This window comes from uncultured Ruegeria sp., assembly GCF_947500045.1.
Classification (GTDB): domain Bacteria; phylum Pseudomonadota; class Alphaproteobacteria; order Rhodobacterales; family Rhodobacteraceae; genus Ruegeria.
In genome coordinates this window covers 1-55,612 of the sequence record NZ_CANMQQ010000019.1, presented here as the reverse complement: position 1 = coordinate 55,612, position 55,612 = coordinate 1, and the positions used below count along the sequence as shown (strand labels likewise).

Annotated in this window: 57 protein-coding genes (1 of these 57 cut by a window edge); 24 read left to right on the top strand and 33 right to left on the bottom strand. The window is 57.7% G+C overall.

Annotated elements, in window-relative coordinates; all coding sequences use genetic code 11:
* Window positions 1–117, bottom strand: the 5' portion of a protein-coding gene (locus Q1B46_RS21430) for an adenosine kinase (RefSeq protein WP_299951825.1). 873 nt of this gene lie to the left of the window's left edge; only the first 117 of its 990 coding nucleotides appear in the window; its start codon is at window positions 115–117; the stop codon falls past the left edge of the window.
* Window positions 114–758 carry an endonuclease III gene (nth, locus tag Q1B46_RS21425; protein ID WP_299662065.1) on the bottom strand — a complete coding sequence of 215 codons (645 nt, stop codon included), beginning with the start codon at window positions 756–758 and terminating at the stop codon, window positions 114–116. Before nth ends, Q1B46_RS21430 begins: the two co-directional genes overlap by 4 nt.
* A 118-nt stretch (window positions 759–876) precedes the next feature.
* Here nth and Q1B46_RS21420 point away from each other — a divergent pair, with 118 nt between their 5' ends.
* Window positions 877–1,728, top strand: a complete 852-nt coding sequence (locus Q1B46_RS21420; protein WP_299951823.1) for a bifunctional helix-turn-helix domain-containing protein/methylated-DNA--[protein]-cysteine S-methyltransferase — start codon at window positions 877–879, stop codon at window positions 1,726–1,728.
* Window positions 1,729–1,907: 179 nt separating this feature from the next.
* The gene (locus tag Q1B46_RS21415) at window positions 1,908–2,342 is read left to right on the top strand and encodes a glyoxalase superfamily protein (protein WP_299951821.1); all 435 of its coding nucleotides are present in this window, start codon (window positions 1,908–1,910) and stop codon (window positions 2,340–2,342) included.
* 55 nt (window positions 2,343–2,397) lie between these two features.
* Here the strand turns inward: Q1B46_RS21415 and Q1B46_RS21410 are convergent, their stop codons facing one another.
* Window positions 2,398–3,837 carry an aldehyde dehydrogenase family protein gene (locus tag Q1B46_RS21410; RefSeq protein ID WP_299951819.1) on the bottom strand — a complete coding sequence of 480 codons (1,440 nt, stop codon included), beginning with the start codon at window positions 3,835–3,837 and terminating at the stop codon, window positions 2,398–2,400.
* Window positions 3,838–4,054: 217 nt separating this feature from the next.
* On the opposite strand from Q1B46_RS21410, the gene Q1B46_RS21405 reads away from it, so the two are divergent.
* A complete protein-coding gene (locus Q1B46_RS21405) occupies window positions 4,055–4,705 on the top strand; it encodes a peroxiredoxin (protein ID WP_299662077.1) in 651 nt (216 codons plus the stop codon).
* A 38-nt stretch (window positions 4,706–4,743) separates the two neighbouring features.
* Here Q1B46_RS21405 and Q1B46_RS21400 read toward each other — a convergent pair whose 3' ends face one another.
* Window positions 4,744–5,739 carry a Hint domain-containing protein gene (locus Q1B46_RS21400; protein ID WP_299951816.1) on the bottom strand — a complete coding sequence of 332 codons (996 nt, stop codon included), beginning with the start codon at window positions 5,737–5,739 and terminating at the stop codon, window positions 4,744–4,746.
* Between the two features lie 164 nt (window positions 5,740–5,903).
* On the opposite strand from Q1B46_RS21400, the gene Q1B46_RS21395 reads away from it, so the two are divergent.
* Window positions 5,904–7,370 carry a pyridoxal-dependent decarboxylase gene (locus Q1B46_RS21395; protein ID WP_299951814.1) on the top strand — a complete coding sequence of 489 codons (1,467 nt, stop codon included), beginning with the start codon at window positions 5,904–5,906 and terminating at the stop codon, window positions 7,368–7,370.
* Window positions 7,371–7,484: 114 nt separating this feature from the next.
* Here Q1B46_RS21395 and pnp read toward each other — a convergent pair whose 3' ends face one another.
* The 5 genes from pnp to Q1B46_RS21370 form a co-directional block, all read right to left on the bottom strand.
* On the bottom strand, window positions 7,485–9,635 hold the full coding sequence (gene pnp / locus Q1B46_RS21390; RefSeq protein ID WP_299951812.1) for a polyribonucleotide nucleotidyltransferase: 2,151 nt from the start codon (window positions 9,633–9,635) through the stop codon (window positions 7,485–7,487).
* 225 nt (window positions 9,636–9,860) lie between these two features.
* Window positions 9,861–10,229: a DUF1761 family protein gene (locus Q1B46_RS21385; protein WP_299951810.1), complete on the bottom strand. Its 369-nt coding sequence runs from the start codon at window positions 10,227–10,229 to the stop codon at window positions 9,861–9,863.
* The gene (locus tag Q1B46_RS21380) at window positions 10,226–10,648 is read right to left on the bottom strand and encodes an SRPBCC domain-containing protein (RefSeq protein ID WP_299951808.1); all 423 of its coding nucleotides are present in this window, start codon (window positions 10,646–10,648) and stop codon (window positions 10,226–10,228) included. Before Q1B46_RS21380 ends, Q1B46_RS21385 begins: the two co-directional genes overlap by 4 nt.
* The gene (locus Q1B46_RS21375) at window positions 10,641–10,982 is read right to left on the bottom strand and encodes a metalloregulator ArsR/SmtB family transcription factor (protein ID WP_299662094.1); all 342 of its coding nucleotides are present in this window, start codon (window positions 10,980–10,982) and stop codon (window positions 10,641–10,643) included. Before Q1B46_RS21375 ends, Q1B46_RS21380 begins: the two co-directional genes overlap by 8 nt.
* A gap of 55 nt (window positions 10,983–11,037) precedes the next feature.
* Entirely contained in the window at window positions 11,038–11,952 is a 915-nt protein-coding gene (locus Q1B46_RS21370; RefSeq protein WP_299951806.1) for a LysR family transcriptional regulator, read from the bottom strand.
* A gap of 146 nt (window positions 11,953–12,098) precedes the next feature.
* Between Q1B46_RS21370 and Q1B46_RS21365 the strand changes: the two genes are divergently transcribed.
* On the top strand, window positions 12,099–13,667 hold the full coding sequence (locus tag Q1B46_RS21365; RefSeq protein WP_299951804.1) for an arylsulfatase: 1,569 nt from the start codon (window positions 12,099–12,101) through the stop codon (window positions 13,665–13,667).
* Between the two features lie 233 nt (window positions 13,668–13,900).
* Window positions 13,901–15,502: a BCCT family transporter gene (locus Q1B46_RS21360; protein WP_299951802.1), complete on the top strand. Its 1,602-nt coding sequence runs from the start codon at window positions 13,901–13,903 to the stop codon at window positions 15,500–15,502.
* Between the two features lie 138 nt (window positions 15,503–15,640).
* On the opposite strand, the gene Q1B46_RS21355 is transcribed toward Q1B46_RS21360, so the two are convergent.
* The 7 genes from Q1B46_RS21355 to rbfA all read right to left on the bottom strand — a co-directional run bounded on the left by Q1B46_RS21355 (window position 15,641) and on the right by rbfA (window position 20,679).
* Window positions 15,641–15,850 carry a hypothetical protein gene (locus tag Q1B46_RS21355; protein ID WP_299951800.1) on the bottom strand — a complete coding sequence of 70 codons (210 nt, stop codon included), beginning with the start codon at window positions 15,848–15,850 and terminating at the stop codon, window positions 15,641–15,643.
* A 670-nt stretch (window positions 15,851–16,520) separates the two neighbouring features.
* A complete protein-coding gene (gene rpsO / locus Q1B46_RS21350) occupies window positions 16,521–16,790 on the bottom strand; it encodes a 30S ribosomal protein S15 (protein ID WP_074737344.1) in 270 nt (89 codons plus the stop codon).
* Window positions 16,791–16,933: 143 nt separating this feature from the next.
* The gene (locus Q1B46_RS21345) at window positions 16,934–17,962 is read right to left on the bottom strand and encodes a calcium-binding protein (RefSeq protein ID WP_299951796.1); all 1,029 of its coding nucleotides are present in this window, start codon (window positions 17,960–17,962) and stop codon (window positions 16,934–16,936) included.
* A gap of 96 nt (window positions 17,963–18,058) precedes the next feature.
* Entirely contained in the window at window positions 18,059–18,562 is a 504-nt protein-coding gene (locus Q1B46_RS21340; RefSeq protein ID WP_299951794.1) for a DUF1643 domain-containing protein, read from the bottom strand.
* Between the two features lie 21 nt (window positions 18,563–18,583).
* Window positions 18,584–19,489, bottom strand: coding sequence for a tRNA pseudouridine(55) synthase TruB (gene truB, locus Q1B46_RS21335; RefSeq protein WP_299951792.1), 906 nt, complete (start codon window positions 19,487–19,489; stop codon window positions 18,584–18,586).
* 60 nt (window positions 19,490–19,549) lie between these two features.
* Window positions 19,550–20,287: a phosphodiester glycosidase family protein gene (locus Q1B46_RS21330; RefSeq protein ID WP_299951790.1), complete on the bottom strand. Its 738-nt coding sequence runs from the start codon at window positions 20,285–20,287 to the stop codon at window positions 19,550–19,552.
* On the bottom strand, window positions 20,284–20,679 hold the full coding sequence (rbfA, locus tag Q1B46_RS21325) for a 30S ribosome-binding factor RbfA (RefSeq protein ID WP_299662114.1): 396 nt from the start codon (window positions 20,677–20,679) through the stop codon (window positions 20,284–20,286). The genes Q1B46_RS21330 and rbfA overlap by 4 nt, the downstream gene beginning before the upstream one ends.
* Before the next feature lie 92 nt (window positions 20,680–20,771).
* On the opposite strand from rbfA, the gene dapB reads away from it, so the two are divergent.
* Window positions 20,772–21,581 carry a 4-hydroxy-tetrahydrodipicolinate reductase gene (dapB, locus tag Q1B46_RS21320; protein WP_299951788.1) on the top strand — a complete coding sequence of 270 codons (810 nt, stop codon included), beginning with the start codon at window positions 20,772–20,774 and terminating at the stop codon, window positions 21,579–21,581.
* A gap of 6 nt (window positions 21,582–21,587) precedes the next feature.
* On the opposite strand, the gene Q1B46_RS21315 is transcribed toward dapB, so the two are convergent.
* From Q1B46_RS21315 to Q1B46_RS21300, 4 genes are all read right to left on the bottom strand, one after another.
* Window positions 21,588–22,448: a hypothetical protein gene (locus tag Q1B46_RS21315; RefSeq protein WP_299951786.1), complete on the bottom strand. Its 861-nt coding sequence runs from the start codon at window positions 22,446–22,448 to the stop codon at window positions 21,588–21,590.
* Window positions 22,449–22,540: 92 nt separating this feature from the next.
* The gene (locus Q1B46_RS21310) at window positions 22,541–23,209 is read right to left on the bottom strand and encodes an ureidoglycolate lyase (protein ID WP_299951784.1); all 669 of its coding nucleotides are present in this window, start codon (window positions 23,207–23,209) and stop codon (window positions 22,541–22,543) included.
* Window positions 23,206–23,796, bottom strand: coding sequence for an HD domain-containing protein (locus Q1B46_RS21305; RefSeq protein ID WP_299951782.1), 591 nt, complete (start codon window positions 23,794–23,796; stop codon window positions 23,206–23,208). Before Q1B46_RS21305 ends, Q1B46_RS21310 begins: the two co-directional genes overlap by 4 nt.
* Window positions 23,793–24,929, bottom strand: a complete 1,137-nt coding sequence (locus Q1B46_RS21300) for a TauD/TfdA family dioxygenase (protein ID WP_299951780.1) — start codon at window positions 24,927–24,929, stop codon at window positions 23,793–23,795. Before Q1B46_RS21300 ends, Q1B46_RS21305 begins: the two co-directional genes overlap by 4 nt.
* A 98-nt stretch (window positions 24,930–25,027) precedes the next feature.
* Between Q1B46_RS21300 and Q1B46_RS21295 the strand changes: the two genes are divergently transcribed.
* Window positions 25,028–25,885, top strand: coding sequence for a LysR family transcriptional regulator (locus tag Q1B46_RS21295; RefSeq protein WP_299951778.1), 858 nt, complete (start codon window positions 25,028–25,030; stop codon window positions 25,883–25,885).
* On the opposite strand, the gene Q1B46_RS21290 is transcribed toward Q1B46_RS21295, so the two are convergent.
* The gene (locus Q1B46_RS21290) at window positions 25,886–26,068 is read right to left on the bottom strand and encodes a DUF1674 domain-containing protein (RefSeq protein WP_299951776.1); all 183 of its coding nucleotides are present in this window, start codon (window positions 26,066–26,068) and stop codon (window positions 25,886–25,888) included. It abuts the gene before it with no gap.
* A 91-nt stretch (window positions 26,069–26,159) separates the two neighbouring features.
* On the opposite strand from Q1B46_RS21290, the gene Q1B46_RS21285 reads away from it, so the two are divergent.
* From Q1B46_RS21285 to Q1B46_RS21255, 7 genes are all read left to right on the top strand, one after another.
* On the top strand, window positions 26,160–27,419 hold the full coding sequence (locus Q1B46_RS21285; protein ID WP_299951774.1) for an RsmB/NOP family class I SAM-dependent RNA methyltransferase: 1,260 nt from the start codon (window positions 26,160–26,162) through the stop codon (window positions 27,417–27,419).
* A gap of 88 nt (window positions 27,420–27,507) precedes the next feature.
* Complete coding sequence (locus Q1B46_RS21280) at window positions 27,508–29,247, top strand: heparinase II/III family protein (protein ID WP_299951772.1); 1,740 nt, start codon at window positions 27,508–27,510, stop codon at window positions 29,245–29,247.
* A 22-nt stretch (window positions 29,248–29,269) separates the two neighbouring features.
* Window positions 29,270–30,859: a bifunctional phosphoribosylaminoimidazolecarboxamide formyltransferase/IMP cyclohydrolase gene (purH, locus tag Q1B46_RS21275; RefSeq protein WP_299951770.1), complete on the top strand. Its 1,590-nt coding sequence runs from the start codon at window positions 29,270–29,272 to the stop codon at window positions 30,857–30,859.
* A complete protein-coding gene (gene lspA / locus Q1B46_RS21270) occupies window positions 30,859–31,329 on the top strand; it encodes a signal peptidase II (RefSeq protein WP_299951768.1) in 471 nt (156 codons plus the stop codon). The genes purH and lspA overlap by 1 nt, the downstream gene beginning before the upstream one ends.
* Before the next feature lie 50 nt (window positions 31,330–31,379).
* Window positions 31,380–31,895, top strand: coding sequence for a DUF3035 domain-containing protein (locus tag Q1B46_RS21265; RefSeq protein WP_299951766.1), 516 nt, complete (start codon window positions 31,380–31,382; stop codon window positions 31,893–31,895).
* 85 nt (window positions 31,896–31,980) lie between these two features.
* Complete coding sequence (locus tag Q1B46_RS21260) at window positions 31,981–33,321, top strand: pitrilysin family protein (RefSeq protein WP_299951764.1); 1,341 nt, start codon at window positions 31,981–31,983, stop codon at window positions 33,319–33,321.
* Window positions 33,318–34,622, top strand: a complete 1,305-nt coding sequence (locus Q1B46_RS21255) for a pitrilysin family protein (protein ID WP_299951762.1) — start codon at window positions 33,318–33,320, stop codon at window positions 34,620–34,622. Before Q1B46_RS21260 ends, Q1B46_RS21255 begins: the two co-directional genes overlap by 4 nt.
* 3 nt (window positions 34,623–34,625) lie before the next feature.
* Here the strand turns inward: Q1B46_RS21255 and Q1B46_RS21250 are convergent, their stop codons facing one another.
* The 4 genes from Q1B46_RS21250 to deoC form a co-directional block, all read right to left on the bottom strand.
* Window positions 34,626–35,357 carry a cyclic nucleotide-binding domain-containing protein gene (locus Q1B46_RS21250; RefSeq protein WP_299951760.1) on the bottom strand — a complete coding sequence of 244 codons (732 nt, stop codon included), beginning with the start codon at window positions 35,355–35,357 and terminating at the stop codon, window positions 34,626–34,628.
* 88 nt (window positions 35,358–35,445) lie between these two features.
* Complete coding sequence (locus Q1B46_RS21245) at window positions 35,446–36,261, bottom strand: SDR family oxidoreductase (RefSeq protein ID WP_299951758.1); 816 nt, start codon at window positions 36,259–36,261, stop codon at window positions 35,446–35,448.
* Window positions 36,262–36,284: 23 nt separating this feature from the next.
* Window positions 36,285–38,618, bottom strand: coding sequence for an aldehyde dehydrogenase family protein (locus tag Q1B46_RS21240; RefSeq protein WP_299951756.1), 2,334 nt, complete (start codon window positions 38,616–38,618; stop codon window positions 36,285–36,287).
* 11 nt (window positions 38,619–38,629) lie between these two features.
* The gene (gene deoC, locus Q1B46_RS21235) at window positions 38,630–39,628 is read right to left on the bottom strand and encodes a deoxyribose-phosphate aldolase (RefSeq protein WP_299951754.1); all 999 of its coding nucleotides are present in this window, start codon (window positions 39,626–39,628) and stop codon (window positions 38,630–38,632) included.
* 198 nt (window positions 39,629–39,826) lie between these two features.
* Between deoC and Q1B46_RS21230 the strand changes: the two genes are divergently transcribed.
* The 6 genes from Q1B46_RS21230 to rmuC all read left to right on the top strand — a co-directional run bounded on the left by Q1B46_RS21230 (window position 39,827) and on the right by rmuC (window position 47,141).
* Window positions 39,827–40,780, top strand: coding sequence for a zinc ABC transporter substrate-binding protein (locus Q1B46_RS21230; RefSeq protein ID WP_299951752.1), 954 nt, complete (start codon window positions 39,827–39,829; stop codon window positions 40,778–40,780).
* A 3-nt stretch (window positions 40,781–40,783) separates the two neighbouring features.
* The gene (locus Q1B46_RS21225; protein WP_299951750.1) at window positions 40,784–41,587 is read left to right on the top strand and encodes a metal ABC transporter ATP-binding protein; all 804 of its coding nucleotides are present in this window, start codon (window positions 40,784–40,786) and stop codon (window positions 41,585–41,587) included.
* Between the two features lie 3 nt (window positions 41,588–41,590).
* Window positions 41,591–42,796, top strand: coding sequence for a metal ABC transporter permease (locus Q1B46_RS21220; RefSeq protein ID WP_299951747.1), 1,206 nt, complete (start codon window positions 41,591–41,593; stop codon window positions 42,794–42,796).
* A complete protein-coding gene (locus tag Q1B46_RS21215) occupies window positions 42,793–43,722 on the top strand; it encodes a metal ABC transporter permease (protein WP_299951745.1) in 930 nt (309 codons plus the stop codon). Before Q1B46_RS21220 ends, Q1B46_RS21215 begins: the two co-directional genes overlap by 4 nt.
* 286 nt (window positions 43,723–44,008) lie before the next feature.
* Window positions 44,009–45,859 (top strand): DNA mismatch repair endonuclease MutL, encoded by a 1,851-nt coding sequence (mutL, locus tag Q1B46_RS21210; protein ID WP_299951744.1) that lies wholly within the window; start codon window positions 44,009–44,011, stop codon window positions 45,857–45,859.
* A gap of 52 nt (window positions 45,860–45,911) precedes the next feature.
* On the top strand, window positions 45,912–47,141 hold the full coding sequence (gene rmuC / locus Q1B46_RS21205; RefSeq protein WP_299951742.1) for a DNA recombination protein RmuC: 1,230 nt from the start codon (window positions 45,912–45,914) through the stop codon (window positions 47,139–47,141).
* Between the two features lie 3 nt (window positions 47,142–47,144).
* Here the strand turns inward: rmuC and Q1B46_RS21200 are convergent, their stop codons facing one another.
* The 3 genes from Q1B46_RS21200 to Q1B46_RS21190 are packed head-to-tail and all read right to left on the bottom strand — an operon-like array spanning window position 47,145 to window position 48,915.
* Window positions 47,145–47,549 (bottom strand): hypothetical protein, encoded by a 405-nt coding sequence (locus Q1B46_RS21200; protein ID WP_299951740.1) that lies wholly within the window; start codon window positions 47,547–47,549, stop codon window positions 47,145–47,147.
* Between the two features lie 48 nt (window positions 47,550–47,597).
* The gene (locus tag Q1B46_RS21195; protein ID WP_299951738.1) at window positions 47,598–48,248 is read right to left on the bottom strand and encodes a ChrR family anti-sigma-E factor; all 651 of its coding nucleotides are present in this window, start codon (window positions 48,246–48,248) and stop codon (window positions 47,598–47,600) included.
* Between the two features lie 10 nt (window positions 48,249–48,258).
* Entirely contained in the window at window positions 48,259–48,915 is a 657-nt protein-coding gene (locus Q1B46_RS21190; RefSeq protein ID WP_299951847.1) for a sigma-70 family RNA polymerase sigma factor, read from the bottom strand.
* Window positions 48,916–49,063: 148 nt separating this feature from the next.
* Between Q1B46_RS21190 and Q1B46_RS21185 the strand changes: the two genes are divergently transcribed.
* Window positions 49,064–49,834: a DUF1365 domain-containing protein gene (locus Q1B46_RS21185; RefSeq protein ID WP_299951736.1), complete on the top strand. Its 771-nt coding sequence runs from the start codon at window positions 49,064–49,066 to the stop codon at window positions 49,832–49,834.
* Window positions 49,835–49,919: 85 nt separating this feature from the next.
* Window positions 49,920–50,237: a DUF3775 domain-containing protein gene (locus tag Q1B46_RS21180; protein ID WP_299951734.1), complete on the top strand. Its 318-nt coding sequence runs from the start codon at window positions 49,920–49,922 to the stop codon at window positions 50,235–50,237.
* 200 nt (window positions 50,238–50,437) lie between these two features.
* Here Q1B46_RS21180 and Q1B46_RS21175 read toward each other — a convergent pair whose 3' ends face one another.
* From Q1B46_RS21175 to Q1B46_RS21160, 4 genes are read right to left on the bottom strand one after another with little or no spacing between them, the layout of a single operon-like run.
* A complete protein-coding gene (locus tag Q1B46_RS21175) occupies window positions 50,438–51,580 on the bottom strand; it encodes a saccharopine dehydrogenase family protein (protein ID WP_299951732.1) in 1,143 nt (380 codons plus the stop codon).
* 3 nt (window positions 51,581–51,583) lie between these two features.
* The gene (locus Q1B46_RS21170; protein ID WP_299951730.1) at window positions 51,584–52,639 is read right to left on the bottom strand and encodes a saccharopine dehydrogenase; all 1,056 of its coding nucleotides are present in this window, start codon (window positions 52,637–52,639) and stop codon (window positions 51,584–51,586) included.
* A 14-nt stretch (window positions 52,640–52,653) separates the two neighbouring features.
* The gene (locus tag Q1B46_RS21165; RefSeq protein WP_299951728.1) at window positions 52,654–53,268 is read right to left on the bottom strand and encodes a glutathione S-transferase family protein; all 615 of its coding nucleotides are present in this window, start codon (window positions 53,266–53,268) and stop codon (window positions 52,654–52,656) included.
* 15 nt (window positions 53,269–53,283) lie between these two features.
* A complete protein-coding gene (locus Q1B46_RS21160) occupies window positions 53,284–53,934 on the bottom strand; it encodes a histidine phosphatase family protein (RefSeq protein WP_299951726.1) in 651 nt (216 codons plus the stop codon).
* 144 nt (window positions 53,935–54,078) lie between these two features.
* On the opposite strand from Q1B46_RS21160, the gene Q1B46_RS21155 reads away from it, so the two are divergent.
* Window positions 54,079–55,272, top strand: coding sequence for a Zn-dependent hydrolase (locus Q1B46_RS21155; RefSeq protein WP_299951724.1), 1,194 nt, complete (start codon window positions 54,079–54,081; stop codon window positions 55,270–55,272).
* A 121-nt stretch (window positions 55,273–55,393) separates the two neighbouring features.
* Here Q1B46_RS21155 and Q1B46_RS21150 read toward each other — a convergent pair.
* Window positions 55,394–55,612, bottom strand: a 219-nt coding sequence (locus Q1B46_RS21150; protein ID WP_299951722.1) for a hypothetical protein, incomplete at its 5' end; no start/stop codon positions are given.

The following is a 55,612-nucleotide window of genomic DNA, read 5'->3' as shown; positions in this document are numbered from 1 at the left end:
TTCGATCAGTTGCATGATGCCTTTCTCGATGCCCATCAGCTCAAGGAAACTGTCATCGGCCTGGGAAATCACGTCCACTACGGCGTTACCGATGCCGGTCAGTTGGTAGGTCTTCATAGGGTCTTGTCCTCAAATTCGCAGAGATCGCGGATGATACAGGTCGGGCATTGCGGTTTGCGTGCCTTGCAGTGATAGCGGCCATGCAGGATCAGCCAGTGATGCGCATGTTGCTGGAAATCGGTTGGGATGTTGTCCTCGATGGCGCGTTCTACAGCGTCCACATGCTTGCCAGGGCAGATACCGGTACGGTTACCGACGCGAAAGATATGGGTGTCCACCGCCTGAGCCGGGTAATGCCACCACATGTTCAATACAACATTGGCCGTCTTGCGCCCCACACCGGGCAGCGATTGCAATGCCGCGCGGGAATTGGGGACCTCGCCGCCATAGTCATCAACAAGAATACGGCTCAGTTTGATGACATTCTTGGCCTTTTGGCGAAATAGGCCGATTGTTTTGATATGCTCGATCAAGCCCTCTTCGCCCAGATCCAGCATCTTTTGCGGGGTGTCGACGATCTTGAACAGCTCTTTCGTTGCCTTATTGACCCCGGCATCGGTCGCCTGCGCTGAAAGCGCCACGGCGACAACCAGAGTATAGACATTCACGTGATCCAACTCGCCCTTGGGCTCGGGATCGGCCTCGTGAAACCGCGTAAAGATCTCGCGGATCGTGTGATATCCAAGTTGTTTTGCCATCCGGGCCTTATTGCCGCCCAAGGGGTCGTGACGCAAGCCCAAAGCCAATGCGCATGTTCCGGGTCGATTGGGCGTGACCTGCGCGCTATGGTCTATCCAAGCGAATGAGGTGAGACCCATGAACATTCAGAACGCGGAAGGCGGATATCACTACAACGTCATGCGGCGCGCGATCGAGCTGATAGATCAGGGCGGTGAAACCCTTGGACTCGAAGACCTCGCCCGTCAGATGGACATGAGCACGGCCCATTTCCAGCGTTTGTTCTCGCGTTGGACCGGAGTTTCGCCAAAACGGTACCAGCAATATTTGACGCTGGGCCACGCCAAAGCGCTATTGCGAGAGCGTTTCACCACATTGGAGACCGCGCATAACGTAGGCTTGTCCGGCAGCGGACGGCTGCACGACCTGTTCCTGAAATGGGAATCCATGAGCCCCGGTGAATATGCCCGCAAAGGCGCAGGTCTGACGATCTATTGGGGCTGGTTTGAAAGCCCCTTTGGCCCAGCTCTGATCATGGGTACCAACAAAGGTATCTGTGGCATCGCTTTTGGAGCTGAAACAGGTGAAGAAGAGGCGATGGAGGACATGCTGTCCCGTTGGCCGCAAGCGGGGTTCGTCGAAGACCCGATGCGCTTGCGCCCATGGGTTCTCAGTGCCTTTGGCGCGGCAAGTGACCGCTTGCAACCGACTCCGTTATACCTGATCGGTTCACCGCTGCAGATTAAAGTTTGGGAGGCGTTGATGCATATCCCATCCGGTCAGGTTACCACATATTCCGAGATCGCGGAGCGCGTTGGCTCTCCGCAGGCGGTGCGGGCCGTGGGTACGGCAGTGGGCCGGAACCCGGTCAGTTGGCTGATCCCCTGTCACCGCGCCCTGCGCAAATCCGGAGGTCTGGGCGGATACCACTGGGGCCTTCCGGTCAAACGCGCCATGTTGGCGTTTGAGGCCGCGCAAGCCGACGCCTGATTGACAGATCGGCCTGTCGGTGCCAAAAGGCGCCGCAGGTTCGGGTCTCCTGCCGTTCGCGGCCCTAAGGCTTTGGTGAAACCCGATAGATCAGAACATCTGTTGCCTTTTCCCGGCGCGCGGATGGTAATGCGAGCCCCGTCCAGATTTCGCGCCCGTTAAAGGAAACGAGGCAAATCATGACACGAGTTCAAAACATCGCTCCGATTGCGGAGTTGAAAGAGCAGGCAAAACGCCTTCGAAAACGCTTGCGTGACACTGATGTTCACCTGTCGCATGGCGAAGCACTGGAACTGCTGGCCCATCAACATGGCGTGCGGGATTGGAACACGTTGCACGCGATGTCTGGCAATCGAATGCAGCTACGCGTAGGCGACCGGGTTGAGGGTCGGTATCTGGGTCAGCCTTTCACGGCAGAAATTCGCGGCCTGACAATGATGGGTGATGGATCGCATCGACGGGTAACCTTGCAGTTTGATAAGGCGGTGGATGTGGTGCGGTTCAACAGCTTTTCTGCATTTCGCCAGCGTGTCACTGGTGAGATTGGCTGGGATGGCCGGTCCGCCCGCCAGACCTCGGACGGAGAACCACAGCTTGTCGTCCGACCTGTCTGAATATTAGAGCGAGGCACCCTTGGGTGCCTCACAATTTGATAGTATCAAATGGGGGTTACTCGGCTGCCCAGCCGCCTACGGCCTTCACGTCCAGAAAGTCTTCCAGACCCCAAACCCCGCCTTCACGGCCATTGCCTGACTGCTTCATCCCTCCAAAGGGTGATCCAGCACTTCGCGATTGGCCGTTCATTTCGACCATGCCCGAGCGCAATGCGCGGGCCATCCGATTGGCACGATCGCCATCCTGTGTCTGGACATAGTTGGTCAGACCATAAGGCGTGTCATTGGCGATCTCGATGGCTTCTTCCTCGGTGTCGAACGGGATCATGGTCAGAACCGGGCCAAAGATTTCCTCGCGCGCGACGGTCATCTGGTTGTTGGCGTCGGCAAAAACTGTGGGGCGGACATAGTAGCCTTTGTTCAGACTTTCGGGCCGCCCGGTGCCGCCTGCGACCAGACGCGCACCCTCGTCGATGCCCTTCTGGATCAGGTCCTGAATTTTGCTCCACTGAAGCTCATTTACAACCGGGCCGATATGGCGGCCTTCTTCCGACGCGGGGCCGACTGAAACCTTGTTGGCCACCTCGGCGGCAGTCTCGACCGCCTGATCGTAGATTGGGCGCTGTACCAGCATCCGGCTGGGGGCGTTGCAGCTTTGGCCGGTGTTGTTCATCATGTGCAGCACGCCGCGTTTGACAGCCTTTTCGTCCGCATCGGCAAAGACCACATTGGCGCCTTTCCCACCCAGTTCCAGATGCACTTTCTTCAACGTATCTGCGGCGTTTTTGGAAATCGCCGTTCCGGCCCGGGTCGAGCCGGTAAAGCTGACCATATCCACATCCGGATGCGCCGAAAGCTGCGAGCCAACGCCAACACCATCGCCGTTCACTAGATTGAAGACCCCAGCCGGGAAACCGGCCTCATCCATCATCTCGGCAAAAACCATCGCGTTCAGCGGGCTTTGCTCTGACGGTTTCAGCACCATGGTGCAGCCCGCGATGGCTGCGGCACCAACCTTGAGCGTGACCTGATTCATCGGCCAGTTCCACGGCGTGATCAGGGCCGCCACACCGACGGCTTCGTAGATGATCCGATCATTTGGTGCATGATCGCCAAGCGGACGTTCGAACTGAAACGCTTTGGCGGCGCGGATAAAGTTTTTCAGGTGATAGATACCCGCACCGGATTGCTGGGTACGCGCCATGTCAATTGGCGCACCCATTTCCATGGACATCGCCTGCGCCAGATCCTCCGAACGCGTAGCATAGATGTCGACCAGCTTTTCCACCAAGCCGATACGCTCTTCGACTGGAGTGGCCATCCAGCCGGGCAGGGCGGATTTGGCCGCAGCGACCGCCGCATTCGTGTCGGCCTCTGATCCCAAAGAGATCACCGCGCAGGGCTCTTCGGTCGAGGGGTCGATCACTTCGAAATCATTCGTCGCTGACGGGGCGACCCATTTGCCGTTGATATAGAAATCGCTTTTTTCGATCATGGTTCATCCTCCGGAGCGGAATCAATCGACCGGTCGGTCGGTTTTCATGTTCACTCTGTCACCCGACCCAGTGTAGGGCAAGGGACAAATCATAATTTGATCAAATTATGTATCTACTGAATCTTCTGACAGGGCAACATGAATGGTTTAACCTCTGCGCAAAGTGATTAGGTTGGCATCAACCGACTCAGGTTTTTCGCAGGAAAGGAGCTTCCCTATGGGTTTGCGTATCAACGACACAGTCCCGAATTTCACAGCAGAAACAGATCAGGGCACTGTCCAGTTTCATGACTGGATTGGCGATAGCTGGGCCATTCTGTTCTCGCACCCCAAGGATTTCACCCCTGTCTGCACGACCGAGTTTTCGGCCGTTGCACAGCTGAACGACGAATGGGCCGCGCGGAACACCAAAGTGATGGGTGTATCGGTCGATGGTGTCGAAGACCACAAGAAATGGAAGAAAGACATCGAAGCCTATGGCAATGCTAATCCAGGCTTCCCGATCATCGCCGATGACGGTCTGGCCGTGTCCAAAGCCTTTGACATGCTGCCAGCTGAGGCCTACCTGCCCGATGGTCGCACCCCAGCAGACAGCGCCACCGTGCGTTCGGTTTTCATCATCGGCCCGGATAAGCAGCTGAAGCTGTCGATGACCTACCCGATGACAGTGGGCCGGAACTTTGCTGAAATCCTACGCGCGCTGGATGGCCTGCAGATGAGCGCCAAAGGCGTGGCGACCCCTGCAAACTGGGTTCCGGGTGAAGATGTGATCATCCCACCTGCGGTATCCAATGAAGATGCCAAGGCCAAATTTGGTGAGTTCGAAACGATCTTCCCCTATCTGCGCAAAACCAAAGCGCCCTCGTGATCGGATATTAGGCAGGGGGCGAAAGCCCCCACCTTCGTCTAGTGTGCAAACGCCGAATTTGAGCCTGCGGGCGCAGACAGTTGACCCCGCAACATCTGCACTTCGAACGGTTTCAGAACCGGCAGCACGGTGTCGCCGTAGCCGCTTGCGCCGGAATTAAGCTCGGGGAACAATTCGAATAGTTCCGCTTTGGCGGCAACACTCATCGCATTGAGTGTGCAGTCGCCAGGAAAAAACGACTCGGACCACAGACCATCGACATTCACCAGCTCATGCTGATCGAACAAGATATGGATATACTCGACACCCCGATCCGGAGGAGCCTGAGTTATGGTCTTGCCGTTGATTAGTGACTTAGCCGAAGCCAGCATCATCGGATGACAATGATGCAGCTCCATCGCAGGTGAAGAAACTACGACGCGATGCTGAGGTGAAAGCAAAAGATCCCGCGCCGGTGTATCTGGCCCAAGGCTGCCCGCGCTGATCCGGATCGGGCAGTGTTTCGGTGTCTGCTTCAGGTCCGCTTTGCTTAGGCGCCTTCGGCCTACCCATCGTACTGTCCGGCCCGAGCCATCGGTGACGACTACCTGATCCCCAGCCTTGATCTCGTCGATCAGGTGCCGCCCGGTCGGTGTCAGGATATAGGACCCAGATGTAAAGCAGACAAAGCTGGGAATGCTGTCATAGGCCACGGGCGGCGCGGTACCTTGCGCCAATGAATTGCCGATCAAAACATCGCCAACACCAACATTTCCCGAGGTTACAACGATGTACTGCGTGCCTGAAAAATGGATAAGCGTGTAGGCAACCGGAAGCCCGCCGACAGTGGCCGTGTAACCTTCGAAAATCTGGAAATTATCTGAGTTGGTCAGATTTGAAAGCGAGCTGGTGTCAAACTGCTGTTCGCCACCGCTATCGCCGTCTTCCAGAAAACCGTCGTCATCGGTGATTTCGACCTGATGCCCCTGGACGACTGTCACGCTTGGATTGCCGAACGGATCCCCGTTGATTTCATAGATAGTAATAGAGGCCAAAGCGAAACGGTTTCCCAGACAATTAAGGGTTTTCTTAAGTTTTCACTAAATCAACTTATAAGTGTTAAGAATTGGTTTACTGAATAACAGCGCGCAACAGCCGATTGACTCAACATCAAGCGCACTCCAAACTCTCAGTTTTTGAACTCTTGGGGGCATTTGGCATGAGCAATTTTGAAGAATCTCTGGATCCCGAAGATTGGTCCCTGTCGCGCAAGCTTGCGCATCAAATGGTCGATGATGCCGTCTCACACCTGTCCGATGTGCGTGAACGGCATGTCTGGCAGGAGATGCCAGATGCGGTGCGGGATTTCTTCAAATCTCCAGCGCCGATGGCACCACAACCCCTTGATCGTGTCTATGATGACTTGCGCGAGAACCTGTTTCCCTACTCTATGGGCAACATCCATCCTCGATTTTGGGGGTGGTACATGGGGTCATCCAACTTCACCGGTGCGCTTGGCGATTTTATTGCTGCGGTCGATGGTTCGAACCTGGGTGGCGGCAATACTGCAGCGGCCATGATCGACATACAGGTGGTCGATTGGTTCAAAGAATTGATGGGATTTCCCAAGGATGCCAGCGGGACTCTGACCAGCGGGGGCTCAATGGCCAACATGGTGGCGCTGAATGTCGCGCGAAACGCTCTTGCCGGGGTCGACGTTCGGGCCGAGGGGATTTTGGGGATGCCGCAACCGCTTAGGTTCTACGCGTCAGATCAGGTGCACAGCTGCCATCAGAAAGCACTTGAGGCGATGGGTCATGGTGCAAAGTCGCTGACCGAAGTCGAAAGCGATGATCGCTTGCGCATGAGTATCCCCGCGTTGGAGAAAGCTATTGCCGAAGACAGGGCCAAAGGTATTAAGCCAGCCTGCGTCATCGGAACGGCAGGTACGACGAACACGGGTGCCTTGGACGATCTTACCGCGATTGCAGAAATCTGTCGCCGCGAGGGGATGTGGTTCCATGTGGATGGCTGTATCGGAGCCTTCTTGCGTCTAGCCCCCGGCAACAAACATTTGGTGGACGGCATAGAACTGGCCGATTCCATTGCGTTGGACCCGCATAAATGGCTGCATACTCCGTTCGAAGCAGGTTGTGTTCTGGTCCGCGACGCACAGCGTCATTTCGATACATTCGAGATGCATGGCGACTATCTGCAAATGCAGGAACGTGGGCTGATCGCGGGCAAGTTTCTGGCCGATTATGGTTTTGAGCTCAGTCGAGGCTTCAAGGCGCTCAAAATCTGGATGTCCCTGAAAGAGAACGGTGTCGAAAAATTTGGCCGCCTGATCGATCAGAACATCGGGCAGGCGCGATATTTACAGCAATTGGTCAGTGCCGACCCGCGCCTTGAACTAATCGCGCCAGTGGATCTGAACATCGTGTGCTTCCGCTATGCCAACGGGATCACTGACGAAGATCGGTTAAGGCAAATGAACACAGAAATCATGCTGCGGGTTCAGGAATCCGGAATCGCCGCCCCGTCTGATACGACGTTGGGCGGGAAGCATTGCCTGCGCGTCGCGATCAACAATCACCGCACCAAACGGAAGGATCTTGAGCTCTTCCTTGATGCGGTTCTGCAAACCGGGGCCGAGCTGGAAGAAGAGGCCCGCGCCAATGCATAGGTCTGATTGGCCGGGCGGATAAATCCCATCGCTGTCTGTCCTAAGCAGACGACTGAAACAAAAAAGACCCCGGCCGAAACCGGGGTCTTTCTTATTCAGATAGGGAAAGGCAGATTACTCGGCGCTTTCCTCTTTCTTTTCTTTCTTCTCAGGCGCGATCTCTTCACCGGTTTCCTGATCGACGATCTTCATCGACAGGCGGACCTTGCCGCGGTCGTCAAAGCCCAGCAGCTTGACCTTTACTTCCTGACCTTCCTTCAGCACATCCGACGGATGGTTCAGGCGGCGGTTTTCGATCTGAGACACGTGGACCAGACCGTCGCGCTTGCCAAAGAAGTTCACGAAGGCGCCGAAGTCGACGATCTTGACCACTTTACCGGTGTAGATCTGACCTTCTTCCGGCTCGGCGACGATCGAGTGGATCATCTCATAGGCCTTCTTGATCGATTCACCATCGGGCGAGGCGATCTTGATGACGCCGTCGTCGTTGATGTCGACCTTGGCACCCGAAACCTCAACGATCTCGCGGATAACCTTACCGCCCGAGCCGATCACTTCACGGATCTTGTCGGTCGGGATGTTCATGGTCTCGATGCGCGGCGCATGGATCGAGAAATCGTTGGTCTCGGACAGGGCTTTGCTCATCTCACCCAAGATGTACATCCGGCCGTCTTTGGCTTGTGACAGGGCTTTTTCCATGATCTCAGGCGTGATGCCCGCAACCTTAATATCCATCTGCAGCGAGGTGATGCCGTTTTCGGTACCTGCAACTTTGAAATCCATGTCGCCCAGGTGGTCTTCGTCACCCAGAATGTCCGACAGGATGGCATATTTGCCGTCATCTTCCAGGATCAGGCCCATGGCCACACCGGCAACGGCTGATTTCAGCGGAACACCCGCATCCATCATCGACAGCGAACCGCCGCAGACAGACGCCATCGAGCTGGAGCCGTTGGATTCAGTGATCTCCGACACGATACGGATCGTGTAGGGGAAGTCGGTCGCCGCAGGCAGAACCGCCTGCAAGGCGCGCCATGCCAGCTTGCCGTGGCCGATCTCGCGACGGCCAGGGCCCATGACCCGGCCAACTTCACCAACCGAATACGGAGGGAAGTTGTAATGCAGCAGGAAGTTCGATTTGAAGTTGCCATGCAGCGCGTCGATGAACTGTTCATCGTCACCGGTGCCCAGCGTGGTCACGGCCAGCGCCTGCGTTTCACCGCGGGTGAACAGGGCAGATCCATGGGTCCGTGGCAGCATTCCGGTTTCCGAAACGATACTGCGGATCTCGTCGGTCGCACGACCGTCGATCCGCTTGCCGGTTTTGACAACGTCACCACGCAGAATGCCAGCTTCAAGCTTTTTGAGGGCTGAACCAAGGTTGCTGTCTTCCAGTTGCTCTTCGCTCAGCGATTCTTTGATCGCGGCACGCGCTTCGGCAACAGCGGCAGTGCGCTCTTGCTTGTCGGTGATTGCGAAGGCGGCGCGCATCTGCTCTTCACCGGCTGCTTTGACAGCGGCGGACAGCTCCGAATAGTCAGGCGCTTGGAAGTCAAACGGCTCTTTCGCGGCGTCTTCGGCCAGAGCGATGATCAGGTCGATCACTGGCTGAAGCTGCTCGTGCGCGAATTTGACGGCACCCAGCATTTCGGCCTCAGAGAGCTCGTAGGCTTCCGATTCAACCATCATCACGGCGTCTTTGGTGCCGGCAACAACCAGATCCAGACGCTGTTCGGGGTTCAGGCGCAGGTCCTGCATGTCATCAACGGTCGGGTTCAGGACGTAATCGCCATCCTCAAAACCAACACGGCAACCAGCGATTGGGCCCATGAACGGTGCGCCAGACAAGGTCAGCGCGGCCGAAGCGGCGATCATCGCAACCATGTCGGGGTCATTTACCAAATCGTGGGACAGCACGGTGCACATCACCAGAACTTCGTTTTTGAAGCCATCAACGAACAGCGGGCGGATCGGACGGTCGATCAGACGCGCAGTCAGCGTCTCTTTCTCGGTCGGGCGCGCCTCGCGCTTGAAGAAGCCACCCGGAACTTTACCGGCGGCATAGTATTTCTCTTGGTAGTGTACGGTCAGCGGGAAAAAATCCTGACCGGGTTTTTGGGCACGGGCAAAGGTCACGTTTGCCATGACGCTGGTTTCACCCAGCGTGGCGATCACGCTGCCGTCGGCCTGACGGGCAACCTTGCCGGTTTCCAGTGTCAGCGTCTCTTCGCCCCACTGGATTGATTTCTTTGTTACATCAAACATTTGCGTATCCTAGATGGGAGCACTCCCGCCCCTGCGGGTCTCCCGTTTTGCATGGCGGCCCCATTGCCGCCGACCCCATTTTAGCTTTCGTCTGAGTGCCAGGGTCAGGGCACAACGTCTCAGATGGTTGGGCCATACATGAGTTTGCGAGCTTTGGAAAGTCGGGAGTTTTTTGGGGGCAGAGGACCGCCCAGCCCCCGCCCTAATCGGGCAAGGGCTGATATTTCACAGGATCGCGTGTGCCAGGATCATCACCACGCCGCATCCAAGTGCATAGCCGGTGTCGACGGCGATGGCGAAGCCGTTTTTCTGCGCCCATGCCCCGACCGAGGCCGCCTGCGCAGCCACGGCGAGGATCGCCAGCACAGCAGCGCCCAGATTGTTGGTGGTCTCGGTCACCGCGATCACGGCGGCCAGCAGGATCAGGAATACGATCTGCGTGATCATTTGCAGCAGCGGCGGAGAGGCGGGCGGAGCGGGATCAATCCGTGTGCCTTCGGCCCAGCGTTTCTGGAACCCGACGGGTCCATAAACCAACCAGCCCAGCAAAAAGGCGGCGATCACCCCCGCGCCAAGGGCGAGCCAATTGATCACAATGCTTCCTCCAGTGCGGCAAGAATTGAGGTCCAGCCACCTTCGTGGTTGTCGCGGCTTTCCTGTGACGGAAAGCGGATGTGATGCAGTCGCAATTCCGTACCTTTATCGGTGGGCATGAAATCCAGCGTCACGGTGGAATCGTCCTGACTGTAGGGTGAGTTCCAGGTGAATTGCAGCCGATTGGGCCGATCGATCACCTTGTATTCGCCCTCATGCGGCAAATCGCCAGCCTCGGGTGCACGCATGATGATCTTGAAGCGTCCGCCGACCTTCGCGTCGGATCGTGCCTCGGGCACCGACATGTTAGGGCCTGGTAGCATGAATTTGGCCAGCATTGCCGGGTCTAACCAGGCATCAAACACCTTTTCAGGCGGGTGCGGAATGGCACGTGTGATTTCAAGAGACAGATCAGTCATCTTCTGGGTCCTCCAAAGCAGTTTCCAAGGCGTCCAGCCGAAGCGTCCAGATTGAACGCAGCCCGGCGAACCATTCATCCACGGCTGACAAGGGGGCCATCTGCACCTCGATCAGATGCTCGCGCCATTCCGTCCGGCGATGCACCAAACCGGCATTTTCCAGCACCTTGATGTGCTTGGATACCGAATTGAGGCTCATCTCGAACTGCCGCGCGATATCCGTCACCCGCAAGGGACCCTGCTGCGCAAGCATTGTCAGGATCGCACGGCGGGTTGGATCGGACGCGGCCTTCAATATTGCGCCTAAGTCATAGCGACTCTCTCGTTCAACCATTTGGATGAATTACACCTCTTTCTTGCTTCAGTCAACCATTTGGGTGAATAATACATCACCTGAGCTTTTGGCCAGCCAGTACTTCAAGCTGTTTCCACAGGGTTTCGGTGGCGGGCTGTCCCGGTCCTGCCTTTCGTGCAGCGCATATATTCCAGCTAATTGATGGCGTAGTTTCTATCAGCCCGACCGACCCGTCAGCGATCCGCTCGGCAAAGGTTTCGGGCATACCGCCTACAACGAACTCGGGCCCCGTCAGCAGGGATGTCAGAAAGGCATAATCATCGCTTTCCACCTGCGGCAAGGCTCTAACCTTTTCGGCTGCATCATCTGTGCCGCCCAAAGCCCGCGTGATCGCCGCACGCCAATGTTTGTGTAAATGCGGCGAGGCGAAAGGGTACGAGAATAGTTCGTTCAAAGTTACTGGGGACTTGCCATGCAACGGATGCGAGACATGGGCGGCAAACACCACTGCGCGTTTTTCGAACATCATCAACTCGATATTCTCGGTCTCGGGCGTATGGGTCAGATCGCCCAGGTAGATGTCGATTTCGCCACTCTCAAGCATCTCGATTGGTGCCTGTCGCGCGCTGACATCCACCCTGAAACGTAAGGTCTGCGATTGCTGCAACGCCGCCTGAATCGCGGGCCTGACCAACGTACGCGGTGTTAGTGGGCCGCAACCGATCCGCACGGTCTGGCTGGTATCCAGTCGGATACGCTCGATCTGATCGGCACAACGCTTCAGATCCGCCTGCAGATTCTTTGCCACGGGTAGAAACTTCTGCCCCTCACGCGTCAGCCCGCTGTTACCGCGTTTGCGATGAAACAACGGGAAGCCGACTTGTTCCTCGGCCATCGAAACATAACGCGACAGCGACGCGTTCGAGACACCCAATCGTTTGGCTGCCTCCTGAAAATTGCCCGTCTCAGCAAGGTACAGAACGGCGGAAAGAGTCTTTTCGGTTAACACGGCAGTCCTCAGGTTTCAGATCCTGATCACTAAGTTTCAGAATCTGCAAGAATGTAAACCCGCGTTGTGATGAGACCGACCCACCCGCTAGGACAGACTGTATTACCGTCAATATGCCACTTGGTTGCATGCAGGAGTCGAATGCGATGTTTCAAATAAAATCAATGACAACCAGCCTTGCGGTGGGTTTGTGGGCAGTTGCCACGGCGGCCGTCGCACAGGCTGAAAAACCCAATATTCTGGTGATTATGGCGGACGACGTCGGCTGGGCCAGTCTTGGCAGCTATCATCAGGGCGTCAAAAGCATCCAAACCCCGAATCTGGATCAGCTCGCAGCCGAGGGTGCGCGTCTGACGGACTACTATGCCCAACCCAGCTGTACCGCAGGGCGTTCCGCTTTCATCACTGGTCAGTTTCCGGTTCGGACAGGGATGCACACCGTGGGCCTTCCGGGTGATCCGGTCGGGCTGAGCGAGGAAGACCCGACGCTGGCAAACATCCTCAAATCCATGGGCTATACCACCGGGCAGTTCGGCAAGAACCATCTGGGTGATCTGAACAAATTTTTACCCACGGCCAAGGGCTTTGATGAATACTGGGGTTGGCTCTACCATCTCAACGCGATGGAATACACGACCGACCCGGACTGGCCGGATGATCCGGAATTTGCAGCCCAGTTCGGACCACGTAACATTATCCATTCCTTCGCTACTGACACGGTTGATGAAACCGTCGATCCGCGTTGGGGACCAGTGGGCAAACAGCGCATCGTTGATGACGGTCCTGCCCCACCTGAACGTCAGAAAACACTGGATGATGAGGTAACGGCCCACACCATCGATTTCATCAACCGTGCCGTCGAAGGCGACACACCATTCTTCGTCTGGATGGCCCCCGCCCGAGCGCATGTTTGGACCCATCTGAGCCCGGAATACGAGGCGATGCTGGGCGACGGGCGCGGACTGCAGGATGTGGTCATGAAAGAACTCGACAATAATGTCGGCAAGGTGACCGCGCATCTTGAGGAACTCGGCATTGCCGACAACACGATTGTCATCTTCACTTCGGACAATGGCCCGGAAACCATGACATGGCCCGATGGCGGCACCACTCCATTCCATGGTGAGAAAGGCACCACCTGGGAAGGCGGTTTCCGCGTTCCAGCCATCATCCGCTGGCCCGGCAACATCGCCGAAGGTCAGGTGCTGAATGGCATCTTTGACGGTATGGACTGGATGCCCACTCTGGTCGCGGCAGCCGGGGGATCTCAGGATTTGCCTGCCGATCTGCTTGAAGGATATGAAGGCTACCAGGTGCATCTGGATGGGTACAATCAGCTCTCATATCTGACTGGCGAAACGCCCAGCAACAGAAAGGAAATCGTCTATTACGAAGGTACCGACCTGCAGGCGATCCGCTATAATGACTGGAAAGCCCATTTTACCATTCAGGAAAAAGGCTGGGCCGGCCCCAAAGAGGAACTGAATGCGCCCTTGCTGTTCAACCTTCGCCGCGACCCCTACGAGAAAGCGGCCGAGGAATCCGGAATGTACACGCGCTGGATGGGCAACAAGATGTGGGCCTTTGGTCCGGCAGCCCGATTGGTACGGGCGCATCTCGAAACCTTTGTTTCGTTCCCACCGCGCGGTGCGACCGTAGGCAATGAGACCCACGTTCAGGAACAGGTCAGCGGCGAAGGTGGCATGTCGCAATAGCGTCCGGACAGGTAATCTAATCGCCCCAAAAGACGCCCGCTAAAACGCGGGCGTCTTTCATGCTTACATTTTGATAATCGAATACATTTGGAGAAAATTTAGTATCCGTATAGGCTGAGAACACCATACCTGCGGTCGAAACGACGGAAACGCGCCAAGGGAATACGAAACTCACCTCCGTCCGCCGGTCGAATACCTTGGCGTTTGCACGTTGCGAACAGAAGGGCAGACGCATGGCACAAACCAAGAAAATGTTGGATCCGGACCCTCGGATTTATGACTTCGAGACCGAGTATGAACTTGGACAGGACAATGTCCGGCCCTTCGGTCTGGACATCCATAACCCGGTCTTTTTGATCTCAAGCATCCTGATCTTTGCGTTCGTCCTGATCGCATTGGCCAATCAGGAGGCCGCAGCAACGTTCTTTGGCTGGCTCCGACCTTGGTTAACCAGCACGTTTGACTGGTTCCTCGTGCTGTCAGTTGACGCAATCACCCTGTTTGTTCTGGTACTGGTCATCCTGCCGGTGGGCAAAGTGAGGATCGGCGGCAAAGACGCCAAGCCCGACTATTCCTACGCCGGATGGATCGCAATGATGTTTGCGGCAGGTATCGGCATCGGGCTTTTATTCTTCGGTGTGATGGAACCGGTCTATTACAACTTTGCCGAAGGTGGAAACGCGGTGCCCTTGGGTATCGATATCGCTGTTCCGGGAAATGAATATGCCGGTATCGTTGGTACGATCCACCATTGGGGCCTTGAAGGCTGGGCTGTCTATGCGGCGGTGGGTTTGGCGCTTGCGATCTTCAGCTATAATCTCGGGCTGCCACTGACCTTGCGTTCGGCCTTCTATCCCATTCTTGGCGAACGAGTTTGGGGCTGGTGGGGCCATATGATTGATACGCTGGCCGTCTTTGCCACGCTCTTCGGCCTGACCACTTCGCTGGGTCTGGGCGCGCAACAAGTTGCCGCGGGACTGTATGAAGTGTTCGGCATTGAACCCAGCCCGACAGTCACCGTTCTGCTGATCATCGGTATTACGCTAATTGCGCTGGGATCGGTCCTGATGGGTATGGATGCGGGCGTCAAACGGCTGAGTGAGATCAATATGATCATGGCCGTAGGACTGTTCATTTTTGTGATTGTCGTCACTGGTGTAGGTACGGCCTTTGCCAGATACTTCAATGTCATGGTGGACTATGTGACCCATCTGCCGGCGCTGTCCAATCCGTTCGGGCGGGAAGACACCAGTTATTTCCACGGCTGGACGACCTTCTACTGGGCCTGGTGGATCGCGTGGTCACCCTTTGTTGGCATGTTCATCGCACGCATTTCGAAAGGCCGCACTGTGCGGGAATTTGTGATCTGCGCATTGTTGGCCCCGACGGCGGTCTGCGCATTGTGGATGTCGACCTTTGGTGGTGCCGCCATCGACATGCTGAACGCAGGCGGCGCTGAAGGTGTCCGGGCCACCGTGATCGACAGCTACGCCCCTGAAGGTGCGTTGTTTGGCTTCCTGAAAGAGCTGCCGCTTTACGGCCTGATCGCCCCAATAGCGCTGATCCTGATCGTGGTGTTCTTTGTGACTTCGTCCGACTCAGGTTCGTTGGTGATCGACACGATCACGGCTGGTGGCAAGATGGACGCGCCAGTTGTGCAGCGCGTGTTCTGGTGCACATTGGAAGGTCTGGTTGCGATCGCCCTGCTTCTGGGGGGTGGTCTTGCCGCGCTTCAGGGGGCAGCGGTTTCAACCGGCATCCCATTCACGCTGGTGGTTCTGATCATGTGCTATTGCCTGTGGCTGGCGCTGAAATCAGAAAAGGCGAAAATGTGAACGGAACCCACTGACGATAACAAAAAACGCCCGCCGAAATGGTGGGCGTTTTCATATCTGGGTTGAGGGATCAAACTACCCTTGCGAAACAGCATCCATGGCTCTGTCTGCACCAATCGGATGTGCAGCAACAGAACACTACCGAGCTGAATCGCCACCTGTGTGCTGCTTTGGATATTTCATCTGCTCATCTTTCATTATTCCACGAAGAACTGCTGCGGTCTCAGCCTTTGAAATCGACCGTTTTCCAACAAAAGGATCTGATGTTGGCACCGATGTTTCTTTGTTGTTAGGGGTGTCGGGCATCTTGGCCGCAAACACACGATTTAGAACGGTCATCAAAGGCATCATTCAACTCCAGCAATAGTTGGTCGTCAAATTCATGTCGCTGCGGGCAAGATCCGAGCCATGAGAGGGAAACGCTCAAAGACCATCTTCCGTGAGTGCGAACCCGCAGCGACACGGCGCATGTAGGAAAACCCAGGCTTCGCGAAACGGGGAATAAAACCGTGTTACGCGTCATTTTTTGACCGATTGGTAGAAAACTGCCGGTAATGCTTACGTTTACGTCAATTTCTTAATTTTGACCCGCATGATTGTGACGCGACGTCACAATCTGGACGTGTCTTCTGCCTCAGGCTCGAGGGATAAAAACGAATAAGGGCGCGCCCAATACAGGCGCGCCCAGTCAAAAAGGGAGGACTATGAAAAACCTGACGCTCGAAACAAAAGAAGCGCCTACTCACTAACAATTACAGTATTGCGCAATCCTCGGGTCCGTTCAGTGAAGTGGTTCACATCGCGTTAACTTTTTTACATTCAATCCAACAAGCACGCAGCCGCAATCGTAGATCAAGTTGTCAAACGGTGCTTTGTCGGGTGGTAACCAGGCACTAAATGTTACTTTGATTCCGACAAAGAAACGCATTAAAATCCGTTGACCAAAAACAAATACGCCCACCAATTGGCGGGCGTACAAGTGGTACAAAGCTGCGTTCACGGCGTGAACAACAACCGCTTAGCGGCGGATGCCCAGCTTTTTGATCAGGTCCTGATAACGTGCTTCTTCTTTGCCCTTCAGGTAGTCCAGCAGCTTACGGCGCTGGGCGACCATTTTCAGCAGACCGCGACGGCCGTGGTTGTCTTTTTTATGGGTCTTGAAGTGCTCAGTCAGGGTGGTGATGCGCGAAGTCAGGATGGCAACCTGGACTTCAGGCGAACCGGTGTCGCCGTCCTTGGTTGCGAATTCTTTCATAACGCTTGCTTTTTCAGCGGCAGTAATCGACATCGGGGTCTCCTTTAAAGGTTAGAGTTAATGGCGCAGGCCGGGATGTCGTCCAGCACAGGCCCATGGAGAAAACCGCACCGATTCCGATACGGATGGGCGCGTATAGGCGCATTTGGCATGAATGGCAAAGGGATTCTGTGGGCTTATCCCGAGAAGGCGTATTGCGCCAACTGGGCTTCGGTGACGAATTGAATATCCGCAGCGGTCAGATCATCTGCACCATAGACTTGCGCGACGTCTTCACCATTGACCCTGATATGCGTCAAGTCATTGTTTTCTTCATCTGGCTCGATGGTCAAATCTGGGTCTTCGGGGCCGTCCCACGTAATCAGCAGCTTGTCGTGACCGACTTGGAAATCCATGATCGTTGCGGCCTCCTGCTCTGGTTCAGCTTGTACGACAATATCATCTTCACCTTCTCCGCCAGTGACCACATCACCTTCCCCGGCCAGAATTACATCATCCCCGTCGCCTCCATTCAGGAAGTCTGTTGAATTTTCTTCTGGACCATCATCTCCGGTCAGAACGTCCTCGCCATCCCCGCCAAACAAAGCATCTTCACCGGCGCCACCAACAAGGTAATCACCGCCATCCCCGCCTTGCAGCGCATCGTCGCCGTCATCTCCGCTCAGGGTGTCATTGCCTTGCCCACCAAAAAGCCGGTCGTTGCCATCCCCACCGTTCAGTTCATCCGCTCCGAAATGGCCATACAGGTCGTCGTTTCCGGTCATACCGTTCAGATTGTCGTCGCCATACTCACCGTGCAGCACATCATTTCCATAACTGCCGATCAGAGTGTCCTCACCGCTGCCGCCATACAAAATGTCATTGCCATCGCCACCGTCGATGATGTCATTGCCAGCATATCCGTTGATTTGGTCATTCCCGTCCTGCCCCGTCAAAATGTCCGCATCCTCATCGCCTGTGATGACAAGGTGGCCTTCGTGGTCGGATAAAACCTCGCCAGTGTCCGAGTCGGCATTTTCGGGCGAAGTGGGTTCTTCGATATTCTCGTCCGGGTCAAGAAGGTTCCCCGTGGGCACGTCCTCTTCAACCGTATCCTCAATCCGGTCGTCATCTTCGTCGGCTGCCTCGTCAGGGACGAGAACGTCGCTTATCGCATAGGCCGCACCGCCCAGCGCGGCCATGCCGAATAACCCGATCAGAAACATGAGACCCCTCCGCAAGATCGATTGCGCCGATTGTAAAACATCTCATGCAATCAAGAGGTTGGTCAAAGCCAAGTTGAGGGCGTGGTTAACCCTTTGTCACCAGAGCTCGGGCTGTTGGGTATAAGCGATATAAAGCGGATGTTTGGGATGGCCGTCCTTGGTCAGCCCTAGATGAAATAGGGGGTGACCAGTGCCACGCAGCAGAGTTTCAACCGCAGGGCCACGCTCTAAATGCGCCCCATGGGTGCCCCATGCGGCGATGACCTGATCAGACCAATTTACGCCGGCCAGTATGGTCGCGTTGTTTTCCGGCCCGACAGGATCAGCGGAGGCTCGCATCTTGCGCGGGTCGGTGTCGCGCCAGGCAAAGATGTTGGTGACCTGAAATGCCCCAAACCCCAATGTTCGCGCCCGGCGTTCGCAGCGTTCAACGGTCGGGTCGTTCTGCACCTCGGTTGCGGTTGATGGGTTCAGCATCACGAACAGAGCTTTGCGGCCTGCGGGGTCCCAGATGCGGGTCAGGCTATAGCGATATTTCTCGCAATCGGAGTAGACAGCGGTCGAAGGCGCGTCGCCCTTGGTATGGGAACGGGTAATCATGCCCTTCGCCTAGCACGTGGCTCAGGTAACGAACACCCGGCTGGGGTGCAATTCGCCGGATTTGTAAATCCCCACGGCTACGGCCTTGCCATCCATTGAGGCCCAGGCCTCATCACCGTATTCCACGTCCGAGGCAAGCACCATGCCGGGGTTGCCATTGCGCAGGCGCGTGGCGCCTTCGGGCGTGCAATGAAGCTCGGGCAGATCCGACAGGCCGGTTTCCAACGGATGCAGATAGACATCGAGCGCGGTGGTCTTGGCCATCTGATCAATCTGTTCGATGGACAGACCATCTTCGGCGTCGAACGGGCCGGACCAGATGCGGCGCAGTTTCTTGACGTGGCCGTGGCAGCCCAAAGCAGCGCCCAGATCACGCGCGATCGAGCGAACATAGCCGCCTTTGCCGCAGGTCATCTCAAGTACGACATGGTCTTCATCAGGGCGGTCGACCAGCACCAGTTCATCGACCCAAAGGGGCCGGGCGGTCAGTTCAACCTCTTCGCCATCGCGTGCAAGCTTATAGGCCCGCTGGCCGTCGATCTTCACGGCCGAAAACTTGGGCGGCACTTGCATGATGTCGCCCAGAAGTGGGGCGAGTGCTAGTTTGATGTCGTCGTCCGAAGGGCGTGTAATGCTTTCGGCAATCACCTCACCTTCGGCATCGTCGGTGTTGGTAGCCTGACCCAGACGCACGGTGAATGTGTAGGCCTTCAGCGCATCGGTGATGTAGGGAACGGTCTTGGTCGCCTCACCTAACGCGACGGCCAAAACACCGGTCGCCTCAGGGTCCAGTGTGCCAGCATGGCCCGCTTTCTTGGCATCCATCGCCCAACGCACCTTGTTGACCACAGCGGTCGAAGTCATGCCCGCAGGCTTGTCCACCACCAGCCAGCCGGAAATATCGCGGCCTTTGCGTTTGCGTCCCATTCTACACCTAGACTCTTGCTGAGGCGCGCGACCTAGCGGATCGCTTAAGCGCTGTCAATTTCAGGGTGCGTCTTCGACAACGCCCACGATTGGGCCCAGCGAGAACCCGATGTCTGATCGATTGCTGGCGCGCTCATACATCCGGGAAATATTACCATCGAGGAACAACGCATTCGGCGTATCCAGCACATCGCGGAACAACCGGCCGAATTCGTGGAAGGTGACGTAATCATCCGAAATCGCAAACACCGCGCGGGAGCCATCCGCACTGGTCCCCACCCCGTTGCGGATATAGCGCGAGGTTGAATCGGGCAGGAAACGTGGGTGCAGCTCGGCGTCGATCACCAGCATGGGGCCGGATTGCGTCGCAAAGCGGCATTGGGGTGCCTGATCGATGTACGCCAATGTCTCGAACACATCGGCGCGGCCCTCTCGGATGCAGAACACGCCGTTGGGGAGCAGGCCGAAATTACCGGGTCCGGCATTCGGGACGACGCGCATCTGCTCTTGACCCTCTTCAACGTAATGGCCAACAGGCGAGCGGTCGTCATGGTACATGCCTGCGTTCATCGCAAAGGCCAGTCGTTTGCCCTGAGGCTCCAGCGCCTCATTCACCGACGAGAAATGGCCCAGCACATCGCCATTCTCATCGTTCAAAAACAGGCGCAGGTCTGCAGTGGACGCGTCGACCTCGCAGACCGTGTACCGCTTATCCTCATGGGTCAGCTTCTCGCAGGTGACGGCAGAAGCCTGCGCGGCCCAAAGAACCGCGCACAACATGACCAGCGTGCGGATCACTCGTCCAGATCGCGGCGCACCGCGTCCTGATCGAACATCCGGCGGGTGTCATCCAGACGGTCGAACGTATCATCCAGACGAAATCGCAGGTCGGGCGAGAATTTCAGACCAACCTTCTTGCCCACTGCGCGCCGCAATTCACCCTTGTTGCGGGCCAGCAGTTCGATCACGTCGTCCTGTCCTTTACCGCCCAGCGGCAGCACATAGGCAGTGGCGATCTTCAGATCGGGCGAGGTGCGCACCTCACCCACGGTGATTGACATGCGGTTCAGGTCGGGGTCGTGGACATCTCCGCGCGCCAAAACCTCGGACAGAGTGCGGCGGATCAGTTCGCCGACACGCAGCTGTCGTTGGGACGGGCCGGGGCCATCGTGAAATTTGTTCTTTGCCATAACCCCCGATCTAAGCGCAAAGCTGGGCTTTGCCAAGCGGGCGCGAACGGGGTAGGAGGCTTTGAGCCGAATTGAGGAAAAGGACCAGCGCAATGACCCATATTCCGGGGATCGTCATCACAGGGGCTTCGGGCCGTATGGGGCAGATGCTGATCAAGACCATCGCAGACAGCGATCAGGCGCGTCTGGTTGGCGTCGTTGAGCGCATGGGCCATGACTGGATCGGTCAGGATGTGGGCGAGGCAATGGGCGGCCAGGCATTGGGCGTCAAAGTCACCGATGATCCGCTTGAGGCATTTGCACAAGCGCAGGCTGTAATCGATTTTACCGCTCCAGAGGCCACGTTGGAGTTTTCGGCGCTGGCGGCGCAGGCGCGCTGTGTGCACGTGATTGGAACAACCGGAATGTCTGACGAACAAATCGCAGCGCTGGAACCAGCCGCGCGCCACGCGGTGATCGTGCGGGCCGGGAATATGAGCCTTGGCGTAAATCTGCTGGTACAGCTGACCAAAAAGGTCGCCGCCGCGCTGGATGAGGATTTCGACATTGAAATCATCGAGGGGCACCACCACCACAAGGTTGACGCGCCCTCGGGCACGGCACTGATGCTGGGTGAGGCCGCCGCTGATGGTCGTGGCGTCTCATTGGCGGATGTCTCTGATCGGGGTCGCGACGGCATCACCGGAGCGCGAAAGCGTGGTGACATCGGCTTTCACGCCATTCGTGGCGGCGATGTCGTGGGTGAGCACGATGTGTTGTTTGCAGCCCCCGGTGAACGGATCGTGCTACGCCATCTGGCTTCGGATCGTGCCATTTTTGCCCGCGGGGCTCTGAAGGCCGCGCTGTGGGGGCAGGGCAAGGCGCCTGGCCAGTATGACATGGTGGACGTGCTGGGGCTGTAAGGGTTCCTACCTGAACGCGGCAACCCCCGGTGGTTCTGCATGCCCCATATCGATCTGCGCGAACAGAGCATCCAAACGCTGATCCCATGTTGGAAACTGACCTGTCAACGCGTAGGTTAACCGTTCAGCCCCAATCGAGATGCCCAATGGCGCGACCTCACCGCCGATGATGATCTCTCCGATCTCGGTCCAGTTGGCCGAGGGGGGATAGGTTGCAGGTGCGGGTTCGTCCTGATCGCCGACGCGATAGTAGACGCCCATTGTCACCTGATAATCCTCTCCCAAAGGGTCTGGAAAGAAAAAGCCCGAAGCATCGCGGGCAAACAGCGCTTCGGCCTCGTCGCGCAGCAGGACCTTTTCGGCGAAGGGCAGATCCATGGCATCCAGAACCGCGCGCATATCGTCGGCCTGCGGGACGCTGACAAAGGCGATGCGGGACGGGTCGAGGCCGAACTCATCCGTCAGAAGACGCACCATAAGTTCGGTTGTGTCGCGACCGCTGACCGCGCTGCCCGGGTGGCAGCCGACCTCGTGAAACAAGGGCAGAATATCTAGGCGTGTCTTTTCGTCCACATCCGCGACACGGGCCAGAGGTTGTATGATGTATGTATCCAACGGCAGGGCGCTCTGATCGAAATCGTGCCTCAGTCCACCGTTATAATCAGCGTTTCCTGTCGCAATTGGCAGCGATCTCGATTCGGTAAAGCCGAATTTGCCGAAAGCGGCTTTCAGATGATCCAGCGTATCGGCAAACTGTGCCTCAAACGCGTCGTTCTGACTGGTGGCGCCGCCCGCAATACGCGGTAAGGCAGCACCGACAGCCGCTGCTGTTCCCAATTGAACAATATTCCGCCTGTTCAATGCCATCTGCGCCTCCCAGCTGCACGCACAAGGAGAGTATCGCAGAAGTTTGGGGTGAAAGTTAAGGGGATATGAAAATACACCCCAAAGGCATGTGTTTAGAGATCCCGGATTTTGTCCGCGCGCAGCGGGCAGGCAAGGTAGACGCCGAACTCTTTGCCGATATCGGCGCTAACCCGAGCGTGGACCGCGCCCTGTCGGTCCAGAAACCGCTGGTTATCTTCGACTGGAAATATCCCTTCGTGCCAAATGCCGGGATGGATATAGAGGCCCCGAGACCCATCAAACCAGAACGCCACGACCTTGTCGGGAGTCAGGTTGTCACCGGGCAGCGCGGCGGGGATGATGAAGGGCTTGTTGTCCAGTGGCCAGAACATCTGTCCGCCATCGGGGTGATAGTTCATATGCCACAGCAAGACCTGGTCGCGCGGCGCGGTCTGGCGGGTGGTCTGCGCCTGCTGCGGGTCGGTTGACCAGCCCAGCACGTAATGCCCGTTGACCGCTTCGTTCTCACCATAAAGCACATCGCCCTTCCATTCGCCGCGAAAGGTGCCTTCGACCCAGCCACCTTCGTCTCCGGTGCCGTCGTCAATGGGACGCCAGCCTTGCTGGGGCCATCGGGAGATTTCGATCTCGAACCCATCAGGGTCATCGACCAGACAACCATAGCCTTTGACAGATGCGTCGGTGGCGCGAATCAGAGGTACCTCGTGCCAAGGCAGTGAGGGTTTGGTGCTGGCTTCGAAAATGTATTCGGGGGCGTTCATGCGACCTCCAGATGTCTGTCGACCATGCGCTGCACCATTGGGGCGAAATGGCAAAACTCCGGGGTTACCATGTCAGCGCGCTTACCTGCCTCGTCCAGATACCGGACCTGAATGATCTCTTTGAGGTTCGGGTTTACTTCAAATTCTGCGACTTCTTCTGGGTTCATCGGGCCGCCCTGCAATTCTAGTGTATGGACCGAGGCGGCGGATAACCGGCTGAAATACTCTGGTTTGGTCGCACAGAGATACCGTTTCGCCGCCACGTGATATCGGCAGCAATCAGTGATAACCGAGGGGAAAAATTGCTCCAACACTTCGGCGCCTGCATCTTCGTGGTGGCGATCCTCAGTGTCGTCGGGATGATAAGTGCCGAATTCCGAGGTGAAATGGCCGATATCATGCAGAAGCGCACCGACGATGATTTCTTCGGACTGCCCGTTCTGTTCGGCAATCGTGGCGCCTTGCAACATGTGCTGAGCCATGGTGACTGGCTCCCCCAGATATTCCTCGTCGCCGCGGCGTTCGAAGATGTCACCGATGAAGGCTACGATGTTGTCCCGATTCAGGGTCGAAAAATCGGGCTTCATTCCGCTGCCTCCGGCTGGGCCATCTGCATCGCGGCCAATGTTGAAAGCAGACCGTCCTTGTCTGCGTAGCAGCCTTGTAGCCAGCGCGAGCCTGCCCCGGAATAGCCCAGCCGCGCATGCAGCACGCGGGTGTTGTCGACAATGAAGCTTTCCCCTGGTTCCAGTTTGAACGACACACCCATGGCGGGGTCGTCAATGATGTCGCCCAACTGGCGATAGGCAGCATAATAGGCCTCCATCTGGTCGAATGGTACATCTACAAAAGGCGCGGAGGAACGGTTGTTGAACCGGAAACCGATCAATTCGCCATCCGGTGACAGCTCGATCATTGGGCGACGAGACCGCAGGCATATGCCGTCAGACCCTTTGTATTCGAACCGCGCCGGGTAGCCCGCCAGCAGCGCAAAGCCTTCCGGGTTCGTTTCAAGCAGGCGCTCGGCGGCGCGGAAGCCGTCGACCACGATGGAATCACCGCCCTCGGCTGAATTTTCAAGGCAATAGAGAATTTGCAGTGTCGGAACCGGGTCGCGGTAAGGATTGTCAGTATGCGCCTGCAATCCCAGCCCGGTATAGGCGAGGTTCGTCGGGTTCACCTCGGTCCTGACTTCGAAATAAGGGCCATAATTGGTCTCACGCACGTAGCCGAACAGATCGGCCATCTTCAACAGCGATTCAGGTTCGGTCGGTCCACCTGTCAGCTTGGCAAAGCCAAACTCGGCCACGGCGGCTAACCAGTCGCGCTTGGCTGCAGGATTGGTGTGAACCGCGTGCCAGTCGCCACTGGGAGCGCCAATTCCACGTTCCCATGTGGTAATGCCCTGCGCGATCCGGCCAATTTGATGATCTTGGGTGCGATCATAGATGTGATCGGCCAACCAATCGGCAGGAAATGTCACGGTTTTGTCTTCAGGTTGGAAGGTGACGTTCAGATCACCGTTCTGAACCTGCGCGGCACTGATTGAAACATCTGTGGGGATATCGCCGATCGTGATCAGGCGTTGGCCATTGCCCGGCGCGCGGGTCTCGGGGTCCAGCGCGTTGTCGCGCAGCCAGATCGCGTGAAAGCGGGATTGGGTCCCGTTGGCAAATTCGACGGTAACAACTGAGGGATCATAGTTGGCAGAGCGCAGCATCGGGATCTCCTGTTCGGCGCGGGCTTTGCTTGAGGAGATACGGCGCTTGTGGCATTAATACAATTAATCCTTCTTTCTGCTGAGGCCTGGAAAAATTAATGGCTAAGAAAAAGATCGGCCTACCACCGCTGGATTGGTTGCGCGTTTTTGAGGCCGCCGGGCGTCTGGGTGGTTTTTCTGCCGCTGCTCGTGAGTTCGGGCTGACGCAGGCAGCGGTTAGCCAACGGATAGGCAACCTTGAGGCTTGGTTGGGCCGGTCGCTTTTTGTGCGTGAGGCTCGGGGCGTGTCGCTGACGATTGAAGGCGAAAGTTACTTGCCGCTGGTGCAGGACAGTTTGCAGGCTTTGGAACGCAATACTGAGGATTTGTTCGGCAAATCCCCGCGAGAGCTTCGGGTCGCAGCGTTATCGTCGCATATTCACGCGCTGGTTTTGCCTGCATTGCCAGCGTTTCTGGAATTGCAGCCCAAAGTTCGAGTGATGACTGACTCAATGACTCGCCGGTCTTCACTTGAAGAAGAACGGACATGGCTGCAAATCCGCTATGGACGCGGCACTTGGCCTGCGCGCAAGGCAAAGCAGATCGCGCCCGAGGTGTTGGTACCGATGGCGGCCCCCGGCGTAGAATGGGGTGCCCCACTGATTGATCTGCGCGGAGAACGCCCCGGTTGGCAGGGCTGGGCAGAGATTGCGAAGGTAGATGAACTGCCTGCAGGTCGGATCAGTTTCGATTCGGTTGGTCATGCGATCACGGCTGCACGTCAGGGAATGGGGATCGCGTTGGGTTCGGTCCCTCTCGCTGCAGACAGCTTACAGACCGGCAGATTACGTCGGTTGGACCTGCCGGAGCTGACGACGAAAGACGGCTATTGGCTGACATGGCCCGAGGACCGGGCGCGCTCAAAACGACAACGCGCTTTGATTGATGACTTCCTGCAGGCCCTGCGGGGTGGCTGATCAGAAATCGATGGCGATGCCTTTTTTCTCCCAATCACCATAGCGAGCCGGATCGGGACCGTCGCGCCCACCCAGTTCTTTGGGACGTGCTTTTGCTTCGATCTCGGCCGTCTTGCGACGTTCCTCGGCTTCGGCGAGGGCGCGCTGGGCGGCGGGAGGCAGGTCTTTGCGCTCGTCACTCATGACATCGGGTTCCTTTCCGTACAGGGCCTTGATATACGCCCTCGTCCGCCCAAGGCAATGCGGGCAAAGGTCACGAAGGGCTCTCTGCATCATGTCAAATTCCGCAACCGCCGCGCGCCGCAGTGTCATCTATCTGTTGGATCAGATATTGGGCGAGGGACGGCTGCTGCCTGAATGTCTGGCGGCGGGCGCGTTGGATCACCTTGCGCCCGAGGACCGCGCGCGCGCGCAACGCCTGACAATCGAAACCCTGCGCGGATTGGAGCGTGCCGACAGGCTGCTGGCCGATCATCTGCGGCAGACGCCCGCGCTGACTGTGCACAATGCGTTGCGGCTGGGCACGGTCGAGCTGTGTCAGGGTGAGGCCGCGCATGGGGTCGTGCATTCGATGGTCGAGATTGTAGGTCGCTCACGCAAGCATGGGCGGCTCAAAGGGCTGGTGAACGCGGTTTTGCGTAAGATTGCAGCCGATGGGTCGGACGCTTGGCCCAAGATGCGCGTGCCCCGCTTGCCGGAATGGCTGCGCGATCCGCTGATCATGGCCTGGGGAGAGGACGCAGTAAAAGGAATGGAACAGGCCCATTTCAACGGTGCGCCATTGGATTTGACCTTGAAATCGGGTGCTGAGGCCCCGGATGGAGAGGCCCTGCCTACTGGATCGGTCCGAGTGCGGAATGCTGGGCAGGTGTCGACCCTGCCGGGGTACGAGGTGGGTAACTGGTGGGTGCAGGACGCGGCGGCGGCCTTACCCGTGCAGGTTTTGGCCCCGAAAGCAGGGGAAAAGGTGCTGGACCTTTGCGCGGCACCGGGCGGCAAGACGTTGCAATTGGCTGCTGCGGGGGCTGATGTTACGGCCTTGGATATCTCTGATGCGCGGCTTGTGCGTGTTCGCGAGAATTTGAAACGGACCGGGCTGAAGACCAAGGTAATCGCAGAAGACGCGCTTGAACATCAGGGACAATATGACGCCATCCTGCTGGACGCACCCTGCTCGGCCACCGGCACGATTCGTCGCCATCCGGATTTGCCATTCGCCAAAGACGGGTCGGAATTCGGTGAATTGTTCGAGCTGCAAGCAAGAATGCTGGCCCATGCCTGGACTTTACTGAAACCCGGCGGTCGGTTGGTGTATTGCACTTGTTCCCTGCTGCCGGATGAAGGTGAGGTGCAGATCGAAGAGGCGTTGGGTCAACACCCGGACATGCAGGTCGACCGTTCAGCGCTTGGCATTTCGGGCGTCGAGGAAAGCTGGATCACCGAAGAAGGCGGGTTGCGCTTGCGCCCTGATTATTGGCCAGACAAGGGCGGTATGGACGGGTTCTATATCGCTTGCTTGAACAAATTCGCCTGAGGCGACGCTTTTCGATGACTTGACGAACAGACCGGTCTATCGTGTGGTCAAGCGCCCGCAGAGCGCAAGGGGCAGAGTCGCAAGCGTCATGTCAAACTCGGACAAAATGGCCAATCGCTGGACGCGGTTTCAGAACCGTCTATATGCGCGCCTGAGCCAACGGCGAAAGGCGGTTTCAGGATTCGTCGGCCAACCCGAGCCGCGCACTGTGGGATCTTTTGCCCGTGGGCGGCAACTGGTGGCTGGGAATCTGCTGTTTGCGGGATATCTGGTCGAGGCGGATGACACGGACCTCTGGGACGTTGTGGCGCCAAGCCAAGACTTCGATGATGAGCGCCACGGGTTTATCTGGCTGGACGATTTGGCGGCTGTTGGCGACATGCGCGCGCGAGAAAAGGCACAGCGATGGGTCTGGGGTTGGATTGCAGCCCATGGGCGCGGCAAGGGGCCCGGCTGGGCACCTGATCTGACGGGTCGCCGGGTAACGCGCTGGATCAACCACGCGCAATTCCTGCTGCGCGGTACCGATAAGGCGCAAAGCAAGGCTTTCTTCCGTTCCCTGTCGCAACAGACGTGGTTTCTGTCCAAACGCTGGACAGCTGCGACACCGGGCTTGCCAAGGTTCGAAGCACTGGCAGGATTGGTGCAAGCCGGACTGGCGCTGGAAGGGCTAGAACAGATGGCAGACCCCGCCTTGCGCGCACTGGCCCGGGAATGCGACCGCCAGATTGATGCCGAAGGGGGTATTCCCACCCGCAACCCCGAAGAATTGCTTGAGGTTTTCACTCTGTTGTCTTGGACATCGGCGGCGCTCAGCGAAGTGGGTCGGGGCACGCCCGCCTCGCAGACCGAAGCAATCAAACGCATCGCACCGACCTTGCGCAATCTGCGCCATGCGGACGGGGCGCTGGCCAGATTTCACGGTGGCGGGCGCGGACTGGAAGGGCGATTGGATCAGGCTTTGGCGCAAAGTGGTATTAAGCCGCAGCAGCACTCGGACCTGTCGATGGGCTATGCGCGTCTGGCTGCGTCACGAACCACGGTTCTGGTGGATGCCAGCGCGCCACCCAAAGGTGCGGCCTCGTATAACGCACATGCGTCCACCCTTGCGATCGAGCTGACTTCGGGTCGCCGCCCGTTGATCGTGAATTGTGGATCGGGTGGCAGTTTTGGTCAGGACTGGCGTCGCGCAGGGCGCGCAACCCCGTCGCACTCGACATTGAGCGTCGATGGATATTCCAGCGCGCGGCTTGCCGAAGTTGCCAAAGGATCGTCACAAGAGGCGCTGGTTGACGGCCCAAAGGATGTGCCTGTGGATTTCGAAGATGCCTTCGAAGGCACCCGGTTCATGGTCGGTCACGACGGTTATGCCAAGGTGTTTGGTTTGACTCATGCTCGCACGTTAGAGCTACGTTTTGATGGGCGTGAACTGGTGGGCGAAGACATTCTGCTGACGGCAACCGACAAAGCCAAACGGCAATTTGATCGTGCGATGGATGGCGCAGGCTTGAAAGGTATCGCCTTTGATATCCGGTTTCACCTGCATCCCGACGTTGATGCGGCGCTGGATTTGGGCGGTGCTGCCGTGTCGATGGCCCTCAAAAGCGGCGAGATCTGGGTGCTGCGACATGATAGATTTGGAAAATTATCTGTTGAACCAAGTGTTTATCTGGAAAAAGGCCGTTTGAAGCCCCGCGCGACAAAACAGATCGTTCTATCTGGGCGCGCAATGGAGTATGCGACGCGCATCCGGTGGACGCTCAGCAAGGCTCAGGATACAGCCTTTGCCGTGCGCGACACGCACCGGGACGAGCCCGTTTTCGACTGACGCCAAAAGGACCTTTGGACCCATGACCGATCTTCACCCCGTGCGCCGCGCGTTGCTTTCCGTTTCCGACAAGACCGGGCTGATCGAGCTGGGCAAGGCACTGACCGAACGCGGGGTCGAGCTGCTTTCGACCGGTGGCACAGCGAAGGCGTTGCGCGATGCGGGGCTTGAGGTGAAGGACGTCAGCGAGGTGACAGGCTTCCCCGAGATGATGGACGGTCGGGTCAAGACGTTGCATCCGATGGTGCATGGCGGGCTGCTGGCGCTGCGCGACAATAACACCCACGTGGCCGCGATGGAAGAGCATGGCATCGGGGCAATCGACCTGCTGGTGGTCAACCTCTACCCGTTCGAGGCGACTGTCGCGAAGGGTGCGGGTTACGACGAATGTGTCGAGAATATAGACATTGGCGGCCCGGCGATGATCCGCGCAGCATCGAAGAACCATGCGTTTGTCAACGTCGTGGTGGATGTGCAGGACTATGATGCCCTGCTGGCCGAGCTTAAGGCCAACGACGGCCAAACCTCCTATTCTTTCCGTCAGACGCTGGCACAGACAGCTTATGCCCGCACAGCTGCCTACGATACTGCAGTGTCGAACTGGATGGCCGACGCGTTGGCAGCCGAAGCTCCGCGCCGTCGCGCCTTTGCCGGCGAGCTGAAACAGACCCTGCGTTATGGCGAGAACAGTCATCAGCAGGCCGCGTTCTACACGGATGGCACGGGCCGTCCGGGTGTGGCCACCGCCGTGCAGCATCAGGGCAAGGAACTGAGCTATAACAACATCAACGACACAGACGCGGCGTTTGAACTGGTCGCCGAGTTTGCCCCAGTTGATGGCGCGGCTTGTGCGATCATCAAACATGCCAACCCTTGCGGTGTGGCAAAGGGTGCCACATTGCTAGAGGCGTATAAAGCTGCCTTTGATTGCGACCGGACCTCGGCCTTTGGCGGGATCGTGGCGCTGAACCAGCCGCTGGATGCGGAAACGGCACAAGAAATCACTGGAATTTTCACTGAGGTCGTGATCGCTCCGGGTGCGTCGGATGAGGCCAGGGCGATTTTCGCAGCCAAAAAGAACATGCGCTTGCTGACCACCGAAGCCCTGCCCGACGTTGCGGCAGGCGGGAAAACCGTACGTCAGGTTGCCGGAGGCCTTTTGGTGCAGGACAAAGACAACGGCTTTGTTGGAATGGATGACTTGAAGGTCGTCACCAAGAAGGCACCAACTGACGCACAGATGCGCGACTTGCTGTTCGCGTGGAAGGTGGCGAAACACGTCAAATCCAACGCGATCGTCTACGTCAAAGACGGCGCGACCGTGGGTGTCGGGGCAGGGCAGATGAGCCGCGTGGATTCCGCCCTGATCGCTGCCAAGAAAGCCGAGCGCATGGCCGGCGCACTGGGTCTGCCCCAGCCGTTGACCATCGGGTCAGCTGTGGCGTCTGATGCGTTTTTCCCCTTCCCCGACGGTTTGATGGAGGCCGCAGAGGCCGGGGCCACCTGCGTCATCCAGCCCGGAGGCTCGATGCGCGATGACGAAGTGATCGCCGCCGCCGATGAGGCCGGATTGGCGATGGTGTTCACCGGCATGCGGCATTTTCGGCACTGATGCGTAATTCACTCCTCCTCTGGGCCGGGCTGGCCGCGTTTTTGGTCGATCAGGTCAGTAAGTATCTGGTCGTTCATGTGCTGCGCGTTGCGCAGGGCGAAATCGACGTGCTGCCACCGCTTCTGGTATTCAAATACGGCGAGAATCGCGGAATCAATTTCGGGCTCTTTCAGGGAAACTCTGAAGCTGCCCGTTGGGTGCTGATCGGTATCTCATTGGCGATTTGCCTTGGTGTTCTGATCTGGCTCAGCCGCGCGACACCCACGAAATTCATGCAAATCTGCGGCGGCCTGCTGATCGGCGGCGCGCTGGGAAATGTCGTGGATCGGGTGCTTTACGGCTATGTGCTGGATTTCCTGAACATGTCCTGTTGTGGGATCAACAACCCGTTTGTGTTCAATCTGGCGGATGTGTTCATTTTTGCGGGAGCATTGGGGCTTGTGTTGTTTGATGGCAAAAAGCCCTCGTGACCTGCCCGATGATATGCGATAAAAGCGCCTGAAACTGGCTGGAGACACTGATGCGACTGCCGCACGCCATTTTTGTTCTGACACTTGCCGCTGTGGTTGCGGGGTGTTCCGATATTGGCTTGCGTAATCTCAAACCGCCCGGACAAGGGCCGGATGAGTTCTCGGTTCTGCCGGTAAAGCCGCTGACCGAACCTAAGGATTATGCGTTTCTTCCTGCACCCACCCCGGGCGGCGCGAATTTGACTGATCCGAACCCTCAAGCCGACGCTGTTGTCGCGCTGGGTGGAAGTGAGGCGGCATTGAACCCCAATACGCCAATTCCAGCCAGTGATGCGGCGCTTGTTACGGCCTCAAGCCGGTACGGCGTACCGGCCAACACGCGACAGGTCACCGCCGAAGAGGACGCGGCATTCCGCAAGAGCCGGGGCCGCTGGACCCGTTTGCGCCTGTTCCCGGTCGATCGTTACTCGCAGGTTTACGAGCGCCAAGCCATTGACGCGAACAACGCGAACGAAGCCGCGCGCCAACGTGGGATCGAAACGCCCTCGGCGCCTCCGCTGGAATGAAATCTTCTTAACTTTCCGTCATTGGCCTTGAACCCCGGCAGCGCCACCGTAGTTTGAATATCAGAAACGAAACGGAGGATGCCCCATGGTTCGGGCCCTGGCACTGTCAGCTGCGTTGATCGCAGCAACCCCTCTTTGGGCCAAAGAAGGGCATGAGGCGGTCACCACATTCACGCTTGATAATGGAATGGATGTTGTGGTGGTCGAGGATCACCGTGCCCCCGTCGTTCAGCATATGGTCTGGTATCGGGCCGGGTCTGCAGATGAGCCGATCGGATCTTCCGGCGTGGCGCATTTCCTTGAACACTTGTTGTTTAAGGCCACCGACACGATGAAAGCTGGTGAGCTCTCGGCCACGGTTGCCGCCAACGGGGGCAATGACAACGCTTTTACGTCGTATGATTACACCGCTTATTTTCAGCGCGTCGCCGCCGACCGGCTGGAACTGATGATGCGGATGGAAGCGGACCGGATGCGTAACATCCGCCTGACCGAAAATGATATCGCGACAGAGCGCGACGTAATCCTGGAAGAGCGCAACCAGCGGACCGAGAACAATCCGCGTGCTTTGTTTGGCGAACAGTTGAATGCGGCACAGTACCTGAACCATCGCTATGGCGTTCCCATTATCGGTTGGCGGCACGAGATGGAGGAACTGGATATGGAGGACGCCCTATCCTTCTACCAGACCCATTATGCGCCCAATAACGCCATCCTGGTTGTGACTGGTGATGTAGATCCGGATGAGGTCAAGGCACTAGCTGATCAGTATTACGGCGTGATCCCTGCCAACTCGGATCTGCCCGAGAGGGTGCGCTCGCAAGAGCCTCCGCAAACGGCTGAACGTCGCCTGACTTACAAGGACGCCCGTGTCGCACAGCCCTATGTGCAGCGCAGCTATCTGGCACCTGAACGAGATGCCGGGGAGCAGGAGAAAGCCGCTGCCCTATTCCTGCTGGCCGAACTGTTGGGTGGCAGCACCACATCCTATCTGAACGAAAAGCTTCAGTTTGAGCAGCAGAAGGTAGTCTATACTGGCGCGTTCTACCGCGGGGTTTCACTGGACGACACAACCTTTGACCTGATCGTCGTTCCGGCCGAGGGTGTCTCGTTGCAAGAGGCCGAAGATGCGATGGATCAGGCCGTTGCAGATTTCATAGCTGAAGGGGTGAACGAAGACGATCTGGAGCGTATCAAGATGCAGCTTCGCGCCGCGCAAACATATGCGCGCGATAATGTGGATGGGATCGGCAACCGGTATGGGCGAGCTCTGACCAGTGGGTTGACGGTCGAGGATGTACAGGCCTGGCCTGATATCCTGCAGGCCGTGACCAGCGATGATATCATCGCGGCGGCCCAAGAGGTGATACAACCCGAAACTTCCGTAACCGGTTGGCTGATGCGCGATGATGAGGTGACGCAATGAAACGGATTTTCGCGACCCTGATCGCCATAGTGATCGCTCTGCCCGCATGGGCAGATATCAAAATCGAGGAAGTGACCTCACCGGGTGGCATAACCGCATGGCTGGTCGAAGATCACTCGATCCCCTTCACCGCGCTGGAGTTGCGCTTTCGCGGCGGCACCTCGCTGGATGATCCGGATAAACGCGGCGCTGTTTATTTGATGAGCGGGCTGATCGAGGAAGGCGCGGGCGAAATGGATGCCCGGACCTACGCGCGCGAGTTGGAGGCTCTGGCCGCCTCGTTCAGCTATCGTGCGACGGATGACACAGTGTCGATTTCCGCGCGTTTCCTCAGCGAGAACCGCGATGATGTGGCCGATCTGCTACGCACCACCATCCACGCACCCCGTTTTGATCAGGATGCTATAGACCGGGTGCGAGGTCAGGTGATCTCGGGCCTGAAATCGGATCAGACCGATCCGAACGATATTGCCGGGCGCAGTTTTGCGGCAATGGCTTACGGGGATCATCCTTATGCGTCGGATGGCAAAGGCACGATCGAAAGCGTCTCGGCCCTGACCCGCGATGATATTGTCACGGCATATGACAACGTCTTTGCAAAGGACAGGCTTTATGTCGGGGCCGTAGGTGACATCACCGCCGAAGAACTGGGTGTGTTGCTGGACACCTTGCTGGTAGATTTGCCCGCAACAGGGAAACCCATACCTGATAAGGCCGAAGTCACAATCGATGGCGGCATTAGCGTGGTGGAATTCAACACTCCGCAATCCGTTGCCCTGTTCGGCCAGAAGGGTATCGACCGTGACGATCCCGATTTCTTTGCGGCCTTCATATTGAACCACATTCTGGGCGGTGGCGGTTTTGAGAGCCGCTTGATGCACGAAGTGCGCGAAAAACGCGGCCTGACCTATGGTGTTTCGACCTTCCTTGTCCCCAAGGATCTGGCTTCGGTCTATCTGGGTTCGGTATCGTCGGCCAATGACCGGATTGCGGATGCGGTTGGCGTGATCCGCGAGGAATGGGCGCGTGCCGCGTCCGAGGGCTTTACCCAGAAGGAACTGGATGACGCCAAAACCTATCTGACCGGCGCCTATCCGCTGCGGTTCGACGGGAACGGTCAGATCGCCGGGATCATGGTGGGGATGCAGATGGAAGACTTGCCCATCGACTATATTGCAACCCGTAATGACAAGGTAAATGCGGTAACGCTGGAAGAGGTAAACCGGGTCGCGGCCGAGCTTCTCGATCCGGATGGCCTGCATTTCACCGTTGTTGGCAAGCCGGTTGGTCTGGACGGATAAAGTTCAGGCTGCAACAGCTGAGCTGCGCGCCTTGACCGTGTGATTGTTGCTGCTCAGCAGTTTCTGACGTGCATGCCGGAAATGCGCGGCCTTGAGTGCATCGTCTATATGCCGGTTGCGGCGCAGCAATCGGCTAAGGCGCTGGCTGTCGAAAACCAAGCAGGTGGTTGGCTCGTCCGCACGTACTGTGGCGGTTGCAGGCAGGCCGATACCGAATGTCAGTTCACCCAGTATCTGATCAGAGCCGCATTGGTTGATTACCTGACCGTTCTTCAAAATGGTCGTACGGCCTGACAACACATAAGCGAGGTAATCGCTGGTAATACCCTCTTCGATCAGCGTGTCGTTGGGATCATAGGTGATCAAATCCGCGGTATTCAGCAGCCTGCGCGCGTGATGGAGTTTGAGCATTTCAAGGTAATTGGCCACAAATTGCTTTTCAGGTTCTGAAAACCGAACCAAATGATGCGAGAGATACCCGCGCAGCAGACCCAGGACAGAGATCAGGATATAGGCCATCTGAATGATCGAGCCTGCCAGATTGAACTCTTCGGCCATGCTGATCAGCACGCAACTGGCGGCGATGATCACCAGCACCGGGTATGTAACCCCTGATCCGCGGATGAACCCCATTTGCAGAAGGAAGTAGTTGAGGATGTATAGCCCTGCGCCAAACACGCCGATCATCACGATCAGTTGCGCCGTGTCCGTTATGTCGGTTGGCAATGCCAGCATCTTCCAGCCCATCCTAAGAGTTTGATGGGCTGTAAACTGAGGGATCGGTCCTGTGCCGTATATGAACAGCTTCACATGTTATCGAAGTTTATGTTTGCGTCTTTGCCTGCGCGCGCAGCATCTGCCCCATCATTTGTCCGAACTTGCCTGAGCCGCGCTGATACAGCGCCCCGTCAACGGCCAGAACCGTGCCGCTGATATAACTGGCCATATCCGAGCTAAGGAACAGGCAAGCATTGGCCACGTCTTGTGGCTGGCCCCAGCGTCCCAGCGGAACATCACGGCGCAGTGCCTCTCCGGCGTCAGGGGTGGGGGCAAGACGCTTGGCGCCCTCGGTGCCTTCAATGAAACCGGGCACGATCGAGTTGACGCGGATGCCTTCCACACCCCATTCCATCGACAGCGTGCGGGTGATCTGATCCACGCCCGCTTTGGCGGCGCAGACATGGGCCTGACCTTCATACGGCAGGTAAGATTGCGGGGCCGAGATGTTGATGATGCTCGCGCCGGGGCGTTTCAGGTAGGGGTAGGCCCCTTTCATCACATGGATCGTGCCCATCAGGTCGATATCGATCACGGTCTTGAAGGCATTGACTGACATTTCGGCCGCCAAAGCCGGGAAGTTGCCCGCCGCACCCGAGACCAATACGTCGAATTCGCCAAACGCCTCGTGGAATTGTTTCAGGCCGCCAGCCACGGCATCAGGATCGCGCACATCAAACGCCGCGCCGATGGCGTCTTGCGCACCGGCCGCTTTCAGGGCTGCGACCGTATCGTCAACCTTTTCCTGCGATCGGCTGGCGACGGCCAGTTTGGCACCCGAGGCCGCAAACGCCTCGGCTATGCCGCGATTGATACCGCTGGTTCCGCCAATGACGATGACGGCTTTTCCTGAAAAGTCCATGTAGGCCTCCCTTAGCGGGAGCCCTACTCGCCGTAGGGCACCCAGATGTTTTTCACTTCGGTTGCAGCCTGAAGGAAGCGGCGCGAATGGTCCACGCCCCAGTCAAATGCCGTCGCGTTATTGACCCAGGTCCGTTTCAGGTTCCCGGCCGAGACGACCTCGATCTCTTTTGACAGGTCAGTCGACGAGAAGGACCAGACCGCATCCACGTTCAGGTGTGAGGCCAAAGGCTTGGCCAGTTCCGCATGGCTGCCGGTCAGGATATTGACCACGCCTGCGGGCACGTCCGATGTCTCAAGAATCTGGTAGAAATCGGTCGCCGCCAGCGGGAAGGGTTCTGAAGCGACCAAAACCGTCCGGTTTCCCATCGCAATCGCAGGCGCCATGGTAGACACCATCCCCAGCAAAGGTGCTTCATCCGCGCAGAGCGTACCGATCACGCCGACCGGTTCTTTCATTGCAATGGCCACACCCCGGATCGGAACGCCATGCACCTGACCATCATACTTGTCGGCCCAAGCGGCTGCGGTGAACAGGCGCTGGATCGAGGTCTCAACCTCTTTCGCGCCGTCTTTCTTGCCGGTCATGGCGTCGAGACGTGCGGCAAACTCGTCGGCACGGGCGGACAGGTTCTCGCCGATGTAATAGAGGATTTGTGCGCGCAGATGGCCGGTGGTCTTAGACCAGCTTTTGGCACCTGCCGCTGCCTCAACGGCGTTGCGGACGTCCTTGCGGTTTGCGATGCCCACATGGCCCAGCAGGCCGGACTTGCCCCAGACGGGTTTCGAGTATCCGCTATCGGGTCGCGCCTGCTTGCCGCTAACATACATCTTGGCGGTGCGGTCAATCGGATCGACCGGAGCGCCTTCGCTCATGATTGCCTCGACCTTCGCCAGCGGTTTATCTTTGCCTTTGGGCTTGGTGTATGCGGTCAGACCTTCCCAGCCGCCTTCGCGGCCAAAGCCGCTTTCGCGCACGCCACCGAACCCGGCGGCTGCGTCGAACAGGTTGGTAGCATTCACCCAGACCACACCCGCAACCAGCTTGGGCGCGATATCCAGCGCAAGGTTCACATTCTCGGTCCAGACCGTAGCGGCAAGCCCGTAGCGGGTATTGTTGGCCAGCTCGACCGCCTCTTCCGGTGTGCGGAAGGTTGAAGAGACCAGTACGGGGCCGAATATCTCTTCCTGCATCAATGGGTCCGAGGTTTCGAGACCCGAGATCAATGTCGGCGGGTAATAGCAGCCGTTCTCGGGCAGTTCGCACGCCGCCTGATGCACGTGACCGGCGGTGTTGCTTTCGACCATGCCCTTGATGGTCTGCAACTGGACCGGGTCCACAACCGCACCCACGTCGATGCATTTGTCCAATGGGTCACCGATGCGCAGCGTGTCCATCCGCGTGCGCAGTTTCTCATGAAAGCGGTCGGAGATGCCTTCCTGCACCAGCAGGCGCGAGCCTGCACAGCAGACCTGACCCTGATTGAACCAAATCGCGTCGACCAGACCTTCGATAGCACTGTCGATGTCGGCGTCGTCGAAGACGACGTAGGCCGATTTACCGCCCAGCTCCAACGTTAGTTCCTTGCCCGAGCCCGCAGTCGCCTCGCGGATGCGGCGCCCTACAACGGTCGAGCCGGTGAAAGCGATCTTATCCACGTCCGAATTCACGATCATCTCGCCCACGGCACCGTCGCCGGTGATGATGTTAACCACACCCTTCGGCAATCCGGCCTGAGTGCAGATATCGGCAAACAGCAAAGCGGTTAGCGAGGTATACTCGGCGGGCTTCAGAACCACTGCATTCCCCATCGCCAGCGCCGGGGCGATCTTCCACGACAACATCAGTAACGGGAAGTTCCACGGGATGATCTGACCGCACACACCCAGCGCCTGAGCGTCGGGCAGTTCGCTTTCCATCAGCTGCGCCATGCCGGCGTGGCAATAGAAATGCCGTTGCGCCAGCGGGATGTCGATGTCGCGCGATTCACGGATCGGCTTACCGTTGTCGAGGCTTTCGAGCACAGCGAACAACCGCGAATGCTTCTGCAACAGGCGCGCGATGGCATAGAGGTACCGCGCGCGGCCTGCGCCGCCCAGCTTCTCCCACTTCGGTTGTGCCTTGCGGGCGGCAGAAACGGCGGCATCTACATCGGCCTGTTTGGCTTGGCTGAGTTTGGCCAGAACCTCTCCAGTGGCCGGGTTGCGGCTGTCGAACCCTTTGCCGGGTTTGGTGAAAGCTCCGTCGATATAGTGACCGAACTTGTCGCCTTGATCGACCAGCCAGGCCAGTGCTTCGGCTGCGCTTTCGGGGGCAGGGCCGTAATCCATGGTCTCGAAAATCTCTTTGACTGTCATTGTTTTCGTCCTCAGCCCATCGAGTGCCTGTAACCGGCGGAATATGCGCCCGTCACGAAATGTTCTAACTGCCGTTCGATATCGCCCAACAGCGACGATGCGCCAAAGCGGAACAAGTCCGGTTCCAGCCAGCGGTCGCCCAATTCGTCCTTGATTAGCGACAGATAGACCAGCGCGTCCTTGGCTTTCGATATACCACCAGCGGGCTTGTACCCGACCCGGTATCCCGTGCGGTCATAGTAATCCCGGATCGCGCGGATCATGACCAGAGACACGGGCAGGGTCGCATTCACGCTTTCCTTCCCGGTTGAGGTCTTGATGAAATCCGCCCCGGCCATCATGCACACCAGCGAGGCGCGCGCAACGTTGCGCAAGCTGCCCAGCTCTCCGGTGGCAAGAATGGCTTTGACGTGGGCATCACCGCAGGCGACGCGAAACGCCTTCATCTCGTCATACAAGGCCTGCCAGTCGCCAGACAGCACATGACGGCGCGAGATGACGATGTCGATCTCTTCAGCGCCTGCTTTGACGCTTTCTTCGATTTCGGCCACGCGCAGATGGAAGGGGGACAGGCCAGCCGGGAAACCGGTTGAAACCGCAGCGACCGGTATGCCCGTTCCTTCCAGCGCATTCACCGCCGTTTCGATCATGTCGTGGTAGACGCAAACCGCGCCGGTGGTTATCGGCGGCATGTCCAGTGTCTGCAGAACTGCAGGTGCCACGGGCTGTCGGGCCTTGGCGCACAGACGGCGAACCCGCCCCACCGTGTCGTCGCCCGACAGGGTGGTCAGGTCGATCATCGTGACCGCCTTGAGCAGCCACGCGGCCTGATATTCCTTCTTGACCGACCGCCGACCGGGAAGGGTCGCGGCGCGGCGTTCGATGGCCGAAGTATTGGCCTGCACGGCCCGCACCCAATCCAGATCCAGTTCCATGCCGGGGTTCCGCGGCTCGGTCACTTGCGGCAGATGCGGGGTGCGCACGGGGCTTTCTGAGCTCTGCGTTTCCATTTTTCCGTCCTTTTGGAGGTTCGCGCCAAAATCGCATGGGTCGCAGCGAAAGGGAAGGTGTGCCGTCACCGGAAGTGGTAAAATTTTGACCAAATGGACAAAAATACATGCTTTCTTGCGAATAATTCGCATTTGCATTGACTTAGTTGCGAATGGTTCTCATATTAAAGGCAACGGGTCACCTCAACGGAGTCCGAAATGATTCGCCGTACTTTACTTGCAGCATTGGCTTTCGCCGCTGCATTGCCAGTTACCGCCTTGGCAGAAGCGCCGCTGAAAGTGGTCGCCACAACCGGCATGATTGCCGATGCGGCCCGTCAGGTCGGCGGCGATCAGGTTGAGGTCAAAGGCTTGATGGGACCGGGTGTCGACCCGCATGCCTATCGCCAGACTCGTACCGATATCGTGGCCATGACGCGGGCCGATCTGGTCCTTTGGCACGGTCTCTATCTGGAAGCGCAGATGGAGGATTTTTTTCACGATCTGGGCCGCAAGCGAACGGTGGTTGCCGTGGCGGATGGTCTTGAGCCAGCCAAGCTGCGCGCCCATGACGATTACGCCGACAAATATGATCCGCATGTCTGGATGAATCCGGCAATATGGCGTGATGTCGTGATCGAAGTGCAGGAAGCCTTGACCGAGGCGCGCCCAGAAGCGGCAGATGAATTTGCAGCCAATACGCAGGTGTTTCTGGCCGAAATCGATCAGCTTAACGCCTATGGCAAACAGGCGCTGGCTTCAGTTCCAGAGAATAACCGAGTGTTGGTGACTGCGCATGACGCATTTGGCTATTTCGGCGCGGAATACGGTTATGAGGTGTTGGGTGTACAGGGTATCTCGACCCAGTCCGAGGCGGGTTTGAACCGCATCGGTGAATTGGTCGATACGCTGGTGGATCGGCGGTTGAAAGCGGTTTTTGTGGAAAGTTCGGTCTCTGACCGGTCAATGCGCGCCCTGATCGAAGGTGCCGCGGCCGAAGGCCATAAGTTGAGCGTTGGAGGAGAGCTTTATTCCGATGCCATGGGCGAGCCTGGAACTTATGAAGGGACCTATGTCGGGATGCTCGATCACAACATTACCGTGATTGCCGGGGCGTTGGGCGCGGATGTGCCTGAGCGTGGCATGAATGGCAAACTGTCGGCGGGGTTCTGAGCCATGCTGGAACTTGCCACAGTTCAGGGTGAATCAGTCGAAGAGCAGGGCGTCGATCACAGCCCGCTTGCCATTCGCGGGATGACAGTTTCGTATGGGCAGAAGCCCGCTGTGTTCTCGGTTGATATGACGGTACAGCCTGGTGCGATGACAGCGATCATCGGACCCAACGGGGCTGGTAAATCGACCTTGCTCAAGGCCGCTCTGGGTATCGTATCGCCGCTATCTGGTCAGGTGACCGTATTCGGCCAGCCGCTGGAAGACCAGCGCGCGCGCATTGCCTATGTGCCGCAGCGCGCCAGTGTGGATTGGGACTTTCCGACGCGCGTGATTGACGTGATTCTGATGGGATTGTCGCGCCAGCTGGGTCTGCTGGGCCGGGTTCGCGCCCGCCATAAGGCCCGTGCCATGGATTGTTTGAACCGAGTGGGAATGCGGGAATTCGCAGACCGTCAGATTGGGCAACTCTCTGGTGGGCAGCAGCAACGGGTCTTTCTTGCGCGCGCTCTGGCACAGGATGCTGATCTGTATTTGCTGGACGAACCCTTCGCGGGTGTCGATGCAGCAACCGAAAAGGCCATCATCGCGGTGCTGAAATCGCTGAAAGAGGCGGGCAAGACCGTCGTCGTTGTGCATCACGATCTGGCGACGGTTGCGGACTATTTTGATCATGTGTTCCTAATCAACACTCGCAAAGTGGCCGAGGGTTCAGTGGCACAGGCCTTTACCGCCGAAACGCTGCAGTCTGCATATGGCGGTCGTCTCGCAACGGCCCAGATCGATCAGATTTCGCGCGCGTTGGGATAAATCATGCTTTGGGAGGCCCTGAGTCTGCAGCTTGGCTACAACGCCACGCTGGTCGCAATCGGCGCGACGTTGCTGGGTGTTTCGGCCGGGGTGACGGGCACTTTCCTTTTCCTGCGTAAACGCGCACTGGTCAGCGATGCCATTAGCCATGCGACCCTTCCGGGGGTTTGCCTTGCTTTCATGGCGCTGGTGGCCTTTGGCGGCGATGGGCGCAATCTGATCGGCCTGCTTGCGGGATCAGCCGTGTCGGCGTGGGTCGGTTTGCTTTGCATGAACTGGCTGACGCGACATACCAGGCTTGCAGAGGATGCCGCCATCGGCGCGGTTCTTTCGGTGTTCTTTGGTTTTGGTATCGTTCTGCTGACTGTCATTCAAACCATGGGTGTTGGACGGCAAGCCGGGCTTGAGGGGTTTTTACTGGGATCAACCGCCGGAATGCTATGGGCGGACGCAATGGTGATCGCAATCGGCGGTGCGGCAACGCTGGTGCTGGTGATGATCATCCGTCGTCCTATGACGATGGTCGCCTTTGATCCCGAGTATGCTGCGGCGCGCGGCTTACCCGTACATCGGATTGATCTGGCGATGATGGGGCTTGTAATGGCTGTAACAGTGGTCGGGTTGAAGATTGTTGGCCTGATCCTGATCGTTGCTTTGTTGATCATCCCAGCGGTGACAGCGCGATTCTGGACAGATCGCTCTGATAGGGTGGTGCTGTTGGCGGGATTGGCCGGAGGGCTTGCGGGCTATTTAGGCGCCGGGCTGTCGGCTTCGGCACCAAATCTGCCAACCGGTCCGATTATTGTGCTGGTCAGTTTTGGATTCTTTGCGCTGTCTCTCTTGTTCGCTCCGGTTCGGGGCGTGCTGGCTGCTGTATTGCGACACCTTCGGTTCCAGCGTCGTGTACATATCCGGCAGGGCTTACTGGCGTTGGCGCAAGGGCAGAAAATCTATGAACCGCTGACCATTCGTTTATTGCGTCGCGCAGGTGTCGTACGCGCCGATGGCGTTGCAACAGACGAAGGTAAGGCGCGTGCAGCCAAAGCGCTGCGGGACGAAAAGCGGTGGGAAATCGTACGATCCGATCTGGCGCACGAGGCCACAGCAGCACTTTATGATGGTCTGCGCGATATCGAGACCGTACTGACCCTCGATCAGATCGCCGAGATCGACCGCCGTATCGGTGGTCCGCAGGAAATCACGCCATGAGCGGTGAAGAGTTTGTTCCCTTGTCGCTGACGCCTTTGTTGATCGGGACATTTGCGGCCATCGCCTGCGCGCTTCCCGGCAACTTTTTGGTGCTGCGAAAACAGGCCCTGATTGGCGATGCGATCAGCCATGTTGTGTTGCCCGGTATCGTTGTCGCGTTTTTACTGACGGGAGCGATCTCGACATGGCCCATGATGCTGGGTGCTGCTGGGGCCGCTGTCGTCGCCGTGGTGATGATCGAGGCCATCCGGCGATTGGGTCAGATCGAGCCAGGCGCTGCGATGGGTGTTGTGTTCACCACCATGTTCGCAGGTGGTGTGCTGCTGCTGGAGCAGACCGATACCTCGACCGTACATCTGGACGTTGAGCATGCGCTATACGGCAATCTCGAAAGTTTGATCTGGTTGGACGCTACAGGCTGGCAATCGCTGCTGGACGTGCAGGCATTGGCTGGTCTGCCACCCGAATTGCCACGCATTGCGCTGACAATGGTGGGGGTCATCCTGTTCACTTGGTTGTTCTGGCGGCCGCTCAAAATCTCAACCTTCGACGAAGGTTTTGCCCGCACCATTGGCATCCGAACTGGCGTTTTAGGTATGGCATTGGTGATCACGGCTGCGATTGCGGCCGTGGCAGCGTTTGACGCAGTGGGATCGATTATCGTGATCGCCATGTTCATCTGCCCACCAGCCGCGGCGCGGATGATGACCAATCGGTTGGAGACCCAGATTGCCTGGAGTGTTATTTTCGCCACCGTTTCCGCTGTGTTCGGCTATGTGTTGGCGGGTTACGGCCCATTGTGGCTGGGTGGCGAAGATGCTGTGAGTGCTGCGGGAATGATCGCGACGATATCGGGCCTGATGCTGGCGCTGACTGCTGTCTTTGGCCCTTGCAGAACACGTAGCGGTGCACCGAGCCATGCGTGACTTGTGGCGTATTCATGCCAATGGTTTTGGCATGATTTCGGCTGAACTCCGCCAAGTGGAAACAATCGCTTAATATTAACGGGATTAAATCCGGTATGCGTGTTACCAAAACCTTCAATTGTTAACCGCACGACCGCCACTCACTTTGGTATGTCCGGCCAGTAATGACCCAAGTCGCTACCCCCTTATCGGCGCGGTCACACTGGCCGGATACCTCGTTTAAGACCCCCTCACACCCAATCTAGCCAGTGGTCGAATCGCGCTTACCTATGCTAGGTTTAGCGGTATGGTGCATGCGAACCCCAATATCAGCGAAAATCACCCGGTGATCCGGCAGCTTGATGATGCGGCTATCAACCGGATTGCAGCAGGTGAAGTCGTTGAAAGACCGGCCTCTGCGGTCAAGGAATTGGTCGAAAATGCCATTGATGCCGGGGCCACGCGCATCGCTATCGACGTTGCGGATGGCGGCAAGACTCTGATTCGTGTCACCGATGACGGGTGCGGAATCGCTGCCCGCGATTTGCCATTAGCGCTGTCGCGACACGCGACATCAAAGATTGATGGGTCGGATTTGCTGAATATCCATACCTTCGGGTTTCGTGGTGAAGCATTGCCCTCGCTGGGGGCGGTGGGGCGGCTGACCATAACCAGCCGTGTACCAGGATCCGATGCCGCGTCGATCCGCGTCTCGGGCGGTAAGATGGAAGCGGTGAAGCCTGCGGCTTTGCGAACGGGGACCGTAGTCGAGCTGCGAGACCTGTTCTATGCCACCCCGGCACGGTTGAAGTTCATGCGCACAGATCGCGCCGAGGCACAGGCAATCACGGACATTGTGAAACGTCTGGCGATGGCCGAGCCTGCTGTCGCGTTTACACTGCGCGATGTCTCGGGCGGGGGCGAAGGGCGCGTGACTTTCCGCGCCGACCGCGAGAATGGCGATCTGTTCGATGCGTTGCACGCCCGCTTGGCCCGTGTGCTGGGGCGCGAATTCGCCGAGAACGCATTGCAGATTGATGCCACGCGCGAAGGGCTTAGGCTGTATGGATATGCAGCGCTGCCGACCTATTCGCGGGGCGCTGCTGTGGCACAGTATCTGTTCGTTAACGGGCGGCCTGTGCGGGACAAGATGCTGACAGGGGCGCTTAGGGCGGCCTATTTCGATTTCCTCAGCCGTGATAGGCATCCGGCCGCAGCATTATTCATCGACTGCGATCCGACGCTGGTGGATGTGAATGTGCACCCGGCGAAATCCGAGGTCCGGTTCCGCGATCCGGGCCTGGTACGTGGGTTGATCATATCCAGCCTGCGCCATGCGCTGGCTGAGGCGGGGCATCGTGCGTCTTCGACTGTCGCCAACGCAACCTTGGGTGCAATGCGACCCGAGCCAGCGCCCGCTGGGCCCGCGCGGGTGTATCAGATGGATCGTCCGTCGCAGGCGGCGCGCCAGGCCGCTTATCGGGCACAATCTCCGGGCTTTGCGGAACTGTCGCAGGACTATAGCGGGCACATTGTTGAACCAGTACCCGAAGTTGCGCCGATCGAAGAGCGGCAAGACCTGCCTTTGGGTGCTGCGCGGGGGCAGGTGCACGAGAATTACATCATCGCCCAGACGGCAGATGGCATGGTAATCGTGGATCAACACGCCGCCCACGAACGGCTGGTTTATGAAAAACTCAAAGCTCAGATGGCCGAGAACGGGGTCGCTGCTCAGGCGCTGTTGATCCCCGAGATCGTCGAACTCTCTGAGGGTGATTGCACACGGCTGATGGCCGTAGCCGATGACCTGTCGCGTCTTGGCATGACGCTAGAACCCTTTGGTGGCGGGGCCATCGCGGTGCGCGAAACCCCTGCCATTCTGGGTGAAGTCGATGCCCGCGCCATGATCCTCGACATCCTTGATGAACTCGCCGATCAGGGCGAAAGCCAGACGGTACAGGCGCGGATCGAGGCGATCCTGAGCCGTGTGGCGTGCCATGGCTCGGTCCGATCGGGGCGCCGTATGCGCGCCGAGGAAATGAATGCCCTGCTGCGCGAGATGGAGGCAACGCCCCATTCCGGCCAGTGTAACCATGGGCGGCCGACCTATGTGGAACTGAAGCTGAGCGATATCGAACGCCTGTTCGGCCGCAGTTGATCCTGCGGCCTTGTCAGGCTAGGAAGAATAAAACAAGAACATCCGAGGCAACATGATCGAGATTGCTGGCACCCAATATGCATTGAATGACCCTGTTATCCTGATCGTAGGTGGGGTTGTTGTGTTGATTCTGCTGCTTTTGTTTATGTCGCTGCGGGCGTCGCAGCGTTCGGCCCGGATGGCAGAGCCGCTGGCGCGGCAAATGGCGCATCTGGGGCAACATGTGCAGCAGCTTGGCCAAGGGCAAGAGCAAATGCGAGGTGGCTTGCAGCATGTTTCGGACGCGCAGGCCAATGCGCAAGTGCAGGTGATCCAGACCGTTGAATCTCGTCTTTCCTCGGTGCAGCAACAGATGAATGACCGCTTGGCAGATAACGCGATGAAGTCCGCACGTGCGCTTGCCGAGATGCAGGAACGGATGAAGGAATCGCTGCATGGTTCATCGAAGCAGACGGCAACATCGCTGACACAACTTCAGGAACGTCTGGCCGCCATCGACAAGGCGCAGGATAATATCACCAAGCTTTCAGGCGATGTTCTGAGCCTTCAGGATATCCTGTCGAACAAACAGACCCGTGGGGCATTTGGTGAGATTCAACTGAACGATATCGTGTCCAAGGCGCTGCCATCGGATAGCTTCCAGTTGCAGGCGACATTGTCGAATGGGCGACGTGCGGATTGCCTGATCCACCTGCCAAACCCACCCGGCCCAATCGTAATCGACAGTAAATTCCCGCTGGAAGCCTATGAGGCGCTGATCGGATCGACCAATGATATGGAGCTGAAAGCTGCGGCGCAGATGTTCCGCACTACGGTTCGCAAACATATCAACGATATTTCAGAGAAATACATTCTAGACGGCGAAACCGCTGATGGCGCTTTGATGTTCCTGCCGTCCGAGGCTGTTTATGCCGAATTGCATGCCAAGTTCCCGGAACTGGTACAGGAGAGTTTTTCGAAACGCGTCTGGATCGTTTCACCCACGACCTGCATGGCGACACTCAACACGATGCGGGCGATCCTTAAGGATGCGCGGATGCGTGAACAGACCGGTGCCATTCGCAAGGAATTGGGTCTGCTGCACAAGGATGTAGAGCGTTTGGGCGATCGCGTCTCGAACCTGGATCGCCATTTTGGGCAGGCCGCCAAGGATATTTCTGACATCAAGATAAGCGCGGAAAAGGCGGGTCGCCGAGCGCAACGGTTGGACAATTTTGATTTCGAAGAGCTTGCGCCCGAAGATCAGACTAACGTGGTGCCACTGGGAAAAACCGAAGGCTGAGGATTACTGGATCGACAGGTCCAGATTGTATCCGACTGTCTTGCCCGTATCGCGGTCATTCCCCATTAAGTAAATGCGAATAATGTAATCGCCATCACTGGGGAGCTCGATCCGGGCAGTGTTACCATCGATTGAGCCGTTGTAAATCGCGATGCCATCGCTGTCCGGCGGCAGGATGTTGAAATAGATCACTCCGTAGCCGTTGGTGTCACCGACGCTGAGTTCGGCGAACATCTCCTGCCCAGCTTTGGCACCCAGTTTGTAGTCGAAAAACTCATCTCCGGTGATCGTTCCGTTTACCATCGTACCGAAATTGCCGGGTTGGAATTTCACATCCGCAGTCATCTGAGCGGAGACGCTGGCTCCATGCACCAACAATAACGATACAGCGGCGATCCTTAAGAACATCGAAATCTCCATTGCTTGGGATCGGTGGGGCGACGCTACCGCACCGGATCAGATTCGAAGAAATGGTTGGAACAGGCGCGGCATCAGCTTGCTGAACTTCAATGGCGCATCGGTGACCGCCAGACAAATGCAATCACTGGAAACATCCGCGGTGGGCGTGTGATGAACATCCTGATCAGCGATTTCGACATCGCCGCGCGCGAAATGATCCAGCTCGTCAGAGAATGCGCCTTGTAAAACCATGGTCAGTTCTATGCCATTGTGGCTGTGATCAGGTACCGCCGCGCCGGCAGGAATAAACAGCAGCCGGGCGGTCGCTTCGTTAGTCGTAGGCAGGATTGCCTGTTTGACACCCATTCCGACCGGTTTCCATTTGATGGCGTTCACATCACCACCTACGTAATCCTGCAGCGGCGCCGGAAGGATTGAGCAGGATGGGCGCGCGTCCTTGAGCGCGGGCGCGCCCTGAGCAATCAATGCCATTGTCGCGGCCAATGAGCTATCGCTCATGCTTACGTATGCGTCTTGCTCTTGCAGAACACAACCACCAACAGCGTCAAAACTTTCGGCCCGTGCGCGGCAATGGTCGCACAGAGACAGATGCGTAGCGACCATCAGGTCGAAGGCTTCGGGCAGAGTGCCTGCTGAATAGGCCATCAGCAGGTCGTCTGTGAGGTGATGTTTAATCTCGTTGCTCATAGTCGTCATCTCAGTTCATCGCGTGGCGCAAGCGATCCAGCGCCAGCCTTATTCGTGATTTGATCGTTCCCAAGGGTAGCCCGGTCTGAGATGCGATTTCTCGATGGCTCAGATCTCCGAAGTAGGCCTTCTCGATCAGCTGTCTTTGCGCCTCGGGCAACGCCGCAATGGCGCTACGCAGCTGCGCGGTTTCCTGTTGCAGTACCAGAACGTCTTCCTGTTCGGGCTCTGCCTCTGGGCCCCACCAAAGGTCTTGGGGTTCGGGGCGGCGTTGTTTGCGCAGCACATCGATGCGCTTGTTCCGGGCGATTGTGAACACCCAGGTTGCAACTGTCGCCCGGGACGGGTCGAACAGATGCGCCTTGTGCCATAGGGTGGCCATGACCTCTTGCGCACATTCCTCGGCCAGTGTTGCGTCCGATCCGGACTTTATCAGGAATGCTTTGATACGCGGCGCGAAATGCTGGAACAGTTCGGCAAATGCCACCTGATCCTGCGTGTCCCGGATCCGACGGACGTGGCCCACCCATTCGGTTCTGGCGTCACAAGTCTTGTTTTGTCGGTTCACCGGTTTGCCCTTAAAGCGTGTGGATCCGCGCCAAACAGGTTTTGCGGCACTTTCGGCCACAGGTTCGTCCAGGGTCGCGGTGTCAATCTCGGTAAACATAACCACATTACGCGGCTTGGCCCAAGGTGGATCAGTTTGGTGGATTATTTTCATCCAAAACGGATTTCATAACGTAGAGTACATACAACAGACATGCGGATACGCATGTCATTCGAATAGTTTGCAGGCAGTACGGAAAATCTGCGTCATGAATCGCGTTGATTATATCGCAGGCCATACCTTTCACGGGCGCAAGGGTGCGGTCGAGAATGAGTTTCGCTATTCCGTTGACTACATCCTGTTTGACCCCGAGGCGCGCCCCGAGACCCCCACTCTGTTTTCGATCAACGGTGCGAACCTGACCAACTGGCGTGATCGCGATCACGGGGGCGAACCCGGTCAGGGGCGCGGCGCGATTTGGTTGCGCGCGTGTTTTGAGGCGCAAGGTATTCCCCAACCCGACCGGATCAATTTGCTGACCCAACCCCGTGTGTTCGGGCATGTCTTCAACCCGGTCAGCTTTTGGTTCTGCTTTAATGGTGGAAACCAACTATACGCAGTGGTGGCAGAGGTCACCAACACCTACGGCACGCGCCACAGCTATCTGTGCCATAAACCCGATCTCTCGCCGATCGCGCCAACCGATCGGATATTGGCTGACAAGCTGATGCATGTCTCACCGTTTCAGAAGATCGAGGGCACATATACGTTCCGGTTCGACTATCGTGATGAGCGTGTTGGTGTCTGGATCGATTATGGGCACGCGCGCGGTGGCCTGATCGCGACCCTGACCGGTCCGCGTCAACCGCTTAGCAACCGGGTTATCCTTAGATCGTTTTGGCGGCGTCCGTTTGGCGCGCGACGGGCGGTTTTCCTGATACACTGGCAGGCAGTTAAGCTTTGGTTCAAACGAGCACGATTCAGCCCCTTTCGCACGGCACCTGTCCCGGATCAGCCTGTATCGCGGTCGCGTCAGTAGAGCGAGCCGATTTGCGCAAGATCAAAGACGATCACCCTCGGGGTCGTTCAGATAGGTCTGAACCGCGAACACGAGGAGTTGGGACATGCTGGAAATCTCGGCAAGAAAAATCGCCCAGGTCGCCATGATGGGACGGGAACTGGACCGGGCCGAAGGCGAACTTCGCGCATTCATCGATCGGATGGGCGAGGATGAGCAAGCGGAACTGGTGGCCGTCATGTGGGTCGGTCGCGAAAGCTTTTTCGCCGAGGATCTGGCCGAAGCCATCGCCACCGCAAAGTCCGAAGCCTCCACCCCGTGTGCGGATTATCTGATCGGTACGCCGCATTTATCCGACCATCTTGAGAATGGGTTGGATGCACTTGGGATTTCGGCTGAGGATGTTGAGAACGGCCTGATGTAGGCGTGTGTTGGGGGTGTCGGAGCGAGGGGCCAACCCCTCGCGCTCCCCGAGATATTTTTGGCCAGATGAAGGGGCGGATAAAGCCATCCGAAAAGCAGAAGAGCTGCATAATATAGCGTTTCGCCAAAAACCTGCTGGATCTGGCCTGCGTCTAAGCATATTGAGCGTCGACTGGGCCAAACCCGGTCGACGCCTGAACATCAGCGGGTATGATCCACAACCTGCAAATGCTGCGCAAGCATATCAATTTCGCCCATCCAGGCCTGAATCAATTTGGGGTCGCTCGGGGCAGCGTGAACCCCTGCCGGGATTGCTCGGTTCAGGACGGCTTCGACCGCCAATGAGACAGGGATTGACACAAGCCGCGCCATGGCGGTGCCGCGTTCGTCGCCCCAAGCGTCCATGGCATAGGTTTTGTGCCAGTCCGCGATCCCGTCTTTCTCAGCCTTCAGGGCGACGCATAGAACCACGCGATCCGGCTCACCCTCGTCATAGGCGTTTTCTTCCCAGAACTGATCTGACATCTGTTTCAGGCGTACATCGCCCTCGGGACCTGAAAGGGTTTCGATTTCAGTGAACACATCTGACCAAGCATCAGCCCAGCCATTGAGACGCAGGGTGCCACGGACGAATTCCTTGACCGGCCAGTGCTTTTCGAACTGGTATTCAGCCATGAAAGGGATCGAGTCGCGGTTCGGATAGACCTCAAAGCTTTCTGGCGTCGGCAGTGGGGCAATATAGCTGCTGATCGCGTCCCACGGGCGGGCAACGTCGAGCGGTGCGTAGTCGCGGATCGACTTGGATGGCGATCGCAGCGCCTTGAGCACCCCTAGCGGTGACCAGCTGAACTTGTACCGAAACGGGTTTGGGTTTTTGGGGATGCCACCGCAGTAGGAAATGAAGCTCAGGTGGTTTTGCGGATCGAACGCGTCCGACGCACGGTAGTCAGCAATGAGAGCATGCGCCATCAGGTGGTCTATCCCTGGGTCCAGGCCCACCTCATTGACGAGCACCACACCGGCCCCGCGCGCCTTGTTATCAAATGCGCGCATCTCGGGTGCTATGTAAGAGGATGAGACAAAATTGGCTGTCTTGGAAATCGCTAGCTCTGCAAGTGGCACGTGCCAGTCACCCGGCAGCATCGAGACGATCACATCTCCCTTTTCCAACGCTGCGCCCAAGGCATCGATGTCAAATGCGCGGATGTCGTCTGTCAAGTCTCCGACTTCAGCCTTGGCCTTGTCGATGGTTCGATTCCACACGGTGACCTTGTGCCCGCCTTCAATCAGGCGGCGCAGGCCGGGGATGGCCGAAAGGCCGGTGCCACACCAGTGAATGGTCATTGCTCAGATTCCTTCGATATGCGTGTTGTAGGTTGCTGCCGCGCGACCCCAGACGCCGCTGTCCAGATCGGTCAGTGTCAGCAAGGAAGGCAGCAGTTGCGCGGCGTAGTCTTCTGAACTTTCGACCGGCAGCATCGACGGCAGATTGTCGATGGCCATCACGTCCATCACCGGGTTGGTCGCAACGCGCAGTGCGGGTGCGTTCCAAGTGGTTGCACGGTCATAGACCGGCACTGGGTTGTAGTCGCTGTCCGGGTCGCAGGCGACGTCGCCGATGGCCGTCAGTCTGCGTGGCGCAGTGAGTGCCTCGCGCGGCACAAAGACAGGGGTGCCTAGTCGCGCAAAGATGCAGTTCAGGAACAGGTCATGGTCCAGGATTTCCGGGAACGGCCCGCCGCCTGCGGTTTCGGCCATGTCCCATTTGGTGACGGAGATACCCATTGCCTCGCACAGATCGGCGGCACCTGTGCCCACGCGTCCCAAGGCGCCGATAACGATGGCGCGGGGGCGGTCAGCGCCAGTGGCGTCCAACTCATCCAGCAATTCGGCGTTCAATGCGTCTTTGCTCGGATAGACGCCCACCGCCGGGCATTCCTGCCCGCGTTGCTGTGCTGCCCAAGTCTTGAGCGTTACGGCTGCGCCCGCATATCCGGCCCAATAACCAAAGGCGGCAACCCGGCGCCCATCCTCATTCACCAGATACTCCAGATCATAAAGCGTTCCGCCGCCGGTATTGAACCGCTGCAACAACGCACGGCCAGAATGCTGTCCCTTGTAGGCGTGGCCGAACATGATGTGGCTATGGGGCAGGGGCGTGCCATCCTCGGGCAATTCCTTGAGGCCGAAGATGATTGCGTCAAGCGGAGCTTCGGGCCAGGAGTTTTCAGCCGCGATCTCGCAACCAGCGTCTTTGTAACCGCCCAAGGGTATCGCACGCATAGAGCTTTCTTCGACCGTCACGCGGATACCTGCTGCGATCAAGGCGCTGGCCCCTTCTGCGGTCAGGCCGACCCGTTCTTCATTCGGGCGCTGTTCTGCCCGGACCCAGAGATGTGTCATGCGTATTCCTTTTGTCAGAGCATACTAGCAGCGCGCACCGTCTGAACCGAGCGGCGCGCCTCCATCGCCTCACGGAAGGCAACAATCTTGGGGAAGGCCGAGACGTCGACACCATCGCCTTCCAGCCAGCTGCAAACAACATAGAGATAGGCGTCAGCCAGCGAGAACGCCTCGCCCAGCACAAAGGGCCCACGCAGCCCATTCGAGCAAATATATTCGCAAGACGCGGTCATTGTCTGAGCGACCTTGTCCCTCATGTCCTTCCAGCTGGACTTCTTGTCTGCCCAGCGTGCCCCGCGCAGTTTGTGTGCATGGTTCACATGCATGGTCGAGGCGAGATAAAACATCACCTCGCGCATCCGCGCGGCCATGACCGGGTCGTCTGGCACCAGCCCGGCGTCGGGCGCTTTGGTGGCGACGTATTCCAGCAAAGCCCCGGTTTCGGTCAGAATGCCACCGTCGACCACAAGCGCCGGAACGCGACCTTTGGGATTGATTTGCTTATAGGCAGGCTTTGTTTGCTCACCTTCGGCAAAATCCAGCGGGATCGCCTCATATTCCAACCCGGATTCTTCCAATGCGATGGCAACGGCAATCGAAATGGTGCGCGGTGCATAATAAAGCTGCAAGAGGAGCCTCCGTGATTACAGGTGTGTCTGTGCGAACTGTCGAGCCGGAGCTTCCAGATGAGGGACAGCATTGAACAGAACCGGGCTTAGCTGCGTGCCAATCGGATGCAGACGATGCATCGACGTGTTCATGATGGCAAGGGCCACCCTTGCCATGGACGGAATGTCCAGCCCCATAGCTTGCCGCACCACCATCGAGATCAACCCCCCGGACGTTACAACAATCGCTGGCCCGCCTTCGGTCCCGATATCGCGCAACGCGTCACGGACACGGGTTTCGAACTCGGTGAAGGTTTCGGGCGGGTTCTCGATCTCGCCCTTGGCCCAGGCGGTAAATGTCTTGGGCAGGTGTTCCACGAACCCTTCTCGGTCGGTCGGGATCGTTACTCCGTGCTGATCCTGAAACAATTGTGCGAGTGTGAAGTATTCAATCTCGTTCAACCGCGCGTCGCGGGCCGGCTCTGTCAAATTCATGCTGGCGGCGGTCTCTACGTGGCGTGTCAGGGTGCCGCAATATACGCGCGGATGATGGGCCTGCGTATCCTTCAGATGCGCCCCCAGCCAGCGTGCCTGCTGATGGCCCAGATCGCTGAGCCTGTCGTAACTAAGCTCGTCGCGTGCGGTGGTGTTGGCCTGCCCGTGACGCACCAAAGTGATGTATGACATATCGATCCCTCTTACGTCGAAGTCTTAGGACAGGTTCGGGGTGGGGGCCAGAGGGGTTCCGGGAAAAACTGCTGCATTGTTCGGGCGTCACTTGCGGACATGTGGTGCTGACGTATTGTGCCCTTGGTGAAATAGGGGAGCGCCATGGCGGTCGATGAAAAACGGTTTCTTCAAGATCTGCACAGGTTGCGGCAATTCGGGGCCGCAGGTGTCGGCAAGGGCGTCATCCGCCCGGCTTATTCCGATGCCGACATAGCGGCCCGGCGCTGGTTGGCGGAGCGCATGGCCGAGGCGGGGTTGACCCCGCATTTCGATCCGGTCGGAAACCTATTCGGTTTGGCCGATGGGCCATCGCTGTTGATGGGATCACATTCAGACAGCCAGCCCGAAGGCGGTTGGCTGGATGGGGCGTTGGGCGTGATCGCCGCGCTTGAGGTTGCGCGATCCAGCGATCAGCCGATCTCGGTGGTCAGCTTTCAGGATGAAGAAGGACGGTTTGGAGTCACGACGGGATCAGCGGTTTGGTCCGGTGGGTTGGATCTGGCGCATGCTGACGTGTTGACCGATCACACCGGAGAGACTTTCGGCTCAGCCCGGGCGGCAATGGCGGACCTTGCCGCAGGTTTCGTTGACCCGGACCAGTTCACTGGATTTGTCGAAATGCATATCGAACAAGGCCCCTCGCTTGATGCAAAAGGCGACCAGATCGGGGTGGTCACCGATATCGTCGGCATTCGCGATATGGTGGTCCAGTTTGATGGGCAGCAGAACCATGCCGGTACAACGCCGATGCACCTGCGCCGAGATGCGTTTCAGGCGCTTTCTCTGTTCAACACTCGGCTCAACGAGCAGTTCCGCAACGTGGTGACGCCGCAGACCGTTTGGACCATCGGGCATGTGGATGTCCACCCTGGCGCATCCTCGATCGTGCCGGGTCGCGTGCGGTTTTCAATGCAGTGGCGTGATGGCGATTCGGATCGACTTGCCAGGATGGATGAGATCATTCGCACCACCGCACAGGGTGTTGCCGAAGAAATGGGAATGGGGCTGAGCTTTGGGTCTCTGCTGGGCTTAGCGCCTGTGGCGATGGACCAAAGCCTTCGTGGTGTATTAGAGGACGCGGCAGAGCAGATTGCGCCGGGTCGGTGGCGCCAGATGCCGTCCGGGGCTTTACACGACGCAACCAATGTTTCGCGTCTGATGCCGGTCGCGATGCTGTTTGTCCCGTCGATTGGTGGTATTAGCCATGATTTTGCAGAAGAGACCGCAGAAGCTGACCTGATTGCCGGGCTGAAAGTATTGGAATGTGCGGTCCAGAAAATGACCTCGGGAATGTGACAAGGCTCGTTAATCATATCGAATACTGGATGAATCTCCTGACGCAAATTGGGATTGGTGAGGGGCGATAAACATGATCCGAAGACAGTTGCTTAACTGGAAAAAGTTTCCTATAGGAACATTATTGAAGCATACGCCCGTATACAATCCGATCTCTGCCTTGGCGTGACACCGAAATCCCGGGCTGGATCGTTGCAATATCTGCAACTTGGGTCAGACTGACGGAACGCTTCTGATCAACAGATACAAAGAAGGTAGCCATCATGACGACACTTAAGCGGACGCCGTTGTATGATTTGCATGTTGAGTTGGGTGGCAAGTTGGTTGATTTTGCGGGCTG

Excerpts from the sequence above, each read along its gene's own strand:
- nth (WP_299662065.1), bottom strand. The coding sequence starts at position 758 with ATGGCAAAACAACTTGGATATCACACGATCCGCGAGATCTTTACGCGG.
- Q1B46_RS21420 (WP_299951823.1), top strand. The coding sequence starts at position 877 with ATGAACATTCAGAACGCGGAAGGCGGATATCACTACAACGTCATGCGG.
- Q1B46_RS21415 (WP_299951821.1), top strand. The coding sequence starts at position 1,908 with ATGACACGAGTTCAAAACATCGCTCCGATTGCGGAGTTGAAAGAGCAG.
- Q1B46_RS21410 (WP_299951819.1), bottom strand. The coding sequence starts at position 3,837 with ATGATCGAAAAAAGCGATTTCTATATCAACGGCAAATGGGTCGCCCCG.
- Q1B46_RS21405 (WP_299662077.1), top strand. The coding sequence starts at position 4,055 with ATGGGTTTGCGTATCAACGACACAGTCCCGAATTTCACAGCAGAAACA.
- Q1B46_RS21395 (WP_299951814.1), top strand. The coding sequence starts at position 5,904 with ATGAGCAATTTTGAAGAATCTCTGGATCCCGAAGATTGGTCCCTGTCG.
- pnp (WP_299951812.1), bottom strand. The coding sequence starts at position 9,635 with ATGTTTGATGTAACAAAGAAATCAATCCAGTGGGGCGAAGAGACGCTG.
- Q1B46_RS21380 (WP_299951808.1), bottom strand. The coding sequence starts at position 10,648 with ATGACTGATCTGTCTCTTGAAATCACACGTGCCATTCCGCACCCGCCT.
- Q1B46_RS21375 (WP_299662094.1), bottom strand. The coding sequence starts at position 10,982 with ATGGTTGAACGAGAGAGTCGCTATGACTTAGGCGCAATATTGAAGGCC.
- Q1B46_RS21365 (WP_299951804.1), top strand. The coding sequence starts at position 12,099 with ATGTTTCAAATAAAATCAATGACAACCAGCCTTGCGGTGGGTTTGTGG.
- Q1B46_RS21360 (WP_299951802.1), top strand. The coding sequence starts at position 13,901 with ATGGCACAAACCAAGAAAATGTTGGATCCGGACCCTCGGATTTATGAC.
- Q1B46_RS21355 (WP_299951800.1), bottom strand. The coding sequence starts at position 15,850 with ATGCCTTTGATGACCGTTCTAAATCGTGTGTTTGCGGCCAAGATGCCC.
- rpsO (WP_074737344.1), bottom strand. The coding sequence starts at position 16,790 with ATGTCGATTACTGCCGCTGAAAAAGCAAGCGTTATGAAAGAATTCGCA.
- Q1B46_RS21345 (WP_299951796.1), bottom strand. The coding sequence starts at position 17,962 with ATGTTTCTGATCGGGTTATTCGGCATGGCCGCGCTGGGCGGTGCGGCC.
- Q1B46_RS21340 (WP_299951794.1), bottom strand. The coding sequence starts at position 18,562 with ATGATTACCCGTTCCCATACCAAGGGCGACGCGCCTTCGACCGCTGTC.
- truB (WP_299951792.1), bottom strand. The coding sequence starts at position 19,489 with ATGGGACGCAAACGCAAAGGCCGCGATATTTCCGGCTGGCTGGTGGTG.
- rbfA (WP_299662114.1), bottom strand. The coding sequence starts at position 20,679 with ATGGCAAAGAACAAATTTCACGATGGCCCCGGCCCGTCCCAACGACAG.
- dapB (WP_299951788.1), top strand. The coding sequence starts at position 20,772 with ATGACCCATATTCCGGGGATCGTCATCACAGGGGCTTCGGGCCGTATG.
- Q1B46_RS21315 (WP_299951786.1), bottom strand. The coding sequence starts at position 22,448 with ATGGCATTGAACAGGCGGAATATTGTTCAATTGGGAACAGCAGCGGCT.
- Q1B46_RS21310 (WP_299951784.1), bottom strand. The coding sequence starts at position 23,209 with ATGAACGCCCCCGAATACATTTTCGAAGCCAGCACCAAACCCTCACTG.
- Q1B46_RS21305 (WP_299951782.1), bottom strand. The coding sequence starts at position 23,796 with ATGAAGCCCGATTTTTCGACCCTGAATCGGGACAACATCGTAGCCTTC.
- Q1B46_RS21300 (WP_299951780.1), bottom strand. The coding sequence starts at position 24,929 with ATGCTGCGCTCTGCCAACTATGATCCCTCAGTTGTTACCGTCGAATTT.
- Q1B46_RS21295 (WP_299951778.1), top strand. The coding sequence starts at position 25,028 with ATGGCTAAGAAAAAGATCGGCCTACCACCGCTGGATTGGTTGCGCGTT.
- Q1B46_RS21290 (WP_299951776.1), bottom strand. The coding sequence starts at position 26,068 with ATGAGTGACGAGCGCAAAGACCTGCCTCCCGCCGCCCAGCGCGCCCTC.
- Q1B46_RS21285 (WP_299951774.1), top strand. The coding sequence starts at position 26,160 with ATGTCAAATTCCGCAACCGCCGCGCGCCGCAGTGTCATCTATCTGTTG.
- Q1B46_RS21280 (WP_299951772.1), top strand. The coding sequence starts at position 27,508 with ATGTCAAACTCGGACAAAATGGCCAATCGCTGGACGCGGTTTCAGAAC.
- purH (WP_299951770.1), top strand. The coding sequence starts at position 29,270 with ATGACCGATCTTCACCCCGTGCGCCGCGCGTTGCTTTCCGTTTCCGAC.
- lspA (WP_299951768.1), top strand. The coding sequence starts at position 30,859 with ATGCGTAATTCACTCCTCCTCTGGGCCGGGCTGGCCGCGTTTTTGGTC.
- Q1B46_RS21265 (WP_299951766.1), top strand. The coding sequence starts at position 31,380 with ATGCGACTGCCGCACGCCATTTTTGTTCTGACACTTGCCGCTGTGGTT.
- Q1B46_RS21260 (WP_299951764.1), top strand. The coding sequence starts at position 31,981 with ATGGTTCGGGCCCTGGCACTGTCAGCTGCGTTGATCGCAGCAACCCCT.
- Q1B46_RS21255 (WP_299951762.1), top strand. The coding sequence starts at position 33,318 with ATGAAACGGATTTTCGCGACCCTGATCGCCATAGTGATCGCTCTGCCC.
- Q1B46_RS21250 (WP_299951760.1), bottom strand. The coding sequence starts at position 35,357 with ATGCTGGCATTGCCAACCGACATAACGGACACGGCGCAACTGATCGTG.
- Q1B46_RS21245 (WP_299951758.1), bottom strand. The coding sequence starts at position 36,261 with ATGGACTTTTCAGGAAAAGCCGTCATCGTCATTGGCGGAACCAGCGGT.
- Q1B46_RS21240 (WP_299951756.1), bottom strand. The coding sequence starts at position 38,618 with ATGACAGTCAAAGAGATTTTCGAGACCATGGATTACGGCCCTGCCCCC.
- deoC (WP_299951754.1), bottom strand. The coding sequence starts at position 39,628 with ATGGAAACGCAGAGCTCAGAAAGCCCCGTGCGCACCCCGCATCTGCCG.
- Q1B46_RS21230 (WP_299951752.1), top strand. The coding sequence starts at position 39,827 with ATGATTCGCCGTACTTTACTTGCAGCATTGGCTTTCGCCGCTGCATTG.
- Q1B46_RS21225 (WP_299951750.1), top strand. The coding sequence starts at position 40,784 with ATGCTGGAACTTGCCACAGTTCAGGGTGAATCAGTCGAAGAGCAGGGC.
- Q1B46_RS21220 (WP_299951747.1), top strand. The coding sequence starts at position 41,591 with ATGCTTTGGGAGGCCCTGAGTCTGCAGCTTGGCTACAACGCCACGCTG.
- Q1B46_RS21215 (WP_299951745.1), top strand. The coding sequence starts at position 42,793 with ATGAGCGGTGAAGAGTTTGTTCCCTTGTCGCTGACGCCTTTGTTGATC.
- mutL (WP_299951744.1), top strand. The coding sequence starts at position 44,009 with ATGGTGCATGCGAACCCCAATATCAGCGAAAATCACCCGGTGATCCGG.
- rmuC (WP_299951742.1), top strand. The coding sequence starts at position 45,912 with ATGATCGAGATTGCTGGCACCCAATATGCATTGAATGACCCTGTTATC.
- Q1B46_RS21200 (WP_299951740.1), bottom strand. The coding sequence starts at position 47,549 with ATGTTCTTAAGGATCGCCGCTGTATCGTTATTGTTGGTGCATGGAGCC.
- Q1B46_RS21195 (WP_299951738.1), bottom strand. The coding sequence starts at position 48,248 with ATGAGCAACGAGATTAAACATCACCTCACAGACGACCTGCTGATGGCC.
- Q1B46_RS21190 (WP_299951847.1), bottom strand. The coding sequence starts at position 48,915 with ATGTTTACCGAGATTGACACCGCGACCCTGGACGAACCTGTGGCCGAA.
- Q1B46_RS21185 (WP_299951736.1), top strand. The coding sequence starts at position 49,064 with ATGAATCGCGTTGATTATATCGCAGGCCATACCTTTCACGGGCGCAAG.
- Q1B46_RS21180 (WP_299951734.1), top strand. The coding sequence starts at position 49,920 with ATGCTGGAAATCTCGGCAAGAAAAATCGCCCAGGTCGCCATGATGGGA.
- Q1B46_RS21175 (WP_299951732.1), bottom strand. The coding sequence starts at position 51,580 with ATGACCATTCACTGGTGTGGCACCGGCCTTTCGGCCATCCCCGGCCTG.
- Q1B46_RS21170 (WP_299951730.1), bottom strand. The coding sequence starts at position 52,639 with ATGACACATCTCTGGGTCCGGGCAGAACAGCGCCCGAATGAAGAACGG.
- Q1B46_RS21160 (WP_299951726.1), bottom strand. The coding sequence starts at position 53,934 with ATGTCATACATCACTTTGGTGCGTCACGGGCAGGCCAACACCACCGCA.
- Q1B46_RS21155 (WP_299951724.1), top strand. The coding sequence starts at position 54,079 with ATGGCGGTCGATGAAAAACGGTTTCTTCAAGATCTGCACAGGTTGCGG.